We start from the raw sequence: 56,377 nt of genomic DNA, 5'->3' as shown, positions 1-56,377 counted from the left end.
GCGGTCCCGGCCACCGACCCGGACGGGCGGGCCCTCCACCTGTCGGTCGGCGCAGCGGTGTTCAACCTGCGGGCCGCCGCCTCCCACCTGGGACGCGGCGCCGAGGTGCGGCTGTGCCCCGACCCCGGCGACCCGGACCTGCTGGCCACGCTCGACTTCTCCGGTGACGGGCCGCGGCTCGCGCCGGAGTACTACGAGGCCGTCGGCCGCCGCCACTCCAGCCGTCTGCCGTTCACCAACCGGGACGTGCCCGAGGCGGTGGTCGGTCAACTGATGGACGCCGCGGCGGCGGAGGACGTGCACCTGGCGGTGCTGGAGGAGGCCGGCGCGCGGCGCGTGCTGGAACTGACCACCGAGGCCGAGCGGCGGACCTCCGCCGACCTGCAACGGCAGGCGGAGACCCGCGGCTGGCTGCGGGCCGAGCCGTCCGCCGACGGCATCCCGCTGGCCGCCATCGGCCCGCTCGACCACGACGCCCGGGTCCCGATGCGCGGCTTCGCCGGCCGCCCGCAGCAGTCCGCGAAGCCCACCGAGCGGTTCGAGGCGCTCCCGCAGCTGGCCGTGCTGAGCACCCACGGGGACCGCCCGGCCGACTGGCTGCGGGCCGGCCAGGCCCTGGAGCGGATGTGGCTGCTGGCGACCGCCCGGGGCCTGCGCGCCTCGGTCCTGCACCAGGCCGTGGAGTGGCCGGACACCCGGTGGCGGCTGCGCGACCCGGCCGAAGGCCCCGGCCACGTCCAGGCCGTGGTCCGCATCGGGTACGGCCCTCCCGGGGCCGCGACGCCGCGCCGCGCGGTGGACGAGGTGCTCGACCTCGGCGGCCTCCCGCTCGGCGCCCGGTGAACGGAGACCGGCCGATGTCGACCGTCCAGCGACCCCCGACCGCCAGTGCGGCGCTGCTCACCGACGGCACCACCGTGACCATCCGCCCGATCGACCCCGCCGACCGGGCGGCCGTCCTCGCCCTGCACGCCGACCGGATGTCGGAGGAGAGCCGGCGCCTGCGCTTCCTCGGATCGAGCGCGCGTGCCGCCGACCTGACCGCCGACCGGCTGTGCGGGCCGCTCAGGACGGACGGGTTCGCCCTCGGCGCCTGGGCCGCGGACGTCCTCGTCGGCGAGGCCGACTACGAGGTCCTCGACGAGGCCGCCGGCACCGCCGAGCTCGCCCTCGCGGTCGCGGACGCCTGGCAGCACCGGGGTGTCGGAACCCTGCTGCTGGAACACCTGGTGCACGCCGCCCGCGAGCACGGCCTCGCGGCCTTCGAGGCGGACACCCTGGCCGGCAACCGGGCCGTCCACCGCGTCTTCACCGACCTCGGCCTGCCGGTCCACCGCCGCTACGAGCAGGGCGAGGTGAAGGTCAGGGTGCCGCTCGCCGAGGCCGACGAGGGCTACCGCCGGGCCGTGGACGAGCGCGGCCGCGCCGCGGACGTCGCCAGCCTGGGCGCGCTGCTGCGCCCCGCCTCGGTCGCCGTCGTCGGTGCCTCGCGACGGCCCGCATCGGTCGGGGGGAGCGTGCTGCGCAAGATTCGCGACGGCGGGTTCACCGGCGAGGTGTGGGCGGTCAACCCGCACGCCGACCAGGTCGCGGGCAGGACGGCGTACCCCTCCGTCGCGGCCCTGCCGGACGTGCCGGACCTCGCGGTCCTCGCCGTGCCCGCCGCCGCCGTGCCGGCGGTGGCCGAGGAGTGCGGACAGGTGGGCGTACGGGCGCTGGTGGTGCTCACCTCCGGCCTCGACGCCGGGCAGGCCAGGCGGCTGAGCGGCAGCTGCCGCCGGCACTCGATGCGGCTGGTCGGGCCGAACAGCCTGGGCATCGCGGCCACCGACCCCCGGGTCCGGCTCGACGCCGAGTTCGGCGGCGCCTTCCCGCTGCCGGGCACCGCCGGCGTCGCCGTACAGTCCGGCGGGGTGGGCATCGCCCTGCTGCAGCGACTGGCGTGGCTCGGCATCGGCGTCTCCAGCTTCGTCTCGCTCGGCGACAAGTACGACGTCAGCGGCAACGACCTGCTGCAGTGGTGGGAGAGCGACGGGCACACCGACCTCGCCCTGCTGCACCTGGAGTCCTTCGGCAACCCGCGGGCGTTCGCCCGCACCGCCCGCCGGGTCACCCGTTCGATGCCCGTCCTCACCGTGGACGCCGGACGCTCCGCCGCCGGAAGGCGCGGCGCCGCCTCGCACACCGCCGCCGCCGCGACGCCGACGGTCACCCGCGAGGCGCTCTTCCGGCAGGCCGGCATCACCGCCGCGCGGTCCGTCGCCGAGCTGGTGGAGACCGCCGCGCTGCTGCACGCCCAGCCGCTGCCCGCCACGCGCGGCGCCGTCGCGGTGGTGTCCAACGCCGGCGGCGTCGGCATCCTCGCCGCGGACGCCTGCGCCGACGCCGGCCTCGTGCTGCCCGACCTGCCGGCCGACCTCGCCGCCCGACTGCTCGACCTGCTGCCCGCCGGAGCCTCGGCGGCCAATCCGGTCGACACCACCGCCGCCGTCGGACCCGACCGGTTCCGGGCCTGTCTGGACGCCCTCGAACACAGCGACGCCGTGGACGCCCTGATGGTCTGCCTGGTCCCGACCGCCCTGTCCGACGAGCCGGAGAGCGGTCTGCTCCGGGCCCTGCTCGACGGCGGAGCACGCAGACGGATACCGGTGACCGTCGTCCGGCTCGGCCAGCAGGTGCCCGTCACCCGGCTGCGCGCCGCGGACGGAGTGCTGCCGCAGTACGCGGACCCGCGGTCGGCCGCCGCCGCGCTCGCCCACGCCCGCGAACGGTCCCGGTGGCTCGGCCGGCCGATCGGCGCCGACGTCGACGTGCCCGGGTGCGACCCCGGCGCGGCCCGCCGGATCGTCGACGCCCACCTCGCCGAACACCCCGCCGGCGGATGGCTCGACCCGCTGGCCACCGCCACCCTGCTGGCCTGCTACGGACTGCCGCTCACCACCACCGTGTGGGCCCGCGACCCGCACTCCGCCGTCGTCGCGGCCCGCGCGCTGCGCCACGACGGCCACGACGGCCGGACCGTCCTGAAGGCCTACTGGCCCGACCAGGTGCACAAGAGCGCCGCGGGTGCCGTCCGTACCGGTCTGCGCACGGATCGGGACGTCCGCGACACCTACCGGGAGTTCACGGCCGCGTTCGGGGACCGGATGGCCGGGGTCGTCGTGCAGCCGATGGCCGCACCCGGCGTGGAACTGCTCGCCGGCCTGGTCCAGGACCAGGTGTTCGGGCCGCTGGTCGTCCTCGGCCTCGGCGGCACCGCCACCGACGTGCTGGACGACCGGGCGGCCCGCCTCGCCCCGCTCACCGACCTCGACCTGCCCGAGATGGTCGCCGGACTCCGGGCCGCCGCCCTGCTGTCCGGACGGCCGGGCAGCCCGCCCGTGGACCTGCCGGCAATCCACCGGATCCTCGCCGGCCTCTCCCGGATGGCCGACGACCTCCCCCAGATCGCCGAGGCGGACCTCAACCCCGTGATCGCCCGGCCCGACGGCGTGCTCTGCGTGGACGCCCGGATCCGGGTGGAACCCAGGCCCCCGTTCGACCCGTACCTGCGCCGGCTGCGCCGACCGCAGGGCCTCCCCGAGGAGGAGCCGTGAACCGGCACAGCATCCTCGACGGCACTTCCCGCGAAGGCCCCGAGCGGTCCGACCACCCGGCGGCCGCCCCGGTCCGGCAGTTCATGCGCCGTCCCGCCGTCGCCGTCACCCCCGACACCGACTTCGCCACCCTGGTCGCCGCCGTCACCGCGTCCCGGTACGGCGTGCTCCCGGTGGTCGGCGGCGACGGGATCGTGGTCGGCGTGGTCGCGGCCTCCGACCTGCTCGCCGCCTACGGGGCCGCCGCGGACCGCGACCGGCCCCCGGCCCTGGTCCGGGCCCGGGACCTGATGACGGCGCCCGCCGTCACCGTGACCGAGGACCGGCCGGCCCGCGAGGCGCTCCGCACCGCGCTGCGGGCGGCGGTCCACCACCTGCCCGTGGTCGACGCCGACGGCCGCCCGGTCGGCGTCCTGTCGCCCTACGACCTGCTGGACGCGCTGCGCCGCGCCGACCAGGCGATCCACGACGAGGCCCTGTCGCTGGCCCTCACCCCCGGCTCGGGCGTCGTGCCCGGGTCGTTGCACGTCAGGTGCGAGCGCGGGACGGTCCTGCTGACGGGGCGCACCCGCACCCGCTCCGACGCCGCGGCCCTGTGCCTGGAGGTCTCCCGGATCGACGGCCTGGCCGGTCTCACCGACCACCTGCGGTGGGACGTGGACGATGTGGCCCCGGCGGCGACCGGCAGCACTCCCGGCAGCACTCCTTGACCGCCGTCAGTCAACGAACAGGTGTCGGGCCTCCGCCGGCCCGAGGCCCTCGGCGGGTTCCTGCCGCCGGCCGTAGTGGTGCAGGTGCGAGTCCGGGCCCGGGAAGAACTCGGAGACCCGGCCGGTGTCCTCCCAGCACACGTCGTACGGCGGGCTGCCGTCCGCGTGGTGCAGCGCGACGATCCGGCCGTCGCGGCGCGGTACGCCGGGACGGGTGCCCTCGACGATGATCCGGTCCCCGACGGAGGCTCTCATCGGGTCCTCCTCTCCGGGTCCGCCGGCGCGGCCGCTGCGGCGGCGGTGATGGTCCGTCCGGTGACGACGGCGGGCTTGACCCGCAGCCACAGCTCGCGCTCCCCGCCCGGCCACGGCTCGGGGTTGTGGCGCCGCCTCAGCGCCGCTGTCGCCGCCGGCCCGTCGAAGCGGTTCGCGGTACCGCGGACCAGCACGCTCCAGCCGGTCCTGAGGGCCTCGTCGACCCGGTCGACCTCGACCGCGATCCGCTGCCCGAGGGCTGCGGCCAGCGGCCCGCGCTCGCCGGTCCGGAAGACCAGCGTGCCGTCCAGCACCCGGTAGTTGACCGGAAGGATGAGCGGACCCTCCGGGGTGGTCAGGGCCACTCGGCCGACGCCGCCCGGGGAGAGCTTGGCCCAGCACTCCCAGGGAGCGAGATCCGCGAGCCGCGGACGGGCCGCGGAGCCGCCGGCGCCGGGCGGAAGATCGAGGCCCCCGCCGAGCAGATCGGCCGCCGTGGTCCCCAGGGCCGCGGCCAGGGCGAGGACCGTGCCCGTCCCCGGGTCCGCCGGTGCGGTCTCCAGGTACTCCAGGTACCCCTCGGCGATCCCGGCCCGGGCTGCGGTGTCGGCGCGGCTCAGGCCGAGCTGCTCGCGGCGCCGGGCGACGCGTCGCCCGAGGTCGCCGGGGTCGGGGCGTGGTGACCGCTGGGGTCCGTGTGTGACGGCGCTCATGAACATGGCCCGCTCCCTCCGGAGCCGCGTGGGTGCTTCTGTCTCCAGCGTCGGCGAGCCGGCGGGCGGACGGGAGGGCCGGTCGGCCCCCGGCGCCGCCGGGCGGCCCGCCCTTCGGACACGCGGGGCCGGCGGACCAGGACGCGTTCGCCGGACCGCGGGACGACGGCCGTCCGGTCCGGTTCGCGGTCGATCCGGTCGCGCGGCGTTCCCCGTTCCGCCCTGAAGGCGGGCAGGCCCGGACGGCGTGCGGGCTCGGGGCGGCCGGTTCGTTCCTCCCGGAGGCCGGTCGGGTCGGGTCTCACGCCTTCTCGGCCTCGGCCACGTGCTGTTTCACGGTGGCGAAGCTGTCCGGGGTGACCGAGATGGAGTCGATCCCGGCTTCGACCAGGAAGCGGGTGAACTGCGGGTCGTTGCTGGGCCGCTGGCCGCAGAGGCCGACGGGCCGGCCCGCCGCGTGCGCGGTCGCGACGAGCCGCTCGATCGAGCGGGTGACGGCCGGGTCGCTCTCGTCGAAGACGTGCGCGAGCAGGTCCGAGTCGCGGTCGACGCCCAGGGTGAGCTGGGTGAGGTCGTTGCTCCCGATCGAGAAGCCGTCGAAACGCGCCGCGAACTCCTCCGCGAGCACGATGTTGGACGGGATCTCGGCCATCACGTACACCTGCAGAGCGTTGCGCCCGCGCGCCAGTCCGTGGGCCGCCATCTCGGCCAGCACCCGGTCGCCCTCGGCGGGTGTCCGGCAGAACGGGATCATCACGATCACGTTGGTCAGCCCCATCACGTCGCGGACCCGGCGCAGGGCCCGGCACTCCAGCGCGAAGCCCTCGCGGTAGCGGTCGTCGTAGTAGCGGCTCGCGCCCCGCCAGCCGATCATCGGGTTGGCCTCGACCGGCTCGAACGGCCGGCCGCCGACCAGCCCGGCGTACTCACTGCTCTTGAAGTCGCTGGTGCGCACTGTCACGGGGTCGGGCCAGCGGGCGGCGGCGATCTCGGCGATGCCGTGCGCGAGCCGGTCGACGAAGTACTCGGTGCGGTCCGGGTACCCGGCGCTCAGCTCGTCCACCCGGCGCCGCTCCTCGGCCGGCAGGCGCTCCGGGTGGATCAGCGCCATCGGGTGGACCCGCACCTGGTGGGCCACCACGAACTCCGTACGCGCCAGCCCGACCCCGTCCGCCGGCAGCTGCCACCAGCGGAACGCGGCGGCCGGGTCGGCGAGGTTGAGCATCACCCGGGTCCGGGTGCTCGGCAGTGCGCCGAGGTCGGTCTCGCTCTCCTCGAACGCGACCCTTCCGGCGTACACGCGGCCCTGTGCGCCCTCCGCGCAGGAGACGGTCACCTGCTGCCCGTCGGCCAGCAGCTCGGTGGCCCGCCCCGTACCCACCACGGCCGGCACACCCAGTTCGCGGCTGACGATCGCGGCGTGGGAGGTCCGACCGCCGTGGTCGGTGACGATGGCGGCGGCCCGCTTCATCAGCGGCTCCCAGTCCGGGTCGGTGATCGGAGCGACCAGCACCGCACCGGCGGGGAAGCGCTCCAGCTCGGAGGCGCCCGCGAGGGCGCAGACCGGGCCGACCCCGATCGCCTCGCCGACCGCGATGCCGTCCACCAGCCGTTCGCCGGTTCCGGTCAGGCGGTAGCGGCGCAGGACGGCGGCGGTCCGCCGGGACTGCACGGTCTCAGGCCGGGCCTGGACCAGGAACAGGTCTCCGGAGCGCCCGTCCTTGGCCCACTCGAGGTCCATCGGGCAGCCGTAGTGGCGCTCCACCTCGACCGCCCACCGGGCGAGCGTGCGAAGCTCCGCGTCGTCCAGGACCCGGGCCGCCCGCTCCTCGGTGCCGGTCTCGACGGTCCGGGTCAGGCCCCCCTCTGCGTACACCGTCTTGTGGCGCTTCGCCCCCACGGAGACGCGCAGCACCGGGTCCAGCGTTTCGTCCGCGAGGAACGGTTTGAACAGCAGGTACTCGTCAGGGTCCACCCGGCCGCCCACCACGCTCTCGCCGAGCCCCCACGCCGCACTCACCAGGACCACCCCGGGGAAGCCGCTCTCGGTGTCCAGGGTGAACATCACCCCGGCCCCGCCGAGGTCCGAGCGGACCATCAGCTGCACGCCGACCGACAGCGCCACCGCGAGGTGGTCGAACCCCATCCGCTCGCGGTAGTCGATCGCCCGGTCGGTGAACAGCGAGGCGAAGCAGCGGCGGCAGGCGTCCAGCAGCGCGGCCTCGCCCCGCACGTTGAGGAAGGTCTCCTGCTGACCCGCGAAACTCGCCTGCGGCAGGTCCTCGGCGGTGGCACTGGAGCGCACCGCCACGTCGGGATCGCCGCGCCCGGTGGCCCGGGCCAGCGCGCGGTACCCGTCCACCACCTCCTGTTCCAGGGCCGGAGGCAGCGGGGCGGCCGACAGCGCCGCCCGGACCGCCGCGCCCACCTCGGCGAGCGGGGCGCCCTGCCGCAGCCGTTCGAGCTGCTCGGCGACCCGGGCACGGAGGTCGCCGGCGAGGAACTCGCGGAAGGCGTCCGCGGTCGTGGCGAAGCCGTCGGGGACACGCACACCGGACGGTCCCAGCCGGGTGATCAGTTCGCCCAGGGATGCGTTCTTCCCGCCGACCAGGCCGACGTCCGCGCGGCCGAGTTCGGTGAAGCGGATGACACGTCGCATGCTGCCGCCTCCGCGGTCAGTAGGGGAGCGGTCGGCCGGCCGGGGACCGCAGGTCCAGTGGCGGGCGCGACGACGGTCGGGCAGGACGCTTGACGATCCGAACGCGGTCCATGGCAGCCACCTCCTGGAGACCGTGACTCCAGCCTGGCCCGGTGTGGCGCCCGCCCCGAGAGGCGGCGGTCCCCGTCCTCCGGCCCGACCGGGGCACCCCGCCCGGGCCCACCGGCCCCATGCGGGCCGAGACGCTCAACGGCGGCGGACAGCTCGGGCCGCCGCAGCCGACACCAGCGCCACCGCGCCGACGGGCAGGAGCTCGGCCCCGCTGAGCGGCACGGTGTGCAGGAGGCCGGCGAGCGCCGGCAGGTACAGGGCCGCCAGACCCAGGCCGGCCGAAGCCAGCACCGCCAGCGGCAGGAACGGGTGTCCGCGGGCCGGCCACCGCTCGCGCAGGCCGACGCACACGCCGAGCTGGGCCGCCAGGAGCGCCAGGAACAAGGTGCTCTGCGCCGGGCCGCCGTCCCGGTCGACCCACAGGGCCGCCGCCAGGCTGCCCGCCGTGACCACCGCACCGAGCAGCAGCACCCGCTGCCACAGCCCGTCACCGAGCACCTGCTGCTCGGGCGGGCGGGGAGGGCGGTGCATGGCGTCCGGCGAGGCCGGCTCGGCCCCCATGGCGACCCCGGTCAGTCCGTGGGTCAACAGGTTGATCCACAGGATCTGACCCGCCAGCAGCGGAAGGGCCATGCCGAAGGCGGGCCCGGTCAGCATCACCAGGATCTCGGCGGCACCGCCGGCCATCGCGTAGAGCAGGAAGCGGCGGATGTTGTCGTACACCCGGCGGCCCTCCTCGACGGCGGCGACCACGGTGGCCAGTTCGTCGTCGGCCAGCACCAGGTCGGCGGCCTGCCGGGCCACCTCGCTGCCCCGGTGGCCCATCGCCACGCCGATGTCGGCCCGCCGGAGCGCGGGCCCGTCGTTGACCCCGTCGCCGGTCATGGCCGTGACCGCGCCCGCCTCCTGCCAGGCCCGGACGATGTCGAGTTTCTGTGCCGCGCTCGTTCGGGCGAAGACCCGGACGGCGGTCGGGTCGGCGACCGGGCCGCGGGCGAGCTCGCCGCCGGTGACCGCCCGGCCCGCGGCGCCGAGCGGAATGCCCACCCGCTGCGCGACGGCCAGCGCCGTCCCCGGGTGGTCGCCGGTGATCAGCACCGGGGTGATGCCCGCCTCCCGGCACCCGGCCAGGGTCGCCCCTGCGGAGGCCTTCGGCGGGTCCTCCAACGCCACCAGCCCCAGCAGGCGGAGGCCCCGTTCGGCGGCTTCGGCAGGCTCCGGAAGATCCGGACGGACCCCGGCGGCGATCGCCAGGACCCGGTAACCGCGCGCCGCCAGGTGCGCGGCCTCCGCCATCGCCTCGGAGGTGATGGCGGGCGGTTCGGCGAGGACGTCCGTGGTGAGGACGGCCTCGGGGGCGCCCTTGAGCAGGACCTCGACACGCCCGTCCGGTCGGCGGTGCAGGGTGGTCATCCGGCGGCGAGCACTGTCGAACGGGACCTCGGCCACCCGGGGGCCGGCCGTGAGCTCCTCCGCCGGGTCCACGCCCGCTTTCGCGGCCGCTGCCAGCAACGCCGCCTCGGTCGGATCGCCGAGCGCCGACCAGTCACCGTCGTCGGGCGGCTGCGGTGCCACCAGCGACGCGTCGCCGCACAGCGCCGCTGCGCGCAGCACCTCGCGGATCGCCAGACGGCCGGCCACGTCGTCCGGGACGACCGTGACCGCGCCGGCCGGTCGGTAGCCACGACCGGACAGGACGGCACTCGCCGCCGGTGTCCAGACCCGCTCCGCGAACATCACCCCCTCCGTGAGGGTGCCCGTCTTGTCGGTGGCCAGGACCGTTACCGAGCCGAGCGTCTCGACCGCTGGCAGGTGCCGGACGATCGCGTGCCGCGCGGCCATCCGCTGGGCGCCCAGCGCCAGGCTGAGCGTCACCACGGCGGGGAGCGACTCGGGGACGGCCGCCACCGCCAGGCTGATCGCGGTCACCGCCATCAGCTCGAACCCCTGGCCTCGGGCCAGCCCCCAGCCGAAGACCACCACCGACAGCCCCACCGCCACCGCGGCGAGCACGCGGCCCAGACCCGCCAGACGTCGCTGCAGCGGCGTGGCGCGGGAACGGGGGCGCAGCTGTGCGGCGACCTGGCCGAGAGTGCTCTCCGCGCCGGTCGCCGTCACCTCGGCGACCCCTCGGCCACGCACCACCACGGTCCCGGCGAGAACGGTGGACGGACCGGTGGTCCCCGGATCCGCATCCCCGGGCACTGCCCCCGGCGCGGCCGTCTTGTCGACCGGTACGGACTCCCCGGTCGCGGTCGACTCGTCCACCAGCAGGGCTTCGGCCCGCACCAACCGGCCGTCCGCGGCGACGATGTCCCCCGCGCCCAGGACCACGGTGTCGCCGGGCACCACGGCAGCAGCCGGGACCTGCCGCTCCGTGCCGTCCCGGACCACCAAGGCGCCAGGGGCGCTGAGGGCCCCGAGTGCCTCGACGGCCCGGTCGGCCCTGACCTCCTGCGCCACGCCGACCGCGGTGTTGGCGACCACCACCAGGCCGATCACGACGGCGTCCGGGTAGTCGGCGGTCGCGAGGGTCAGCAGGACGGCGGCGAGCAGCACCAGCACGAGGGGATCGCGGAGCTGGGCAGCGACCCGGGACCAGAGCGGGATGCTCGGCACGGACGCGATCACGTTCGGTCCGTGGCGCTCCAGGCGCAGCGCCGCCTCCGAGGAGCTGAGCCCGGCCGAGCGGCCCGTCCCGGGCGGACGAGCGGGGGAGTGCTTCGCGGGCGTGGTCATCGTGCGCCGTCCCCGGGTGTGATCCTGCGCGTCCGGTCAGCTCGGCTGGCGCCGGGTCCAGTGGGGCTCGACCAGGGTCCACTCGGTGTCCCACTGGGCGAGGCGGCGGCGGTCGAGCAGGAGGAGGCTGCCTTTCCAGGCGCAGAGGCACAGCAGGGGGACCGTGGTCGCGAGGGTGGCGGCGGTGAGCCAGCCGTCCTGGGCGGCCTGGCCGCGGGTGACCGGGGCGGGGACGACGGCGCCCCGGGCGTCGGTCCAGACCGTCACCGTGCTGCCGGCCCGCTCGCCCGACCAGACCTGGACGGACGCTGTCCGGGTGGCCCCGTCCGCCGTGGTCCAGGCGGCGGTGGCCGGGACCTTGGCGGGCGTACCGGAGTCGGCGAGGGGCGCGTCGGCGGTGAGCCGGGCCTCCACCGGTTGCCGGGTGGCCGAGGCGGTCTGGCCGGCGTGCAGCTGCGCCCGGTAGGTGGCGAACCCGGCTGCCGCGGCGGCCGGCAGGGCGAGGACGGCCGTGGCGAGCAGGACGGAGCCCAGCCACCACTGGACGCGGTCGCTGCCCCGCCGCAGCGGGTTGCCGCGTCGGCGCGCACGGTTGAGCATGGCGGCCCACCTCCTCGCGGGCACCCGGACGGTGCTCCCGGCTGACTCCAGCTTGGACCGCCCGGCGCTGTTCGGCCCAGGACCGAGTGGCCCGGGCGGAGGGCCGACCGGCCCCGCCGGCGAAGGGCCGGGGGACCGGAGGGCCGTACCGCCGGTGCGGTGCGTCAGCTGGGGAGGCAGGGGCCGCTGGGCGATGGGGAGACCGAACTGCCTGGCGACGGGGAGACGGTGGTGTCGGGAGTGGGCGAGAACGAGCCGCCGCCGGGGGTGGGGGTGAAGAAGGCGGCGGGGCTCGTCGGGGCGACCGGGAGGAGGGTGATCCAGCAGGGCTGCGGCTTGCCCGGGCCGAACAGCGAGATGTGGTTGATCACGTACGGGCCCTGGAGGTACCAGCCGTGGAACCACACGGTGACCGAGGTGGTGGACGGCCCGGTGGTGAAGGTGGTCCGCAGGACGTTGGACTGCGGGAGGTTCGACCAGAGGGACGGGTCCGGGCCGCCCGTCCCGGTGGCGCCGACGAAGACGTACGGGCCCTGCACGTTCGCCGTCAGCGTGTAGGTGGACGACGGCTCGACCGGGACCTCCTGGCTGCACCCGGCGTAGTCGACGTCGCCGGGGTAGCCCTGCAGGCCCGAGGAGGCGCCGCTCGCGGGCAGGACCATGCGGCCGCAGGACCAGAAGGTCAGGTGGTTGCCGATGTTGAAGCCGCCGTTCCTGATCGCCTCGACGTCGGTGGCCGCGGAGGCGGGGCCGCCCCAGCTGAACAGGAGGGCGGCCGACGCGACGGCGGCGGCCAGCAGGCCGGCCGGCAGCGCTCGGCGGTCGCGGCGGCGGTTCGGGGTGCGCATGCTGTCTCCAGGTGGGGGCTGGTGGTTGGAGGTCAGTGCGGGGAGCGCGCGCACCACACAGTGGAGTAGACCAATTGCGCTGTCAAGGGGTGCCATCGGAGCGGACGCCGACCCGGGCTGAGGGGGCGTCAGGGTCGCGTGGGACCATGCCCGGCACGGAGGGGACGATTTCTGGCGTCTTCGCGCTGGTCGGGACGCTCACCGGCGCGGCGGCCGCCCACCTGTTCCAGCGGCGGGCGGCCGGGCAGGCGCTGCGGTCGGGGCGCGAGGAGTGGCTGCGGCGGCAACGGCTGGAGGCGTACAGCGCCTTCGCCGGGACGGTGCTGTCCTTCCGGCGGGCGCAGCACCGCCGGGCCCGCGAGCGCCTGCGCGGCACGCCGGAGGCGGAGTCGGCGGCCGTCGCCGACGAGTCGCGGCACCTGCGCGCCGCCGCCTGGGAGTCGTACTACCGGCTGCGGATGCTCGCCCGGAGCCCGGCGATCACCGAGCTCGCCGAGCGGGCCGTGCAGGAGGCCGCCGCCGTCCGCTCGGCCGCCGACGGGGGTGACCTCGACCGCCGGGCCGCCACCGCGCGCGACGCGGTCACCCGCTTCAGCGACCTGGCGGGCGAGCAGATCCGGCCGTAGGGCGACGGCCGTCACCGGGCGGCTCGCGGCCGACGGGGCCGGCGGTCGGTTGGGCTTGCCGCCTCGGGCGGTCGACCCGTCCGCTTCGGCCCGGCGCCTCAGCCCGTTGCGGGTCCGGGGACGCGGCAGCGGCCGGTGGCGAGTACGACGCCCCGCACCGCGGCCGCCGTCACGGCGAGCAGCAGGGAGGCGGAGTACAGCCCGGACTTCAGCCCGTTGACCGCGCTGACCGCGGCCGCCAGGCCGTCGAGGTGGGCCGGGTAGGCCGTCAGCAGCGCGGTCAGGCCGGCGTCCTCCAGCAGGTTGGCCGCGGCCGCCGCGAGCGGGACGGCGAGCAGCGCCCACCGCAGCCCGGCCCGGGCGCGGGGCGTGGCCCAGCGCAGGGTGGCCGCGGTGAACAGCGTGAAGGCGGCGATCAGCGGCAGGTCCAGCAGCAGGACCAGCAGGTGGTCCCGCCGGCCGTCGGCGCCGAACGCGGTCAGCCAGGCGTACGCGGTGTCGGCGGAGTAGCCGCCGGTCCGGGGCTCGGCGGCGTTGCGCGCACCCAGCAGGTTGAGGATGCCGCTGCCGTACGCGTCGTGGAAGCGCGTCGCCGCGACCGTCATGGCGGCCATCAGGGCGGCGAAGGCGCCGAGCGCCGCGAGCGCGACCCGGCCCGGACGGGCGCGGAGCGCGGTGCGCGGGGTGGCGGTCATCGGGTCTCGCTCCTCACGGCGGCCAGCGCCGCCTGTTCGATGGTCAGGTCGTGCACGTCGGTGCCGAGCAGGTCGAGGGCGCCGGGCGCGGCGAGGTCGGACACCAGCACCGGCTGCAGGACGCAGCCCGCGAAGACGGCCGCGAGCAGGTTCCGGGCGCCCTCGCGCACCTCGCCGGCGTGCTGGCCCTCGGCGATCAGCTCCTCGATGACGTGCAGCGGGTACTCGCTGCCGGGTGGCAGGCCCGGCATCAGCGAGCCTGTGCGGTGCAGCGCGAAGAGGAAGGCGTGCGGCTGCGCCCGGTACGCGGCGAGCATCGCGCGGACCGCCCCTGCCAGCCGCTCCAGCGGGCCGCCGGGGCCGTCGGCCACCTCGCGCAGCGTGCGGACGTACGCCTCGACGGTCTCGGCGTACAGGGCGCGGGCGATCGCCTCCTTGGACGGGTAGTGCCGGTAGAGCGCGGCCTCCGACATTCCGGCGCGCTCGGCGATGTGCTTGGTGCGGGTCGCGTCGTACCCGCGCTCGGCGAAGCAGGCGAGCGCGGCGGCGTGCAGGGCGGGCTTCTGGCTGGGCCTGGGCAACGTCCACCTCCAAAGTGAATGTTTACTTACTTTGGCGGACGGACCGCACCGAGTCAAGGCGAAACGCCCCACGCCCGGCCCCGGGCGACGGGCGGTGAACCGCGTTGTCGGGGGCGGGGGTGGTCGTCTAGGGTCGGCCGGGTGACTGCCGGGTCGGCCTTGGGCCACGCACGAGTGGGGTTCCCGGCCTCGGCGTGAACCCGGGGCGGGCCCGTGGCCCGCCGTCCCCTCCGCGTCCTCGCTCCCGGCGCCCGCATTCCGGCGCCCCCGTTCCAGCGGATCCCACGACCGGAGAGTCACCAGCGATGTCCTTCACCCAGCAGCACCAGCACCCCGCTCAGCCGCCGGCGGCCGGCGTGCAGTTGAACCACACCGCCGTGTACGCGAGCGACCGGTACCTGTCCGCCGAGTTCCTGGCCGTGGTCCTCGGCCTGGAGGTCGGCGCGCCGTTCGGGCCGTTCCTGCCCGTCGACCTCGGCAACGGCGTGACGCTCGACTACTACGAGAAGCGGGACGAGCCGATCCAGTCGCAGCACTACGCCTTCCTCGTTCCCGAGGAGCGGTTCGACGCCGTGATCGCCCGCCTGGAGGCGCTCGGGGTCACCTACTACGCCGACCCGGCCCATGCCGAACCCGGCCGGGTCAACACCCTGTTCGGTGGCCGCGGCGCGTACTTCGCCGACCCCGACGGCCACAACCTGGAGGTGATGACCCGGCCGTACGCGCGCCCGTAGTCCGCGCACCGGCCCGCCCCGCCGACCTGGTCTCCGGGCGGTCAGTGGCGGCCGGAGACCAGGTCGGCGAGGCGGGCGACGGGGGAGGTGCGGGGCCGGCCGGCGCGTTCCCGGGCGTCGGCGAAGTGGTAGGCGGCGTAGAGGCCGTGGACGCCGAGCCAGCGCAGCGGCTCGGGCTCCCACTTGCGGACGCGGTGGTCGACCCAGGGGAGGGCGGTCAGTTCGGTGTGCTCGCCGAGGACCAGGTCGCGCAGGGTGCGGGCGGCGAGGTTGGTGGTGGTCACGCCGCTGCCGACGTAGCCGCCCGCCCAGCCGAGACCCGAGGCGCGGTCCAGGGCCACCGTGCTGCACCAGTCCCGGGGCACCCCGAGCACGCCGGACCAGGCGTGCTCCACCGCGACGCCGCGCGCCGCGGGGAAGAACCGGGTGAGGATCCCGGCCAGCTGCTCGACCGTCCTCGGCGCGGTCGAGCCGTCGTTGTCGGTGCGCGAGCCGAAGCGGTACGGCACGCCGCGCCCGCCGATCGCGATCCGGTCGTCCGCGGTGCGCTGCGCGTACATGTAGGCGTGCGCGAAGTCGCCGAGCGTCTCGCGGCCGGCCCAGCCGGCCGACTCCCAGAACGAGGCGGGCAGCGGGGCGGTGACGATCATCGAGGAGTTCATCGGCAGCCAGGAGCGCTTCTCGCCGGGCAGGCCGGCGGTGAACCCCTCGGTGCAGCGCAGGACGTACCGCGCCGAGACGGTGCCGTGCTCGGTGACGGCCCGCGCCGGGGTCGTGCCCGCGGCCGGGTGGACGGCGGTGACCGCGGTCCGCTCGTACACCTCGACGCCGAGCCGTTCGGCGGCGGCGGCGAGGCCGCGGACCAGCTTGACCGGCTGCAGCCGGGCGCCGTGCGGCGTCCAGCTCGCGCCGAGCGCGCCGTCGACGGCGATCCGCCGGGCGGCCTCGGCGGCGGTGAGCCGCCGCACCCCGGTCTCGCCGTAGGCGTGCTCGGCCGCGACGAAGGCGTCCAGGCGCTCCAGCTGGGCGGGGGTGCGGGCGACCTCCAGGACGCCGCCCTTGACCTGGTCGGCGTCGATGCCCTCGGCGGCGCAGACCCGCAGCACCTCGTCCACCGAGGCGGTCATCGCCCGCTGCAGCGCGACCGCCCGTGCCTTGCCGTACCGCCGGGCGAAGGCGGAGCGGCCGGCGAAGCCGTTGTACAGCCAGCCGCCGTTGCGGCCGGAGGCGCCGTAGCCGCAGAAACGCTGCTCCAGCACGGCGATCCGCAGCGAGGGCTCGGCCCGCTTGAGGTAGTACGCCGTCCACAGACCGGTGTAGCCGCCGCCGACGACGGCGACGTCCACCTCGGTGGGGCCGTCCAGCGCGGGGCGCGGCGCGGTGGCGCCGAGGGCGGTGTGCCAGTGGGAGACACCGCCGTTGACGGTGGTGGGCGTGGTCACGTCGGAGCTGCTTCCGTCGGTGGGCGTTGCTCGGTGCGGGCACGCTATGACGCGGCTCCCACCTGCGGCAACGCCCAGGGTGTCAGGCCTGTGGCGCCGTTCCCGACACTCCGTCACCCGTCCCGGAGCCCTCAGGACGGCGCCAGGGCGGCATCAGGGGCGGCGTCAGGGTGGTGGCAGAACGGCGTCAGACGGCTTCCCCGGGGCGGACGGTGCGCATCCGGACCGCCGCGTAGACGCAGCCCGCCAGCGCCAGGTCGGAGAGGAGCATGAAGCCGATCGAATAGCTGCCCTGCGCGCTGTAGATCGCGCCCATCACCAGCGGGGGCACGAAGCCGCCGAGCCCGCCGATCGCGCCCACGATGCCGGTCACGCTGCCCACCTGGGTGACCGGGGTGACCTGGGCGACCAGGGCGAACACCGCTCCGCTGGTGGTGCCGAGGCCGACCGCCATCAGCAGGAAGGCGGTGGTGCCGACCGGGCTGAGGTCCGGGTCGAAGGCCTGGACGACGGCGAACAGCGCGGTCAGCGCCAGGGCCCAGGCGGTGACCACCGCCGGGTGGATCCGGTCGGACAGCCAGCCGCCGATCGGCCGGAAGAGAACGGTCACCAGCGCGAAGCCGGCCGCCTTGGTGCCGGCGTCGGTCGCCGACAGGTGGTACCAGGTCTTGAGGTACGTCGGGAGGTAGACGCCGAACGCCACGATCCCGCCGAAGCCGATCGCGTACAGCGCCGAGAGCTCCCACGTCACCCGCAGCCGCCCGGCCCGGGCGAGGCGCTCGGTGAGCGGGGAGGTCGGCACCACCCGGTCCGGGCGGTCGCGGATGAACAGCAGGGCGATCACCACGTACACCGCCAGCGCCCCGGCGAGGACCAGGAACGGCAGGTCGGGGTCCTGCTTCCACATCCGCGGGGTGAAGTACCCCGACAGGGCCACGCCGCCCATGCCCATGCCGAACACGCCGACGCCCAGGCCGCGCTTGTGCGGCGGGAACCACGAGTTCACCAGCGGCACGCCGATCGCGAAGGTCGTGCCGCCCAGGCCCAGCAGGAAGCCGACGGCGAGCAGCGCCCCGTACGAGTCGCGGGCCGGGATCAGCAGCAGCACCGGGACGATGGTCAGCCCCGAGACCAGCGGGAACATCAGCCGGGCCCCGTACCGGTCGGTCAGCGCGCCGACCGGCACCCGGCCGAGCGAACCGACCAGCACCGGCACCGCCACCAGCAGGGACTGCGCGAACGAGGACATGTGCAGCGTCTTGTCGAACTCGCCGGCGAGCGGCGCGATCAGGTTCCACGCCCAGAAGGTGAGGGTGAACCCGACCGTGGCGGTCACCAGGTCCACGTACGCGGTCGGCGACACCCGCTCCTGCACCGCGCTCGCCTTCGGCGACACCCGCTCGTCTGCGGCACTCACTGCGCGCCCCTCTCCGTCCACCGGTACGACCGCCCCATCACAGCAGCGGATCCCCGCCGGCCCCCGCGGCGCCGCACGGCCGTCCGGGTGGTCTCATGCGAACGGAGCAGTGGCGAGCGGGTCTTCGGCCGCCTCGCTGCCAGGATGTGTGCGCGGTCGGACGTCCGGGAGCGGACGGGCCGACCGCGTACGCCGACCGTCGGCCTGACCGGAGATGAGGACGTCAGCATGCCGCAGCAGGGAACTGTGAAGTGGTTCAACGCGGAGAAGGGATTCGGCTTCATCGCCCCCGACGCCGGAGGCCCGGACGTGTTCGTCCACTTCAGCGCCATCCAGACCTCGGGCTACCGCGGCCTGGAGGAGAACCAGCGCGTCGAGTTCGACGTGGTCGCCGGACCCAAGGGCCCGCAGGCGGAGCAGGTCGTCCCGCTCTGAGCCGCACCCCGTGAGCCGGTGCCCGGCCGCCCCCGACCCCCGGGACGGCCGGGCGTCCGGCTGTCAGCGGGCGCGGTGCGGGCCCAGGTGGTGGAGGACGCCGGCGAGCTGCTCGGGGGTGAGGGCCGGGGCGGGCAGCGGTGGGTGTGCGGGGGAGGGGCGCAGGCCGTCGAGGAACAGGGCGAGCGGGCGGCGCCAGGCGTCGGGCCCGACGGCGCCGGCGAGGGCCGGGACGGTGCGGCCGAGGGCGGCGAGGGCGAGCAGCAGGTCCTCGGTGGTGAGGTCGGCGCGGACGCTGCCCTGGTCGCGGCTGCGGCCGAGGAGCAGGCCGACGGTCTGCCGGTTGTGCTCGTGGACGGCCTGAAGGGCGGCGCTGTCCGGGAGGTGCGTGGTCATCAGGTCGTTGGTGCCGCGGTCGGCGGCCAGCGTCGCGAACACGTGGTGCAGGTAGTGGGTGAGCCCCTGCCAGGCGTCCTCGGCGGCCCGGGCCTGCTCGCCGGCGGCCTCGGTGGCGGCGAGCAGGTCGCCGAAGACGGCGTCGACGAGGGCGGCCCGGGTGGGGAAGTGCCGGTACAGGGTGGCGTTGCCGACGCCCGCGCGGCGGGCGATGACGTCGAGCGGCGCGTCCAGGCCCCGGTCGGCGAAGACCTGCCGGGCCGCGTCGAGCAGCAGCTCCCGGCTGCGCCGGGCGTCGCGCCGCAGCGGCGTGGCCGTCCCGTCGGTACCGGATCGGGTGACGCCGGCCATGCCGCTCCCTCGGTCGAGCGGGGAGTGTTCCCCGGTTCGGCTGCTATCCTCGCACGGAGATGAAACGGGGAGTGCTCCCCGTTTTGGAAGGGGGAGTGGGGACATGGACGGCACGGCACTGGTCCTGGGCGGCGGCGGACCGGTCGGCGGGGCGTGGCTCACCGGCGTCCTCGCCGGCCTCGCCGACGGCGGGGTCGACCCGGCCGCCGCCGACACCGTCATCGGCACCTCCGCCGGCGCGGTCTTCGGCTCCCGCCTGCTGGCCGGCGAGACACCGCGCGAGCTGTACGACCGTCAACTCGCCGGCCTCGACCGGGTCGACCTCGCCGTCACCGCGGCCCAGACCGTGCGCTACCTGTGGGCCGCGCTCGCCACCCGCGACCCCGAACGCTCCGCCACCCGCCTCGGCCGCGCCGCCCTCGACGCGCGCACCGACCCCGCCCACGACCTCCACGCCACCGTCCGCACCCTGCTGCGCGACGCCGGCGCCTGGCCGGACCGCCCCCTGCGGATCGCCGCCGTCGACGCGGAGAGCGGACAGGTCGAGGCCTTCGACGCGCACTCCGGCCTCCCGCTCGCCGACGCGGTCGCCGCCAGCTGCGCCGTCCCCCTGGTCTGGCCGCCCGCCACCGCCCTCGGCCGGCGCTGGATCGACGGCGGCACCCGCGCCACCGCCAACCTCCAACTCGCCGCCGGCCACCGCCAGGTGCTGGCCGTCGCCCCCGTCCCCACCGCCGTCGGACCGCACCCCGGCGCCCAGCAGCAGGCCGCCGAGCTGCGCGCCGGCGGCGCGTTCGTCACCCTGGTCGTCCCCGACGGCGGGGCCCGCCGCGCGATGGGCCGCGACCTCACCGCCGACGCCCGCCGCCCCGCCGCCGCCCGCGCCGGCCACCGCCAGGGCGCGGCCCTCGCCGCCGCCCTCGGCCGCACCTGGCCGACCGGCTGAGCGTGCACCGGGGGCCCGCGCCGCGGTGGGGTGCGGGTCGTCGGAGCCGGGCGGACCATGGGAAACGGTTCGTCAGCGGAAGGGGTGCAATGACGATGGCGCTGACATTTTCCCAAACTCTGTGGCCTGGCGAAGGACGCCGGCTTCGGCGGTGACGACATCCGCGTCGCCGGGGCGGTCGCGATGGCGGAGTCCGGCGGCCGACCGGACGCCGTCGGGGACAGCGCCCTGGTGAACAACACCTGGGGCCCGAGCATCGGCCTGTTCCAGATCCGCTCGCTCCCGACGTGCCGCAGAGCGGCGTCGACCCGCGGCCGTGGGTCTGCCTCGGGCAGTTGGAGCACGCCATCGCCGCCGACATCCCCGCGCCGACCGGCCACCGCTCGCCGTACTGGACGCAGGTCCTGCTGGTGGAGAAGGGGCTGGCGGGCGAGGGCCTGCTCGACAACGCGTACGTCGACGGCTCCTGGGGCACCCTGACGCTCAAGGCCTACGCGGACTGGCAGCACGCCCTCGGCTACCAGGGCGCGGACGCCGACGGCCACCCCGGCCGGACCTCGCTGCAGAAGCTCGCCGACAAGTACGGCTTCCGGGTGGGCAACTGACCGACCCCTGGCCGCCGCCCGGGTCGGGGCGGCGCGGGCGGCGGCCACCTCCGATTGGCGTACGGGTTGACCACCTGACATCCTCGTGCCACTGACACGACTTCGGGGGGACGGGATGGTCAGGCGACCTTTGGCTGCCGCGGTGGCGGTACTGCTGGTGATGACGCTGGCGGCGTGCGGGACCGGCGGGGGCAAGAAGAAGAAGCGGAACCGAGGCTCGAGCAGCACGAGCACCAGTACGCCCAGCAGCACCGCCAGCGGCAGAAGCGTCGACGTGACGGTCTCGCCGACGACCTTCACCACGGGCCGGGACCTGACGGTCAGCTTCTCCGGCTGCGGGTCCGCCGACACGGTGGAGTTCCGCTGGCGCGACGTGGGGACGGGCCGGAGCGGTGTCCTGGGCTCGCAGCGCTGCGCCGGCAGCACCGCGACGCTGGTGCTGCGCGGGTTCGCGGAGGCCTCGCCCGGGCACTGGGAGGTGACCGGCAAGGCCGCGCCGTCCGGCCTGTCCGACGTGGCCGCGCTGACCGTCCAGGCCCGCTGACCCCTGCTCACGCCGCGGCCGCACCGGGCGGTCCCGGTGCGGCCGCGGCGGGCGGTCCGGGTCAGGCGCCGGCGGCCACGGAGGTCAGCCAGGCGTTCCAGTCGGCCTCGTAGTCGAGCGAGGTGAGCAGGGTGCGCGCGGCGGCCCAGTTCCCGCTGCGGTAGTGGCCGAGCACGGCGGTGACGTCGGACGGGTGCTTCTCGATCATGTAACGGGTGGCCAGGTAGCCCCAGTTGTAGGTGCGGTTGGTGTCGGTGTTGGCGTACGTGGTGTCGAACAGGGTGCGCAGCGCGTACGTGTGCTTGCCGGCCTCGGCGACCGCGTTGGCGTAGGTGACGCCGCGGTAGGAGTAGGAGACGTACTCGGCGAAGCCCTCGCCCCACCAGACGGTCGGCGTGCTCTGGCTCGCGTTGAAGTCGCCGTACAGGTCGAAGCGGCCGTCGAGGTAGTGGGTGTACTCGTGGTTGAGGTTCCAGATCTGCCAGCCGGGGCTGACGTCGGTGCGCTCGTAGCAGATGAACCGCGGCTGGTTGCCGGCCTGCGAGGGGTCGCCCTCCAGGTACATGCCGCCGTTGTTGGTGTCGATGCCGTAGATCTTCCCGGCGTACGCCTTGTAGTCGGCGCTGGAGTTGAAGACGTCGACCTCGAGGGTGGTGTTGAGGTCGCCGGCGACCGGGCCGGGGTCGTGGACGATGCCGTGGAAGTAGGCGTCCTGGTTGGCCAGGCTGGTGCAGGTGGCGGTGAGCTGCGCGGAGGTCATTTCCTGCGCCCGGATCCGCAGCGACGGGCTGCAGGTGTAGGTGATCGGCAGGATGCGCGATTCGAGCCGGCTGCCGCCGGTGGGGGCGGCGCCGGGGGCGCCCTTGGCGGTGCCGTGGGCGGGGCGCTGGCCGGGGTCGGCGAGGGCGGACTGCTCGGTGGCGGGCGAGGGCTGGGCGGCGGCCTGGGCGACGGGGAGCAGGGGGGTCGCGACGGCGGCTATCAGCAGGGTCGTGGCGAGGGCACGCAAGAGTCACTCCTGGGGGAGGGAGCGGAGGGTCGTCCCGTCGGTGACGGGCTTGCGAAGTAAAATGGCACACGTCACATGGCTTTTCAATGCCGCGCGCAGAACCGGCTAGGGCACAGGCCGGCGGGGGACGGAGAGGCGGCGGACCAGGTCGGCCTCGGCGCGTTCGGCCGCCGGGTCGTGCCAGAAGTCGACCGGCACGCCGCGGATCCGGCGGCCGCGCGGGTCGAGGACCTGCCCGGCCAGCTTGAGCGGCCACAGGGTCACCGCCCGGTCGGTGACGGTGAGTTCGGGGAAGCGGGCGTACAGGCGGGCCTCGAAGGCGGGGATGTCCTGCACCGAGCGCAGCCAGACGGTCAGCAGCAGGTTGTGCGGCCCGGAGAGGGTGGCGCACAGCCGGGTCTCGCGCTGGGTCGGCAGCTGCGCGGTGATCCGGGCGGCCGCGTCCGGCGGCGCGACGCCCCACAGGGTCACCGAGACCGGCCAGCCGGACAGCGAGCGGGCCACCTCGCACCGGTACACCAGCGCCTCCTCGCGCTGGTAGCGCTCCAGCCGGCGGCGCACCGTGCTGGGGCTGGCACCGGCCCGCTCGGCGAGGTCCGCGGCGGGCATCCGGCAGTCCTCGGCGAGCAGCGAGAACAGCCGCAGGTCGAGCGGGTCGGCGGAGGACAGGCCCCGGCCGATCCCCGAACCGCCGCCCGGCGCGGTCTCGTCGAGGACGTCCCGGCCGCCGGGGGCGAGCCGGTCCAGGCGCCAGCGGCTGCCGACCGCGTGCACGGCGGAGGCGACCTGGGAGCGGGTCGCGGCCACGCCGGGCAGCGCCCCCAGCCGCAGACCGAGGTACCGGGCGAGCGCCGCCTGGTCGGGGAAGACCGCGGTGAGCACCAGGTCCCGGGAGCCGGTGACGTGGTCGACGGTGATCAGGTGCGGATCGTCCACGATCGCGGCGGCCACCTCGTGCAGTGCGCCCGCCACGCAGTCCACCTCGACGACCGCGACCAGCGGCGGCGTCGGCCCGATGCCGGCCGGGTGGCAGCTCAGCCAGGCGTGCCCGGCGTCGGTCAGGCGGCGCCAGCGCCGGGCGGCCGTGGTGGCGTCCACGCCGATCGCCGCGCCGATCCGCTCCCAGCGGGCGCGCGGCGCGGTCTGCAGCGCGGTGACCAGCTGGTGGTCCAGCTCGTCGAGAGCCTCGCCGGCGGTTTCCGGCACCCGGTAGGCCATGACTGACGCTTTCCTGCGGATCGGCGGGAACGGTGGTGCGGATCCCCACGATAGCGCGCATGTCCCTGCTGACCGACGCCCACGCCCTCGCCCCCGTCCTCACCGAGCTGCGGCACGCCCTGCACCGCGAACCCGAACTCGGCCTCGACCTCCCGCTCACCCAGGCCAAGGTGCTCGCCGCCCTCGACGGGCTCGGCCTGGAGATCACCACCGGCCGGGCGCTCAGCTCGGTCACCGCCGTGCTGCGCGGCGGACGGCCCGGCCCGGCCGTCCTGCTGCGCGGCGACATGGACGCGCTGCCCGTCCAGGAGGACACCGGTCTCCCGTACGCCTCGGCGCTGGACGGACGGATGCACGCCTGCGGCCACGACCTGCACACCGCCGGCCTGGTCGGCGCCGCGCACCTGCTGGCGGCCCGCCGGGCGGAGCTCGCCGGCGACGTGGTGCTGATGTTCCAGCCCGGCGAGGAGGGCCAGGGCGGCGCCCGGATCATGATCGAAGAGGGGGTGCTGGACGCGGCCGGCGAGCGGGTGGTCGCCGCGTACGCCCTGCACGTCGTCGCCCGGGACGCGCCGACCGGCTTCGCCGCGACCCGGCCCGGGCCGATGCTCGCCGCCTCCGACACCGTCCACGTCACCCTGCGCGGCGCCGGCGGCCACGGCTCCTCCCCGCACTCCGCCACCGACCCGGTACCCGCGCTGTGCGCCACCGTCACCGCGCTGCAGACCCTGGTCACCCGCGAGGTCGACATCTTCGACCCGGCCGTGGTCACCGTCGGCCGGATCGAGGCCGGCACCGCACCCAACGTCATCCCCGACACCGCGCGCCTGTCCGCCACCGTGCGGACCTTCTCCGACGCCTCGCGCGCCGCCGTCCGGACCTCCTTCGAGCGGACCGTGCACGGCACCGCCGCCGCGCACGGCGTCACCGCCGGGATCGAGTACGTCCACCAGTACCCGCCGACCGTCAACCACCCCGGCGAGGCCGCGTTCGCCCTCGACACCGGCCGCGAGGTGCTCGGCGCCGACCGGGTCCTCCCGCTGCCCACGCCGATGGCCGGCTCCGAGGACTTCTCCTTCGTCCTGCGCGAGGTGCCCGGCGCCTACCTCGGACTCGGCGCCTGCCCGCCCGGCACCGACCCCGCCACCGCGCCGATGAACCACTCCGCCCAGGCCCTCTACGACGACGCCGCGCTCCCGTACGCGGCCGCCCTGCTCGCCGGACTCGCCCTGCGCCGCCTGACCCCCGCCGCCACCGGACAGGAGTGACCGTGACCCGCACCCCCGAGGCCCCCGCGGGAGCCGCCGTCGGCGCCCTGGTCCTCTTCGAACTCACCAGCGGCGTCCTGCAGATCGGCATCACCCCGCTGCTGCCCGAACTCACCGCCCACCTCGGCATCGACGCGGCCGATGCCAGCTGGATCGTCTCCGTCCAGCTCCTCGCCGCCGCCGTCTGCGTCCCGCTGCTCGGCCGGCTCGGCGACCTCTACGGGCACCGGCGCATGCTGCGCGCCGCTCTCGCCCTGATCGCCGTCGGCAGCCTGGTGGTCGCCCTCGCCGACAGCCTGCCCGTGCTGCTCGCCGGACGGCTGCTGCAAGGACCGGTCGCCGCCCTGCTGCCGCTGGAGATGGCCCTGGTCCGCGACCGGCTGCCGGTCGCCGGCGCCCGCCGCGCGATCGCGCTGCTGGTCGGCTCGCTCGCGCTCGGCACGCTGCTCGGCGGCGTCTCCACCGGGCTGATCCACTCCGCCACCGGCTCGCTGCGGCTCACCCTGCTGGTCCCCGCGCTGCTCGCCGCCGCGTGCGTCGCCGTGGCGTTCCTGGCCGTCCCCGAGTCCTCGCGGCGGGCGGGCGGACGGGTCGACTGGCCGGGCGTCGCCCTGCTCGGCGCGGCCGTCACCGCGCTGCTCGCCGGCGTCGGCGGAGCGAAGGACGGCGCCTGGGGGAGCGCCGCGGTGATCGGCCCACTGCTGGCCGGCGGGCTGCTGCTGGCGGGCTGGACGGTGGTCGAACTGCGCACCGCCGAACCGCTGGTGGACCTGCGGGCGATGGCCGGCCGGGACGTCGCGCCGGTCTACCTGGCCGCCCTGCCGTTCGGCGTCTTCTACTTCGGCAGCCAGGCCCCCAACGCCACCTTCCTGGCCGCCGACCCGGCCGCCACCGGCTACGGCTTCGCGCTGTCCGCGCTCGCCATCGCCCTGGTCTCGCTGCCCGGCCACCTGGCCGCCGTCCTCGGCTCCTTCGCCACCGCCGCGGTCGCCGCCCGGATCGGCTACCGGACCACCCTGCTCGCCGCGTTCGCCGTGGTGGCCGCCGGCTTCCTCCAGTTCGCCCTGGTGCACGACGCCGTCTGGCAGTTCGCCGCCGGATCCGTCCTGCTCGGCCTCGGCGTGGGCCTCTCGCTGGGCGCCATGCCCACCGTGATCGTCGAGGCCTCCGACCCGACCCGCACCGGCGTCGCCGCCGCGCTCTACAACAACGTCAAGACCCTCGGCGGCGCCGTCGCCGGCGGTGCCTTCGCCGCGCTCCTCGGCTCCTTCGTCCGGCCCGCCACCGGACAGCCCGGCGAAGCCGGCTACCGGGCGGTCTGGCTGGTCGGCGCCCTGTGCGCGCTCGTCGCCGTCGCCCTGGTCGCCGCCACCCGGCGGCACACGGCCCTCCCCGGCGGACCGACCGCCGTCCCCGGCGGACCGATCGCCGAACGAGTGGACTCGCCAGGAAGCGAGGCGCGGCACGGGCTCTGACACGGCGTCCGGTGGCGATGCTGACCGTCCGAACCCGTGATCCGGAAGAGACGGAAACCCGACGTGCGCCGTACCCACCGCAGGCTGTTCGCCACGGCGATGCTGGTCGCCTCCGTCCTGGCCCCGGCCGCCGTCGGCCCCGCCGCGACGGTCCACGCCGCCGGTGCCCTGCGGCCCGTCCAGGCCGACTGCCGGCCCGGCGGGCCCGGCGGGCTCGGCCCCGAGTTCGACGCCGCGCTGGACGGCACCATCGAGCAGGTCCGCACCCGGGCGGGCGTCCCCGGCCTGGTCGTCGGCATCTGGATGCCCGGCAAGGGCTGCTACGTCCGCGCAACCGGCGTCGCCGACAAGACCACCGGCGCCCCGATGGCCACCGACGGCTACGTCCGCATCGGCAGCGAGACCAAGACCTTCACCGTCACCGCGCTCCTCGAACTCGTCGACGACCACCTCATCGGCCTCGACGACCCGATCGCCGAGTACATCGACGGCGTCCCGGGCGGCGATTGCATCACCCTGCGCCAGCTCGCCGAGATGCGCAGCGGTCTCTACCCGTACAGCTTCGACGCCGACTTCCAGCACGACCTGCTGAGCGACCCGCAGCGCACCTTCACCCCGCAGGAGGTGCTCGCGTACGGCTACAAGCACGACAACACCTTCGACCCGGGCGCGCAGTTCCAGTACTCCAACTCCAACCTGATCCTGCTCGGCCTGGTGGTCGAGAAGGTCAGCGGCCGGCCGCTCGCCGAGTTCATCCACGACCGGGTGCTGCGCCCGGCCCACCTGCGGCACACGCTCTTCCCGGTCGGCAACGAGTTCCCCGACCCGCACCCGCGCGGCTACACCGACCAGACGCTCAGCGGCGCCACCGAGGACGCCACCGACTGGAACCCCAGCTGGGCCTGGGCCGCCGGCTCGATGATCTCCGACCTGCAGGACCTGCGGCACTGGGCCGAGGTCGTCGCCACCGGCCGGCTGCTCAGCCCCGGGACCCAGGCCCAGCGGCTGAAGTTCCTGCCCACCGGCGTCCCCGGCACCAGCTACGGCCTCGGCATCCTGGAGACCGGCGGCTGGATCGGCCACAACGGCTCCATCCCCGGGTACGAGACGGTCACCGTCCACCTGCCCGCGCAGAAGGCCACCCTGGTCCTGATGATGAACACCGACTCCAGCAGCGGCGGCCAGGAGCCCTCCACCCTGATCGCCCGGGCGATCACGGAGATCATCACCCCGGACAACGTCTACGACGGCAGGGCCACCGCCCCGGAGGGGTGAGGTCAGCCGCTCACGGCCGGACGAACAGCAGATCGTCCGGCCGCAGGCGTGCGCGCGGACCCGCCGCGCGCAGCACCACGTCCAGCACCCGCGCCGGATCGGCGGCGTACGCGTGCGAGAACCACGCCATGTTGGCCTCCACCACCGCCCAGCGGTGGCCCGGGCGGTACGGGTCGAGCAGTTGGCCGACGTCCAGGACGACGGCGCTCGGCAGGGAGTCCCCGGCGGCGGCGAGCAGCCGGTCGACGAACGCGGTGATCTCCGCGGCGTCCGCCGAGCGCGGGTCGAGCGGTCGCGGGTCGAGCCGGCCGAACACCGCGTACCGGGCGGCCGTGGCGATCCGTCCGTCCAGCAGGAACAGCCGGTACTCGGCGGCGAAGGTCACCACCTCGGAGAGCAGGACCGGCGTCGCCGGATGCAGGTCCGAGGGGAACCGGGAGCCGTCGGCGTAGACCGCGGGCGGGAAGGACTTGTCGCGGGGCGGCTTGACGAAGGTCGGCCGGTCGAGCGCCCACACGTCCGCGGCCGTGGCCTCCACGATGTCACGACCCGTGAACTCCCGCGGCAGCTCGGCCAGCCAGCCGTCCGTCGGCTCCAGCAGCGCGAAGCCGAGCCGGTCCGCCAGCCGCGCACCCGCCACCGGCCCGCCGTACCAGTACGCCGGACCCCCGGCCGCCCCGACGTCCTCCGCCGCGCGGACCTCCATCCCGCGGGCCGCCGCCTCGACGGCCAGCAGCTCCATCGTCGACGTCCGCCGTCCGGGCATGACCAGCACCGCGATCCCCTCCTCGTTCTCCGTTCCGCAGAGCCGCCAGCCTGAACTGCCGCTCCCGGTGCCCGCAACCGGGTATCCGGCCGGGTCGGTCGTGGGTAGGCCCCGAACGGCGCCGCAGGGAACCGGGTTCCTTGCGGCGCCGTTCGGGAGTCGGGTCTGCCGGTCGTCAGCGGGGCTGGCCCCAGTCGAGGCGGGTGTTGCTGCCGTCGTCGTTGCGGAGCTGGAACTGGGCGGTGGAGGGGCGCCAGATGCCGATGTTGCCGTTGTTCGTGCCGTTGCCGCCGTCCCAGTTGGCGGAGACGGGGATGTCGCCGTTCTGGCCCCAGGAGATCTTGGTGAGGCTTCCGTCGTCGTTGCGGAGGTGGAACTCGCCGGTGGAGGGGCGCCAGATGCCGATGTTCTCGGCGGGGCCGCCGTCCCAGTTCCCGGAGACGGGGATGTCGCCGGCCTGGCCCCAGGAGATCTTGGTGAGGGAGCCGTCGTCCATGCGGAGGTGGAACTCGCCGGTGGAGGGGCGCCAGATGCCGACGTTGGCGGGGCCGCCGTCCCAGTTCCCGGAGACGGGGATGTCGCCGGCCTGGCCCCAGTCGACCTTGGTGATGCCGCCGTCGTCGTTGCGCAGGTGGAACTGGCCGGTGGAGGGGCGCCAGATGCCCACGTTGTCCGCCGGGCCGCCGTCCCAGTTGCCCGCCACCGGGTAGTCACCGGCCAGCCAGGCAGCGTCGATGATGTTGTTGTAGCGCAGCCCGAAGTACCCGGCGTTCCCGTAGCCGCCGATGGTGCCGGTCCCCTTGGTCATGTCGTCGTTCGAGTTGGCCTCGGAGATGAAGGCGAACTGTCCGCTGGACTTGTCGATCCAGTGGTCGAAGAGGACGATGTGCGACCCGTACGGGCTGTTGCCGTCGTGGGGGTCGTTGTCGAGGGCATCTCCGGGCTGGAGGTCGGTCAGCGCGATCCGGGTGGTCAGAGACCGTACATCCAAGGTGTCAGTGGTTTCGCTGTTGTTCAGGTGCCAGGCCATCGAGACGAAGCCGGAGCAGTCCTGGCGGTAGTTCTTCCCGCCGAGGTCGGTGGTCCAGGCCTGCTGGTCGTACGGGACCTGGCGGTTGTACCAGTCATTGGCCCGGGTGAGCACTTCGTCACGGCTGATCGTGCCGCCCACCGACGAGGCGGCGTGCGCGCTGCCGGTGGTGAAGGCCGTCCCGGCGATGATGCCGGAGGCGGCGATGGCGGTGGCGAGGGCGGTGCGGGTCAGCTTGGCGATCCTGGAAGAAGGCATGGCGGAGCTCCTTGGGTGTAGGCGTGCGGAGGCCTCGGCGGGGCGAGGCGGGTGACGTGCGGGAGGGTGCAACGCCCTGGAGGGCGGCGGGGGTTCAGCGCACGGTGCGGGTGGACGCCGCTGGTGGGGCGGGTGGCAGGTAGCGCTGGTGGAGGCGCGGCGAGGCCTGGTGGCAGCGGATCAGCAGGGCTGAGGCTCGCTGCAGGGCGCTGGGCGCGGTGGGGTCGGGCGGGGTGCGGCTGAGCAGGTAGAGCAGGAGGTCGACCCGGTCGGGCTCGATGGTGGCGCCGGCGTGTTCGAGGCCGTCGTCGGGGGTCGCGTGCGCCCAGAGGGCGTCGATGATCTCGGCCGCCTCGCCGGTCCCGCGCGGCGCGGACGTTCCGCGGCGCATCAGGCTGGCGTAGACGATGTCCATGCCGGGGTCAGCCCCAGGTGAGGTTGTCGGACGAGACGGTGGCGGCCGGAGCGGGGGACTCCGCGGTCGCGGCGACGGGCGCCGGGTCGGCGGCCGCGACGGCGGCGGGCAGGAGGGCGGAGCCCAGGGCGAGAGCGGCGACCGCGGTGGCCTGGGCGATGCGGGTGCGGATCATGGCGGCATTCCTTCGGTGGGGTGGGACGGGCGGCGTGGTCCTCGCCGTTGTCGCGTCCCGCGGTTGACGCGTCTTCCGGCTGCCGTTCGGGGCTGTTCCCTTCCGGCGATCACTAGCTTCGCCGCCTGCGGCCTGCGTCGGAAGGCCTTCCCGGTGGCGCCAAGTCGCCTGGCGCCATCACGACAGATCCTCAGGCGCGCGTCGTGGACGGAATATCCTGTTGCGTGACGGTCCGTCATGCGCTGGAACAGCGGCGATGCCCTCCGGTCGGGTCGACCGGAGGGCATCGTGGTGTCGGGGTCAGGAGAGGAGCGCAGGCCGGAGGATTTGTGTGCACCACTGCTCGAAGGTGGTGGGCGAGGCGGTGCGCGCGGTGCGCGCGGTGCGGGCGACGCCGGAGTCGAGGACCTCGTCCTTGGCCCGCTTCATCTCGACGACACCCCGGACGAGCTCCTCGTTCAGACCGAAGCCGACGAGGGCGGTGTGCAGCTCGTCCAGCGGCTGGCGCGCGTAGCGGACGGATCGGTCGAGCTGTTCGGTCATGATGCGGGCGAGGCCGTCGGGGGAGAGGTCCTGCGGGCCGGGGGCGGGGACGTCGGTGGTGCCGGTCCAGGAGCGGTCGAGCAGCAGGTCGGTGGCGACGGCGGCGATGCCGGCGACGGTGACGAGGGGTACCTTCCGGCGGGCGTCGAGGGTGTCGGCCCAGAGGCCCTTCTCACGGATGGAGTCGACCTCTTCCAGGAGGTTCTCGAAGAAGGACGGGTTGGCGAGAGCCCGGTACGCGACCCCGCTGCCGGCGATCAGGTCGTCCACGGCGAGCGAGGTGGTGACGAGGTCGGCCCGGGCGGCGAGCGGTGTGGTGCGGCCGAGCGCGGACCCGCCGACGGCGTGGCCGGCCCCGTGGGCGGCGAGCGCGGTGACGGCGGGTCGGATGTGAAGGCGAGGTACGCGTCGTGGGGGTGAGGAGGCATCCGGGAGCAGACACCCGGGACGCCGACACGCTCGGGCTGCGGCTCCTCGACATCCCGCTGACGCTGCCCCCGCTGACCATCGGCATGGCGTGGCACCCGCGGCACACCGCCGACGGCGCGCACCGCTGGCTCCGCGATGCCGTCCGGCGGACGCTCTGCATGTCCTCGGCCGCCGTCGACCCGGTGTGACGCGGCCCGGACGGACCCGTAGGGGCGCCGTTCCGGGTTCGATCAGAGCCAGCCCCGCTGGGCCGCCTTGATGCCGGCCTCGAAGCGGCTGGCCGCGTCGAGCCGTTCCATGATGGAGGACATCAGGCGGCTGACGGTCCGTGGGGAGACGCCGAGACGCTGGCTGGCGGCGTCGTCGGTGAGGCCGGTGCCGAGCAGGCGGAGCAGTTCGCGTTCGGTGCCGGTGAGGCCGGTGGCGGGATCGCCGGCGCCGACTGCGCCGAGCGGGACGGCGGTGGACCAGGCCTGGTCGAAGAGGTCGAGCAGGGCGCCGAGGATGCCGGGCTCGGTGACGTGCAGGGCGCCCTTGCGGGTGTCGGCCGGGTCGATGGGCACCAGCGCCTGGGTGCGGTCGACGACCACGAGGCGCTGCGGGATGACGGGCGCGGTCCGGACCTCGCTGCCGAGGCCGAGGAGCCAATGGGCGTACGCGGTGGTGTGGGTGTCGTTGCGGACTGCGTCTTGGTAGAGGGACTTGATGGTGACGCCCCGCGCGATCGCGGCGGCGTTGGCGGGACGCCCGGCCGCTAGGTCCTCCGGTTTCATGCCGGCGCCGGGGTGGACGCCGAGGACCTCGCACCGGGCGGCGTGGCCCATCTGTTCCAGCCGGTGCTGGATGGCGTCCATGCCGAGCAGGCGCTCGCCGTGCCCGGCGTGCCGGTCGGCCCGGTCGGCGACCATCCGGGTGACCGCTGCCCGGGAGGCCGCCAAAGCGGCCTGGCGGGCAGCGAGTTCGGCCTCCTGGCGGGCCAGCATGTCGGCGAGGCCGATCTCGGGGCTCACCGCGCGCATCTGTCCGGGGTGCTCGCTGGACGGGTGGACGAGCAGGAGTGCGGTGAGTTCGTCGAGGCACTCGTGGATCTGATGCGGCGACAGGGCGCAGGCGGACGCCAGCCCTTCGACGCCTTGGCCGGGGTGGTCGAGCATCGCCTGGTAGACGGCTTCCGCCGTCGCGGTCAGGCCCAACGTCTCCAGCACGGTGCCATCCCCCATCGAAACAGTCCGCCCCCCGGCGGCAATCCGCGACGTCTCGTCTCGCGGCATCATGGTTCCGGGGTGAATGGATCTTGTCAAGACGATACGAAGCGTCTCGCTGCGTAGCGTGGGTGAACTGGTGTGATGACGCCGCGTGACATCATTCGAGGCATGACCCCTGCTCCGAACCCGGAACTGCGCAACCAGCGCTCCCACCGCGCGATCCTCGACGCCGCCCTCGAACTCGCCCTGCGCGACGGCTACGCCAAGGTCACCGTCGAGGGCATCGCCCAGGCCGCCGGGGTCGGCAAACAGACCATCTACCGCTGGTGGCCGAGCCGGGCTGCGGTCGTCCTCGAAGCGCTCAACGACCGCTCCGGGCCTGCCTCCCAGGTGCCCGACACCGGCAACGTCGAGGCCGACATCACCGCCACCGCGGAGGCCGTCATCCGCCTGCTCGGCACGGACCTCGGGACCGTCTGGCGCGGCCTGGTCGCCGACGCCCAGGGCGACCCCCGCCTCGCCGAGGACCTGCGCCGCACCTTCTTCGAGCCCCGGATGGCGCTGTGGCGGGAACGCCTCCAAGCGGCCGTCGAGGCCGGTGAACTGCGCACCGACGTCCCCACCCGCACCATCGTCGAACTCCTCTTCGGCCCGGTCTACCACCGTCTCCTGATCATGGGACCCGACACGCTCGACCCGGAGAACACCGCCGCCCGCGTCGACTACCTCCTCAACGGGATCCGCAAGCGCTGAACCACGACAGGCGTCATGGAACAGGGGTGCGGTCGACGATGCGGTGCTGTTAGCATCCGCACCGCCCGGACTGATCATCAGCCCGGAATCGGACCCTGGAGTATCCGTGAACCGTCCTGGCCTGGCCTCGTCCGCCCTGCTCGGGGGCTTCGTCCTCCCGCTCGTCCTGACCGCGAATCCGGCGCACGCGGCAGGGAACGGCTCCATCACGGCGACGATCGGCGGGGTACCGTCCAGGGTGTCCGCCGGCGGCAGCTTCGAGGTCTCCGTCACCAGCCGCTCCAGCTCGGACGACTCCATCCTCGTCGACTACCTGAGCCTGGTGCTGTGGCAGCGCAACGGCGGCTCGACCGCCGGGCTGAGCGTCCAGTGGCAGGACCCGGGCACCGGGCAGTGGGTGGACGCCCAGCCGACAGGCGCCGGCGGCTGGGGCTTGGGCGGGCGGCGGGGGCTGGCCACGGTCGCCCCGCACGGCACACTCGTGACGCACGCCCGGGTGCTCATGGGTTCGGCCGCTCCCGGCTCGTACACCATCAGCTCGGCCGGTATCAACGGCTACGAGCTCCTCGGACCCTCCGGAGACCCGATCTCCGGGCACCTCGACAGCATCGGGACCGCGCAGGCCTCCTTCACCTACGGCTCCGGCTCCGGCGCTGCCCCGCAGTCCACCGCGACCGCCCGGCCCACCACGCCGACCAAGGCGGCTTCGCCGCGCTCCACCACGGTCCCCGACGCCCCGGCCGCCGAGGCCCCGGCCACCGACACCCCGAGCGCGGTCACTCCGTCGGGGACGCCGGTGCAGGCCACGACCCCGGCGCCCACGCAGTCCGCCGACGACTCGGCCGTCCCCGCCGCCCCGGTCACCCCCACGGGTGCTCCGCAGCCGACGGCGACGGCCGGCCGCAGCGGATCCGCCGTCGCCCCCGTGGCGCTCGGCGCCACCGCCCTCGCCGCGGGAGCAGTGGCGGCGGCAGCGGTGTTCCGCCGCCGTCGGGCCCTGGCCCAGGCGGAGCCCACCGACACCTGACGGACGTCGAGCGGGGCCGGGATGCTTGCTCGGCCGACCCGCAGGTGCGGGGACGGTCGCCACGGCACCTGCGGGTCACCCGTCAGGCGGCCGGCTCGGCCGCCGGGGTGTCCGGGGTGCGGCCCAGGCTGCGGACGGCGGGGAGGGCGATCATCAGGCCGAGGAGCAGCAGGCCGGCCGCGGCGGAGAAGAGCAGGACGTGCTCGGTGCCGAACGCGGCGGCGGCCGGGCCGGAGAGGGCGCGGCCGACCGGGATGACCATGATGGAGCCGGCCACGTCGTACGCGGAGACCCGGCTGAGCACGCCGAGCGGGATGTGGGTCTGGACGCTGGTCGACCACATGACGCCCCAGAAGGCGAAGCCGCAGCCGGCGATCAGGCCGGTGGCGGCGGTCAGGGCGAACGGCCAGTGCAGCGCGGGCGCCAGCGGGTTGAGGGAGAAGAAGAGCATCGCGAAGGCCCCGGCGACCACCGGCCGGGCGGGCCGGACCCGCATGCCGAGCAGGCCGCCGACGATGGTGCCGGCGCCGTCCGCGGAGGCGATCCAGCCGTAGCCGGAGCTGCCGTGCTGGTCGGTGAGGGCGACGGCGCCCAGCGGCAGCGCCGGGCCGAAGACCAGCAGCCCGTACACCGACCAGACCGCGATGACGCCCCACAGCCACCGGCGCGAGCTGAACTCCCGCCAGCCGTCCGCGAGCCGGCGCCAGATCGGGTCGCTGCCGGTGTCCTGGACGGAGCCGAGGCCGCGCAGCGGCAGCAGGCCGAGCGCGCTGACGGCGAACGCCGCGGCGATGACGGTGAACGAGCCGGCGACGTTCCAGTAGCCGACCAGCAGACCGGCCACGCCGGGGCCGAGCAGGGTGCACACGGCCTCGGCGATGCGCAGCAGCGCGTTGGCCCGCTGGATGTCCTCGGCGACCCGGGGGACGATGCCCGCGAGGCCCGGCTGGAACATCGCGGTGGCCGCGCCGGAGAGCGCCATCAGCGCCATGATCTGCCACAGCCGCACGTCGGTGGTGGCGAGCAGCAGGGCCAGGGTCAGCATCGCGATCATCCGGACGGCGTCCGCGCCGACCATCATCACCTGCGGGGTGAACCGGTCGGCCAGCACGCCGCCGAACAGCACCAGCAGGGCGATCGGGGCCATCCAGGCGGCCAGCGCGTAGCCGACGCCGCTCTCGCCGTAGCCGGTCTCCAGCACCGCGGCGGTCAGCGACACCATCAGCATGCCGTCGGCGAGCAGCGAGGAGCTGCGGGCCAGGAAGAGCAGGCGGAAGCGGTGGGAGCGCCAGGGGCTGGGCAGCGCCTCGGGCTGCGGACGCGCCGTCAGGCCGTCCGTCAGGTCGTCGTCAATGGTCATCTCGGGTCGGCCTGGGGGCGGCCGGTTCCTTCCGTGAGTGTCGGCTGCTGCAACCAGGCCTGGGGGAGGCCGGGTTCGGCCGGGGTCTCCGGCACGATCAGGTAGCGGCGCGGGGCGAGCACGCCCGGCCGCCCGGGGAGGATCCGCATCAGGGCGGCGTGCGCCCGCGCGGGGGTGGGGCCGCCGGCCAGGTACGCGGTGAGGTCGGCGGTGACGTGCACCGGGCGGCCGTCGAGGGCGTCGGAGAGGGCGGCGGCGGTGGCGGCGGGGGAGACCCAGCAGCCGTCGACGAGCTGCCAGTCGGCGCCCCGTTCGGCGGTGCGGACGCCGGTGACGGCGGTCAGCTCCGCGAGGGGGACGTCGCCGTCGGCGGCTGCCTCCAGGAGGCGGACCAGCCCGGTCAGGAAGCCCTCGGCCTCCCGGCGGTCGAAGAGCTGCGGGTCGGGCCGGAGTGCGAGGTGCAGCAGCGGGTCGGTGCGGTACACGAACGCCAGCAGGGCGGTGGGCAGGTCCTGTTCGTCGCCCCAGGCGAGTTCCAGGCCGGGCGCCGCCTGTGCCGTCGCGGCCGCCGGGCGCAGCGCGCCGGGGAGGCCGGAGACGTCGTTGAACACCACGTCGCGGGCGAACCGGGAGCCGCGCTCGACGGTGGTGCGGTCGATCGTCTCCCAGAGCAGGCGGGCGTCGAAGCGGCTGTGCCGGTAGGCGTTGAGCGCGGCCGACCAGGCCGAGCCGAGCAGTTCGTCGAAGCCGGACGCCGTGGTGTCGAGCAGGATCAGCGCGTCCTGGGAGAGCGGGGTGACGGCCCGGGCCAGCTGCGCCTTCCAGCGGTTGGCGGTGGGCGCGGCGCCGACGTACGCGCGCTGCCCGGCGCGGTGCGCGACCAGGGCGCACCAGGCGGTGAGCAGGACCGTGGACGCGGGGACGCCGAGCCGGGCGGACGCCCGGGCGAGGGCCGCGCCGCCGCGGGCCGAGCGCAGCGTCAGCTCCGCGGCCGGGCCGCCGGCGGTGCGGGCGCGCGGCTCGGCGAACATCGCCTGCGGGCCGGTGCGCAGGACCTTCTCCCAGTACCGCACCGAGGCCTCCGCCTTGCGCCGCCCGGCCGGGGCGGACTCCTCCTCGGCGAGGGCGATCGGCGTCAGGGTGTCGCCCAGCGGGGCGAGTTCGCGTCCGGTGAGCAGGTCCGTCCACTCCTCGCGGAGCACGGCGAGGGCGCTGCCGTCGGCGGCGGCGTGGCCGGCGACCAGGGCGAGGTGGGTGGGCGTGCCGCGTTCGGTGAGCAGCGCGGCGCGCAGCGGATGGTCGCGGCCGAGGTCGAACGGCGCGCGGCGGACGGCGCGGGCCAGCTCGTCCGCGTACCGGCCGGGGTCGGCGGGGAGGGTGTCGAAGTCGGTGACGGTGACCTCGAACTCGCCTTCGGTCAGCACGAGTTGCTCGGTCGGGGCGGTTCCGCCGGGCTGCGGGAAGACGGTCCGCAGCGCCTCGTGGCGCACGGTCAGCGTCCGCAGGGCCGCCAGCACCGCATCCGTGGAGGCGCCGGCCGGGACGGGCCAGACGTCGTGGATGTCGACGTCGGCGGCGCCGTCCCGGAGGATGCAGCGGATCATGTTCGCCTGGCCGAGCGTCAACGGCCCGCGGCGGGGTTCCCCGCCCTGCCAGCGGACGGGGACGGTGCGGGTGCGGGGGGCCTTGGTGGGCACGAGGGTTCGTCCTTCGGAGCGGACGGCGGCGGTCAGGGGCGCCCAGGCGTCGATGAGGTCGGCGAAGTCCCGGAGGTCGGCGCGCGCGCCGTCCAGGAGCTCCTTCCGCCGCTCGGCGAGTGCGTCGGCGACCCGGTCGAACGCGCCGCCCAGGCGGCGGTAGCAGCCCTCGATCGTGGCGAGCCGTTCCCCGTCGCCGGACGGGCCGTCGGCCGCTTCGCGGACCGCGGAGGCGACCGGGCCGGCGTCCAGCGGGTCGGTGAGGGCGGCGAGCGCGTCGTAGAGGTGCGCGAGCCGGCCGGAGAGCAGCAGGAACCGGGCGAGCCGCAGGTGGTAGGCGGTGTGCCCGGACGCGGTGCGGCGTTCGCCGGTGTGGAAGTTGACGATGTGCCGGTTGTGCAGCACCCCGGGCAGGCGCGCGTGGTGGACCACGTGGAGCAGGAAGTAGTCGGTGCCGATGGTGTCGACGGCGGGCGGGAGCGGGATCCGCCCGTACACCTCGCGGCCGAGGGCCACGTTGCACATGTCGACGCGGTTCGGCGCGACCTGCCCGAGCGCCGCCCGGTCCGCGGTGAACGGCTCGGTGCCGGCGCCGCGGAACGCCTCCCGGATCGCCTGCCCGCGCCAGAGCGCCGGGGTGGACGGCGGCAGCGACAGCCCGACCAGCTCGGCGTGGACCGCCGGGTCGAGCTCCTGGATCTCCGCGACGTCCACCGAGAGTTCGCCGATGAAGGACGCGCCGACCAGGGCCACGGGCAGCTGCCCGGCTCCCGGGCGGATCCGCTCCAGCCGCCGGCCGCCGCCGATCCGCCCGGCGACCTCCGCGGCCGGCAGGCCGAGCGCGGACAGCTCCTGGTGCAGCGGGAACACCGGTGTGCCGTAGAGGAGTTGGTAGCGGCTGTCGGAGTCGCGGCGGTGCACCGAGGAGCAGCCCAGTGCCTCGGCGAAGAGGAACGCCCGGTCGGTGCAGGCCCCGTAGGAGACGGCGTCCGGCAGCAGCAGGCCGAGGAGCCGCTCCGGCTCGGCGAGCCCCGCCCGGGCGGCGGCCCGGGCGAGGAAGGAGCGCTGGGCGTCCTCGTCGAGGTGGTGGACGCGCACGCCCGGCACCGGCGGCAGCGCCGCCAGGGCCGCGGCGTGCCCGGCGGCCACCGGCGCGGGGGAGGAGTCCAGCACCAGCAGCTCGACCTCGACGCCGAACTCCCGGGCTCCGTGGGCGGCTTCCTCGGCCAGCGCGAGGAGGGCCGGGACGCAGGCCCGGTCGGTGGGCAGGGTCAGGCAGATGCGGCGCACGCGGCGACTCCGGACGTGCTCGCACCGGCCGCCGCCGCACTCGCTGCCGCACCCGCCGCCGCGCTCGCTGCCGCGCTCGCTGCCTCGGCGAGCGGCTCGTGCCAGGAGCTCAGGCCGAGCAGCCTGGCGCCGAGCCCGGTGAGCTGCGCGGTCGGGTAGCGCTTGGACTCGTGCAGGACCGGGTCGCCCACCAGGGTGCGGTTCCACCGCGGCGTGCGCAGGTGCCGCCAGGACTCCACGCGGGACCGGCACAGCCGCTCGTGCTCCTCCAGGGCGGGCATCATGGACAGGTACTGGACGGCGCGCACGCCCTGCTCGGAGAGGTTGCGGGCGACGCCGTGGGCGAGCAGGCCGTTCCAGATCAGCAGGTCGCCCGGGTGCAGGTCGGGGCGGACCACCGGGAGTTCGGCGCGGTCGATGTCGGGGCGGATCGGGTCGCGGCCGGCCGGCTGCCCGAGCTTCCAGGAGTCGAACTGCCGGAAGAGCTCCGGGTTGCACTGGAAGCCGCCGGTCTCGGGCGTGGTGTCGTTGAGCGCGATGATGCCCTGCACCCGCTGCGGCGGCACACCGAGCGTGGTGTCGATGTCCCAGTGCAGTTCGATGTCGAAGCCGCGGTCGGTGGGGTCGATCAGGGCCCGGTCGCGGTTGCCGCGGTTGGGCGGGTTGAGGTTGAGCCGGTCGAGGGTGACCCACAGCTCCTCGCAGTCCCAGACGTCCACGAAGGCGTCGTAGACGCGGGTGTTCTGCCGGCTGTCCCAGAGCAGCTGGTGGTGGTAGGCCTCGACGAAGCCGTAGATGTGCAACTGCTGGTCCAGCTCGGAGCGGAACGGCCGGTCGGCGAACCAGCTGTCCGGGTCCTGCGGGTCCAGCCCCTGGAACTCCCAGGCGAAGTCGAGGATCCGGCGGGCGTGCTTGGCCGGCACGGCCTCGCGGACGACGACGTAGCCGTAGGTCTGCCAGTGCGCGAAGTCCTCCTCGGAGAGCACCCGCAGCGGGCGGGACTTGGTGAGTTCGCGCAGGGTGTGCTGGGCGAGGTACGACTCGCCGTCGTTGCTGAAGTACGGGCGTTCGCTCGCGGCCCGGAACAGGTGGGCGCGGCGGGATGGCGCGGACATGGGAGCCCCTCCAGGGAGCATGCGGAAGTCGGTGGAACGGACGGTCTGACGGCCCGGGGCGGCGGCACGGGCGCGGTGGCCCCCGCAGCGGGGCCGAAGAAGAGGAGCGGCGGGGAAGGGCGGCGCAGGACGTGCGCCGCGGCCGCTTCGGTCGTCAGCATTGGTCCAGACCATGGTGCTTGTCAAGTTCCTGACCGGTAACCGCAGGTGGATCGGGGTGGAGCTCGCCGTGACGCCAGGTTGGTCTAGACATGTGGCGCGGGGCTGGCCTAATGTCCCCCTCGACTCCGGTCCCTGACGGAGCGTCGGCCCGCTCTCCGCACCTTCGCTGCGGTACGCCGTGCGCCGACGACGGCCCGCATCCGCGCCGTCCACACCCCACCACGGCCCACCGCACGGCGGGACCAGCCGTCCGCCCGTGCGCGCCCGCCGTCCCCGACCGCTCCCGCCGAGAGGGAACCCCTGCCATGAGCACCACCCGCACCACCGCCGTGCCCGGCGTCGAACTCGCCGACCCCGGACCAGGACTGGTCACCCTCGATCCCGTCCGCACCGCCCTGCTGCGCGGGCTCGACGACCTCCTCACCGGCCTGGCCGGCACGCTCGCCGCGCCCGAGGTGATCGGCCCGCCGCTGCTCGCCGTCGAAGGACTCGCCAAGCTCGACTACTTCCGCAACTTCCCGCACCTCGGCGTCAGCGCCGGACGCTTCGCCGCCGACACCCACGCCGGCCTCGCCGCCGGCGCGGCCCCCGACGGCCGTCCGCTGGAGCCCACCGGCCACCTGCTGCCCTCCGCCACCTGCTACGGCCTGCTGCTCTCCCTGGAGGGCCAGGACGTCGGCGACGGCGTACGGCTGTCGGCGAGCGGCCGGTGCTTCCGCAACGAGACCCACTACGACGGGCTGCGCCGGCTGTGGGGCTTCCACATGCGCGAGGTCCTGTACCTGGGGAGCCGGGAGGGCGCCGCCGAACACCTGGAGCTGGGCGCCGCGTTCATCACCGCCACCGCCGAACGCCTCGGTCTGGACCTCACCCGCGCCGCCGCCGACGACCCGTTCTACGACCAGGGCGGCTCCCGCGCGCGCCTGATGAAGCTCGACCCCGTCAAGCACGAGTTCAGCGCCCCCGACGGCACCGCCATCGCCTCGGTCAACCGGCACCGCAACTTCTTCGGCGACCGCCTCGCCATCCGGGCCGGCGAGCACGGCCCCGCCCACAGCGCCTGCGTCGCGTTCGGTCTGGAGCGCTGGGTGCACGCCATGATCCTCGCCCACGGCAGCGCCGAGGCCGCCCTGGAGCGCCTGGACGCCGCCCGCGCCTGATCCCGCCCGCGCCTGGACGCCCGCGTCCGACCTCGCGCCCGACCCGACCGACCCCGCACCCGACCCGACCGGGGTCACCACCGCCACCACCGCACACCCGACAGGAGCACCACCCGCATGGACCCCATCACCGCCTGGCTGCACGAGAAGAACCCCGACCTGGACGGCCCGATCGGTGCCGACGAGGACCTGATCGACGGCCGACTGATCAACTCCATGGACTTCCTGGAGTTCGTCGACCTGCTGGAGGACCTCACCGGCGACAGCATCGACCTGCAGGACGTCACCATCGACGACTTCCGCACCGTCAACCGCGTGCGCGAGCGCTTCCTCACCCCCGGCGCGTGACCGACCGCCCCTGCGCCCGCCCGGCCGGCAGCCGGGCGGGCAGCGCCGTACCCGGGCCGCGCAGCCGCTCGGCCAGGACCTCGGCCCGCGGATCCCCGGTCTCCGTCATCACCTCCAGTGCCTCCCGCCACAGCGGGACCGCCTCCACCTGGCCGTCGGCGGCCGCGCACGCGTGACCCAGCTGCTCCAGCGTCCGGCCCTGCGCCCAGCGGTCGCCCGCCACCCGGTGCAGCTCCAGCGCCCGCCGCAGGCACCCCAGCGCCTGCGGCAGCCGGCCCCGCACCCGGTGCACCGTCCCCAGGTGCAGCAGCGCCAGCCCCTCCGCGTGGTGGTCGCCGCTGCCCGACCGCAGCAGCAGCGCCTCCAGCAGCAGCCGCTCCGCGTCCGCGAACCGTCCCAGGCGCAGCGAGGCGTCCCCGAGGTTGGTCAGCGTCACCCGCTCCACCCACCGGTAGCCCGTCGCCCGGGACAGCGCCAGCGCCGGAGCGAGCAGCTCCAGCGCCTCCGTCGCCCGGCCCTGGCGCAGCATCAGCTCCGCCAGGTTGTTGCGCGCCGCGCACTCGATCTCCGCGTCCGCCCCGCCCGCCGCACCCGCCGCGCACCGCGCCAGGGCGCTGCGCAGGTGGACCTCCGCCTCGCCCGGCCGCCCCGCGTGCACCTGCGCCGTCCCCAGCAGCACCAGCGACACCGTCAGCGCCTGCGGATCGGCGCTGTCGGCCGCCGCCGCGACGGCGATCCGCGCCGCGTTCAGCCACTCCGCCCGGTGGTGGCGCCGGTGGAAGAACGACCACAGCGCGAACGGCAGCTGCCACGCCGCCGGGGGCCGCCCCGCCGACGCCGCGTACCGGATCACCGACAGCAGGTCCGGCAGGTGCGTCTCGCACCAGGCCACCGCGTCCTCGTACGAGTCGAACACCGGCGGCCGAACCCCCGGCAGCGGGTGCGCCACCACCGCCCGGCCGCCCGGCTCCAGCAGCCGGCCGGCCGCGTCCGCCGCCTGCCGGTACCAGTCGTAGAGCCGGTCCAGCGCCGCCGTCCGGTCCCGCGCCGAGTCCTCGGCCTCGGCCAACTCCCGGCCGTACACCTGCAGCAGCGAATGCAGCCGGAACCGCTCGGCGGCGTCGACCTCCATCAGGTGGACGTCCGCCAGCAGGTTCAGCAGCTCCCAGGCGTTGGCCGCGGTGGTGCCGAGCAGCGCGGCCGCCGTGTCGGCCGTCAGCGCCGCACCCGGATGCAGCGCGAACAGCCGGAACGCCCGGGCCGGCTCCGGCGCCAGCGCCCGGTACGACCAGGAGAACACCACCCGCAGCGCCGAGTCCCCGTCGTCCGCCGCCGCCAGCACCCGCAGCCGGTCGCGGCCCGAGCGCAACTCCTCGTTCACCCGCGCCAGCGTCACACCCGGACGCGACACCGCCCGCTCCGCCGCGACCAGCAGCGCCAGCGGCAACCGGCCGCAGAGCCGGACCAGTTCGCGGGCGGCCGGCGGATCGGCGTCCACCCGCCCGGTGCCCAGCGTGCGGCGCAGCACCTCCACCGCTGCCTCCTCCGGCAGCGGACCGAGCGTCACCCGGCGCGCCCCGTCCCGCGCCACCAGCCCCGCCATCCTGGTCCGGCTGGTCACCAGCACCAGGCAGCCCGGCGACCCCGGCAGCAGCGGACGCACCTGGGCCGGCGCCGCCGCGTTGTCCAGCACCAGCAGCACCCGGCGCTCCGCCAGCAGCGTGCGCAGCAGCGCGCTGCGGTCCGCCGGCCGCGGCGGGATCAGCTCGGCGGCCACGCCCAGCGCCCGCAGGAACCCGTCCAGCACCTCGCCCGGCTCCCGCGGCGCCCCCGAACTGCCGTGCCCCGCGAGGTCGCCGAACAGCACGCCGTCCGGGAAGCGGGAGCGCACCCGGTGCGCCCAGTGCACGGCCAGCGCGGTCTTCCCGACCCCGCCCATCCCGTCCACCACCCAGATCCGCGGCCCGCCCTCGCCCCACCGCGGCCGCACCGCCGCCAGGGCCGAGCCCAGCTCCGCGAGCGCCGCCTCGCGGCCCGCGAACACGCCCGGCGCGGGCGGGAGCTGCACCGGGACGGGGCCGTCCCCGGCCCGGCCGGCTCCGCCCCGGTCGCCGACGGGGCTGCCCGCCGGGTCGCCCGCCGGGTCGCCCGCCGGGCCGCCGACCGGACCTCCGACCGGGCCCAGCAGCGCGACGTCCGCCCCCAGGGCCTCGGCGCAGCACGCCGCCAGGGCCTCGGTGCCGTGCCGCGCGCCCGTCTCCACCCGGCTCAAGTAGCTCTTGCTGTAGTTGGTGGCGCGGGCCAGCTCCGCCAGCGAGACCCCGCGCTCCTCCCGCAGCCGTCGCAGCCGCTCCCCGAACGTCACCTGCCCCAGGCCCCCCGCTCCACTCCCGCACGCAGCCCCGCGCTGCCCCGCCGCTGCCGCACGGCGCGCGGTTGCCAGGTGTTGACACTCCGCCCTGTCAACGGGCAACACCTTGCCGGTGCTCCCGACCACCCGAAGGATGGGGAGCGGTGACCGGCGCCGCAGCAGCCGGGCGCCAGCCTATCCGCCGTCAGGGAAGCGGCGGACCGGCCGCCCACGCAACGATCCAGGCCAGAGGAGCAGCGATGCCGACACCCTGACCCGAACCCCCGGCCCGACGCACCGCCCGGGACTTCAGCGGTGGTGACCGTCCCCGGGCGCCAGGGTGCGCGGCACTCCGCTCTCGGTCCCCGGTTCGACGACGACGAACTGGCCCATCATCCCCGCGTCCTCGTGCCGCAGGATGTGGCAGTGGTACATGTAGGGCCGGGCCGGATCCGTGTCGGTGCCGAACCGCACCGCGAGCCTCGCGCTCGACCGGGACCGGACGAACACGGTGTCCTTGTAGCCGCCCGCCCAGGCGGCCGGCGGGGCGCCGTCGACCTCCAGCACCTGGAACGCCGCGCCGTGGATGTGGAAGTTGTGCGAGGAACCCCCGGTCGCGACCTCCCAGACCTCGGTGGCACCCGCGGGCACGACCACGTCGATCCGGTCCATGTCCATCTGCTTGCTGTTGATCGTGTCGCGCCCGTTGAGGGTGAAGGTGCGGACCCTCGCACCGGACGGAGGAGTGATCGGAGGCAGGTCGGCCGGGTGCGCCGGCAGCGCGGGCGAGGGGGCGAGCTCGGACGCCGCGGCGAACGACATGATGTCGAAGTTGCCCTTGGCGAGGTCCACGCCGTTGTCGAGCGTGCGCAGCACGACGCGCTCGCCGGGAGCGAACGCGACCACCACCTCGGCCCGCTCGCCCGGGGTCAGCGGCAGCCGGTCCACCTCCACGGGCGCGGACAGCAGGCCGCTGTCGTTGCCGACCACGTGGAACCGGCGGCCGTCCGCGAACGCCAGGTTGAACATCCGGGCGTTGGCGCCGTTGAGGATCCGCAGCCGGACCCGCTCGGTGGTCACGTCGAAGCGCGCGTTCAGGGCGCCGTTGGCCAGCATGCGGTCACCGAGGATGCCGTAGAACCCGCCCAGCGGGTCGCCCGCGAGCGAGCCGTCGGCCGCGAACCGCTTGTCCTGCAGGACCAGCGGGACGTCGTCGACGCCGTACGCGGTGGGCAGTCCGTGCTCCTCGCCGTCGTCGAGGATGAACATCCCCGCCAGGCCGCGGTAGACGTGCAGGGCGGTGCTGCCGTGCGGGTGCGGGTGGTACCAGAGGGTCGCGGCCGGCTGACGGACCGTCCAGCTCGGCGTCCAGGCTGCGTCCGGCTCGACCATCTGGTGCGGTCCGCCGTCCATCGCGGCCGGCAGGTGCATCCCGTGCCAGTGCACGGACGTCGCCTCCGGCAGCGTGTTGCGCACCGTCACCCGGACGACGTCCCCCCGGCCCGCGCGGAGCGTCGGGCCGAGGAACGCGCCGTTGAACCCCCAGGTGGGCGTGGACAGCCCCGGCAGGATCTCGGTCCGCCCGGCCTGCAGGGTCAGCTCGAACTGCCGCACCCCGTCGCCGTCCGGCTCCGGATGCAGCAGCGGCGGCACCGGCAGCGGCACGGACGCGTCGACCGCCGGCGGGGGCGACGGCCGGCTGCCCGCCGTCCGGCAGGCCGCCGCGAGGCCCGAGACCGCGGTGAGGGCGAGGAAGCTCCGTCGGTTCACCATCTGTGCATCAAACGACGCATCCGTACCGGTCGCCCGCGACGCAGGGCCGTTCAGGTGCGCCCGTTCGCCGTACCCTGATGCATAAAGACTTCATATAAATCGGCTATGCTTCAGTCATGGTCCGTCAAGAAGCCGCGCACGGCGCCACCACCGACATCGGGTCAGCCCTCTACGGACTGGCCACCAGGGCCGCGAGACGCCTTCCCCGCGACATGAGCCTCACGTCCGCCGCCACCCTGGCGACCCTGGACAGGACCGGCCCGCGACGCATCACCGACCTGGCCGCGATCGAGGGCGTCACCCAGCCCGCGATGACCGTCCTGGTCCGGGTGATGGAGGAGTCCGGGCTGGTCGAGCGCAGGCGCGACGCGTCCGACAGGCGGGTCACGCTGGTGTCTGCGACCGAGGCCGGCGCGGCCTACGTCCGGGCGCGGCGCCAGGCGGGCGTCGACGCGTTCGCCGGACTGATCGACCGGCTCACCGACGACGAGGTCGAGGCCTTGACCGCCGCCCTTCCGGCGCTGCTGCGGCTGGCGGTGCTCGACGACCAGGACCGGGAAGGGTCGAAGCCGTGACGGCCGTCGGGCCCGACGGGACCGCCGCGAGCCCGGAGCATTCCCGAGCGCGGCGGCTGGTCCCCTCCCTGGTGTTCATCGCCCTGGTCGTGGCCGCGGTCGGCAGCCTCGGGACGCCGCTGATCACCAGCGTGGCGACCACGTTCCACGTCTCGCTCGACAGCGCGCAGTGGACGCTGACCAGCACGCTGCTGAGCGGCGCCGTCGCCACGCCCGTCCTCGGCCGGCTCGGAGCCGGCCCGCACCGGCGTGCCACGATCCTCGTCACCCTGGCGGTCGTCGTCCTCGGCAGTGCCCTCACCGTGCTGCCCCTGCCGTTCGCGTGGCTGCTCGTCGGGCGGACGGCCCAGGGCGTCGGACTCGGTCTGACGGCGCTGATGATGGGCGTCGCGCGGGACCACCTCCCCGGGGAGCGCGGCGCGGCCACGATCGCCCTGCTCTCGGTGGTCTCGATCGTCGGGGCCGGGGTCGGCTACCCGCTCGCCGCGCTGCTCACCGAGGTCGGCGGGGTGCGCGCCGCCTACGGCCTCGGTCTGGTCGTCACCGCGATCGCGTTCCTCGCCGCCCTGCGCTCGGTGCCGGAGGCCCCCGAAGGCCGCTCCGCCCGGGTGGGCGCCGCGGGGGCGCTGCTCCTGGCGGCCGGCCTGTTCCTCGTCCTCTTCCTCGCGGGCCGGACGCGCCTGTGGAGCCAACACCTCGACGTGGCGGTGGTCCTCGCCGTCGTCGCCGTGCTCCTGCTCTCCCTCTGGACCGTCTCGGAGCTGCGCAGCGAGACGCCCCTGGTCGACGTCCGGGCGGTCCGGCACCCGACAGTCGCCGGGGCGAACTTCGCCACGTTCGTCGGCGGGGTCGGCATGTACCTCCTCCTCACGCTCATCACCCGGTACGCGCAGACGCCGGACAGCGCCGGCTACGGCTCCGGGCTGACCACCTTCGTCGCCGGGCTGGTCCTGGTCCCGTTCTCCGCGCTGGGGTTCGTCGCCGGCAGGCTCACGCCCCGGGTCCGGAAGCGGATCGACGCGCCCCTGTTCCTGGCCGGGAGCGCCGTCGTCGTCGGCGGCGGGTTCGTCCTCTTCGCGACGGCCCGGTCGACCCCGGCCGAGCTGTTCGTGGCCATGGGCGTCCTGGGTCTCGGCGTCGGCAGCTTCTCGGCTGCCCTGCCCGGCGTCATCCTGGCCGTCACCCCCACGAGTGAGACGTCGAGCGTCATGAGCTTCAACTACGTCGTCCGCAGCGTCGGGTACTCCCTCGGCAGCGCCTCGGGCGGCCTGGTCCTGGCCGCCGGCACCGACGCCGGCCGGGCCTTCCCGAACGACGGCGCCTACACGACGGCAGCGATGGTCGGCATCGCCGCGACGGCGGTCACGACCGTGGCCTGCCTCGCCCTCGCCCGCCTGCGCGCGCCCGGGGCCGCCCCGACCCCGGCCTCGACCGGTGCGGTGCGGACGCCCTCCGGATGACCGACGTGGCCGCCGCTCGTGCCGTCCGTCACCCGGCCCGGTCCTGCGAGCACGGACCGGGCCGGCGAGGACCCGACGTCGTCCGCGTCCGCGCGGGCCGCTGCTCACCGACGGCAACGGCCGCGGCCGGGCCACGCCTCGTCCGTCGGACCACACCGACCGGAAAGCCCTAGGGCGCGTATCTGGTTGTGATCAATTTGCGGGTTTCGCCCTCGCGGTGGGCCCTGGTCCGGTAGATCGTGTTGTGTGACGCGAGTGCAACTGACTGATGCCGAGTGGGAGTTCATCGAGCCGTACCTGCCGATCGGCGAGTACGGCCCGTACCCCGAGCGGCTGCGTCGGCAGTTCGAGGGCGTGATCTGGCGGTTTCGGACGGGCGGCCAGTGGCGGGAGGTGCCGAGCGAGTTCGGCGCCTGGTCGACGGTCCACAACCGCTTCCGGCAGTGGAGGGACGCCGGGGTGTTCGAGGCCCTGCTGGAAGGTGCGATCGCGGAGGCCGTGAAGCGGGGTGAGGTGGACCTGTCGCTGGTCAGCGTGGACTCCACCACCGTCCGGGCCCACCACGACGCCGCGGGGATGCACCTCGACCCCGACACGCTCGCCGACCTGGAGAAGGCCGCCGAGGAGGCGGAGAAGGCCCGGCAAAAGGGGGCGGCCCGGAAGGACAAGACGGGCAGGGCGCCACGGACGACCCGGAGCGGGACGAGCGGCGGCGTGTCCGACGCAGACGCAAGCTCCGCCTGAAGGCTGCCCTGCTCGGGCGCTCCAGGGGCGGTCAGACCAGCAAGGTCCACATCGCCGGCGAGCGCAGGTGCCGCCCGCTGGTGTTCGTTCTGACCGAGGGGCAGGCCGCCGACAGCCCGCAGTTCATCCCCGTGCTGAAGAAGGTCCGGGTCCGCGGGCCGGTCGGCCGCCCCCGCACCCGGCCCGACGCGGTCGCCGGGGACAAGGCCTACTCGTCCCGCAGAAACCGCGCCTACCTGCGCAAACGCCACATCAAAGCGGTCATCCCGGAGAAGAAGGACCAGGCCGCCAACCGGAGGAAGAAGGGCAGCAAAGGCGGTCGTCCCGTCAGCCACGACGCCGAGCTCTACAGAGAGCGGAACACCGTCGAGCGCCTGATCAACAGGCTGAAGGCCTGGCGGGGGATCGCCACCCGGTTCGACAAGACACCCGAGAGCTACCTCGCCGGCCTCCAGCTTCGCGGCGCGATGATCTGGATCAAGGACCTCACCAAGACCACCCATTGATCACGACCAAATACGCTCCCTAGCGCGGCTGCGGGGTCGGCGAAGCCGTCGGGGACGCGGTGGCCGTGGCCGTGGCCGTGGCCGCGGTGCTCGGGGTCGGGGAGGGGGAGGGGCAGCCCGGTGCGGGTGGCGCGGACGGGTTCGCGGCCAGGTGCCCGGGCGTCGCCGTCGGCGTGGTCGTCGCGGACGCGGACGGCGACGCCGTGGCGCTCGGTGCAGCCGACGGGGACGGGGACGCCGAGGGCGACGCCGACGGCGACGGGCAGGCGGTGGGCGAGCCGCTCGGCGAGGGCGACGGAGTCGGTGACGGTGACGGCGAGGCGCCGGTGGACGCGGAGGGGCTCGGGGTCGCCGACGGCAGGGGCGTCGAGCCGGTGCCGGTGCCGGTGGTCGGGCCGGGTGAGGGCGTCGGCGTGGGCGCCGCAGCGGTGGGCGAGGGCGTCGGCGTGGGCGAGGCGGTAGCCGGGCGGGGCAGCGCGTCCGCGACGACGGACGCGCCCGCCTGGAAGTGCACCATCCAGGCCCGGACCGTCCGCAGGTACTCCGTCGAGTGGTTGTAGCCGAGGACCGCGCGGTCGAGCTGCGCCGGGTCGGCCAGGTCCCGCCCGCCCGCGCAGAGGTAGCGGCCGGCGGCGAGCGAGGCGTCCCACACGTTGTTCGGGTCGCTCGCGCCGTCGCCGTTGCCGTCCGCACCCCAGACCGCCCACGTGGAGGGGATGAACTGCATCGGGCCGACGGCCCGGTCCCACGCCGCGCTGCCGTCGTACCGGCCGCCGTCGGTGTCGCGGATCGCGGCGAAGCCGTTCCCGTCCAGCACCGGCCCGAGGATCGGCGTCCAGGTGGTGCCGTTGCCGTCCACCCGCCCGCCGTCCGCGTGCCCGGACTCCACCTGGCCGATCCCGGCGAGCAGCTGCCACGGCAGGTGGCAGCCGGGGGAGGAGGCGGCGAGCGAGGCCTCCGCCCGGCGGTACGCGTCGAAGACCGTGGACGGCAGCCGCGCCCCGTCGGCCCCCGGAACGGCGGGTGCCGACGCCCCGGGCCCGGCCGCCGGGGCCGGGGCCGCGGGCGGCTGCGGGAGCTGCCGCGTGCCACCGCCGTCGAGCGGCGTCCCGTCGACCGGCAGCGCGGTCGGCGCGGCACTGCTCGCCGCGTACGCGGCCGGGGCCGCGACGTCCGCCGCGAGCGCCGCGCGAGGCGCCGCCGGCGCCGTCACGGCGGCCAGGGCCACCATCGCCCCGGCCGCCTGCACCAGCCGTGTCGCTATTCGCCGCACCGTTCGGGCTCCTCTCCGTGGATCTTGTGACCAGTCCTTGGACGAACGGACGGCCCCTCAGGTTCCCGGTGCGCCGACCGATCGTCACAGGGGCGCGCTAGCCTGCGACGAGGCCGAAACCTGGGCCCCACCCCGCCGGCAGGAAGGCCGCGTCGTGATCCGTCCGGAGGTCGCCGACTTCATCGCCCTGGGCACGCTCCCCTCCGAGGACGACGAGCCCGACGAGGCCCTGGAGGTCCGCGTCGACCGCGCGGCCGACCTCCTGGAACTCGTCGAACGCCCTGTCACCGACGAGGAGGCCCACGCCCTGGCGGCCTGCTTCGGCCACGACGAGTGCTTCGGCGTGGCCTGGCGCCTCCTGCACCTCGTCGAAACGGCCCCGCACGCGCCCGAGGCCGCCCGACGCTGGCGCGAAGGCCTGACGCGCTGACACCCGGCCCCGACGACCGGCCGGCCCCCAGGGCCGAACATCCGGACCGGTGTCGAACGCCCGTCGTCGTCCGACGGCACGGTGATCACTCCAACGGTCCACCTCGTCCACCCGCCGGCCACCGGTACGGCATCTCCCGGTACCGGTCCTCGTTAGGGCACCCGGGGGTCGGCCCCCTGCAGGGCGGAAGGGATGACGAGCATGCGGCAGTTCCCGTTGGACGTGTACCGGCTGGCCCCCGGGCGGGTCGTGGAGTGGAGGCTGCGCTCCACCGCGGTCCCCGGGCCGGACGCGACGGCGCAGGAGCCGCCGTCGCGGAAGGCGTCCTTCAACCAGGACAAGCACTACACCGCGGCCGAGTGCACCCGCCCCGGCGCCGACCGCCCCGCCTCCTGGATCGCGGTCACGTTCGAGGTGGAGGGCGCCCTGGACGAGCCGGTGATGGCCCGCGTGCTGCTGGACTTCATCGGCCGCCACGAGGTGCTGCGCAGCGCCTTCCAGCGCCTGGACGGCGAGCTCTCCGGCCGCCCGGGCCCGGTCGAGGACCTCGCCCTGGAGCTGCACGAGCTCGCCGGCGGCGGCGACGGCACCCCGCCGGGTACGATGCTCGCCGACTGGTTCCGCGCGCGCATCGACACCCTCTCCTGGCCGCTGTTCCTCTGCGGCGCGGTGCTGCGCGCGGACTGCGCGACGGTCTTCCTCGCCTTCGACCACATCGTCTGCGACGGCATGTCGATGCCGATCGTGGTCAACGAGCTGCAGACCTCGTACGAGGCGGCGCTGCGCGGCGAGGAGCCCGACCTGCCGCCCGCGCCCAGCTACTTCGACTTCGCCGCCGAGCAGCGCCGCCGCTACCTGTCGATCGACGCGGACGACGACCGGCTCGGGTACTGGAAGTCGTTCACGGCCCGCAACGGCGGGTTCTTCCCGCGCTTCCCGCTCGACCTGGGGGTGCTCCCGGGCCGGATGTACCCGACCGTCGGCGAGGCGTGCACCCTGCTGGACGCGGAGGAGGCCGAGCTGTTCGAGAAGCAGTGCGTGGCGGCGGGCGGCCGGCCGTTCATGGGGGTGCTCGCGGCCACCGCGATCGGCCTGCGCGAGGCGGGCGGGCCGGGCACCTACCGGGGGCTGATGCCGGTCAGCGAGCGCGGCCACGGGCCCTGGGCGAACTCGATGGGCTGGTTCGTCAACACCCTGCCGATCGAGTTCGACGCCTCCGCCGGCCGGGACTTCGCCCAGGTGCTGACCGGGGTGCGGGCCGCCTTCACCGAGATGATCAGGCATCAGGAGGTGCCGTTCGTCCGCGCCTGGGAGCTCCTCGCACCGGAGGAGTTCGCCGCGAACTCCTGGCCCTACGCGGTCAACTTCTTCTCCTACATCGACATGCGCAAGTGTCCGGGCGCCGAGCGGCACGACCGCTGGCGGCCCACCACGCACGTCTGGTCGGCCCGCACCAACGGCACCTGCGCCTGGTTCCACCGCGACCTGGACGGCCTGCACATGGACTCGATCTACGTGGACACCCCGCAGGCCCGCGCGACCATGGCGGACCTCGGCGAGCGGCTGCGCGCCACCGTCCTCGCCGTCGCGGGCACCGGCACCGACCGCGCCCTCGGCCTGCCGGGGCCCCGCGCGGACGCCGACGCGGAGGTCAGCGGCCCGCCGGTCGGCGGGCGGCTTCGCTGATCAGGCCGGGCAGCTCGGCCATGGACTCGAAGACCACGGTGTCCGGCCCCGCCAGCCAGTCCGCCGGGGTCAGGCCACCGGCGTAGCCGAAGGCCCGCATCCCGGCGGCGCGGGCGGCGGCGACGCCGTACTTGCTGTCCTCGACGACGACGCACCGGGCCGGATCGACGCCGAGCGCGGCCGCCGCGTGCAGGAAGAGGTCCGGGGCGGGCTTGCCGTTCGCGACCTCGCTCGCGCTGAAGATCCGTCCGGCGAAGCGGTGGTGCAGGCCGGTCCGGGTGAGGGTGGCGCGCAGCCGCTCGTGGCTGCTGCTGGAGGCGACGCAGGTGGGCAGGTCGATCGCGTCGAGGGCGGCCTCCACCCCGTCCACGGGCACCAGCCCGGTGGCGAACGCCTCGTCGTACAGCGGCTGGAACTCGGCCTCCCAGCCCGCCGGCAGGCTCCGGCCGAGGTGGGACTCGATCTGGGCGACCATCGAGGCGTGCGAGCGGCCGACGAACCGCTCGACGATCTCCTCGGTGCTCAACTCCCAGCCCAGCGCGGCCAGGACGACCGCGTCCACCCGGACGGCGAGCCGCTCGCTGTCCAGCAGGACGCCGTCGCAGTCGAGGACGACCAGGTCGATGGAGCCGGTGGGTTCCGTGGGTTCCGTCATTCGGATCATGGTAGGAGGCCGCCGCGGCGCCCCTCCGGCCCGGGGTGCGGCCGGACGGGCGGAAGCCTAGTGTCCCTGGTATGGGCGGTGTCGCCACGCGGGCGCACGGACCGGCGCCGGACGCGGGCAGGGACGCGGACGCGGTGGCGTACCTGGACGCCCCGTTCCAGGAGTGCATGCGCCAGGTCGGGGCGATCGCCGGGGCCGTCTACCTGCGCGACGCCGACCCGGGCATGCTGCGGCTGGCGCTGCTGAGCGGCCTCCCGCTCGACCTGATGAGCCCGTGGCTCAGCGGCGCCGTCCCCGCCCCGCTGCCCGGTACGGACGCCTACCGCGAGCAGCGCTTCGTGTGGGTCGGCAGCCAGGAGGAGATGGCGCACGCCTACCCGCGGGTCGCGGCCGCCCTGCCGTACCCGTTCGCCCTCGGAGCGCTCCCGATCACCGGGGCCCACCGCTGGGGCGTCCTGCTGCTGATGTGGCCCCCCACGCACCCACCGGTCACCAACGCCCGCGAACGCCGGAACATCTCGGCCGGCGCGCACCGGCTGGCCCGCCTGATCGACAGCGAGGCGCGCAAGCGCCTGCCGCTGCCGCCCCGCGAGCCCCGCGTCCTGGCGGCCGGCAGCGCCGTCCAGGACCCGTCGCAGCGCGCCCTCGCCGCCGCCGACGTCCTGGAGCGGCTGCCGGTCGGCGCCTGCGGACTCGACCTGCAGGGCCGCTTCGGCTACCTCAGCCCGCGGGCCGCCGAACTGCTCGGCAGCACCGAGGCCGACCTGCTCGGGACGCTCCCGTGGCACTCCGTCCCCTGGCTGGACAACCCGGTCTGCGAGGACGGCTACCGGGCCGCCCTGGTCAGCCGCCAGCCGGTGTCGTTCACCGTCGTCCGGCCGCCGGACCAGCCCCTGCTGTTCCGCCTCTACCCCGGCAGCAGCGGGATCACCGTGCTGCTGAGCGACGCCGACACCGGGCCCGCCGCGGTGCGGATGCGGGCCGACCGCGGGTCCGCCGGGACGCCCCGGAGCGCGGCCCACCTCTACCAGGTGGTGCACGTCGCCGCGGCGCTGACCGAGGCCGCGACCGTCCTCGACGTCGCCGAAGTGGTCACCGAGCAGGTCGCACCCGTCCTCGACGCCCGGGCCGCGGCCCTGTACAAGATCCGCGACGGCCGGCTGCTCCTGATCGGACACGCCGGGTTCCCGGCCACGGCCGCCGAGCCGCCGGACGGCGCCGTGCTCGACACCGTTCTCGACACCGTGTTCGGCGCCGCCGCCAAGGCCGCCACCACCGGCCGGGCCGTGTTCCTCGGCTCGGCCGCCGAGGCCGACCGCTACCACCCGCGGCTCGCCGAACTCACCGGCAAACCCACCTGGGCCGTCCTCCCGCTGGTCACCCACCACGATCCGACCGGGTGCTGCGTCTTCGCCTACGACCGCGCGCGGACCTTCGAAGCCGGCGAACGCGCCGTCTTCACCTCGCTCTCCGGACTCATCGCCCAGGCACTCGACCGGGCCCGCCTCTACGACGAACAGCAGCGGCTCGCCCACGGACTGCAGGACGCGCTCCTGCCCAGGGCCCTCGACCGGCACCCCCGGCTCGAAGCGGCCGCCCGCTACCTGCCCGCCACCCGCGGCATGGACATCGGCGGCGACTTCTACGACCTGATCCGGATCGACGACGACACTGTCATCGCCGTCATCGGCGACGTGGAGGGCCACAACGTCGCCGCGGCCGCCATGATGGGCCAGGTCCGCACCGCGATCCGCGCCCACACCAGCGCCGGAGCCCCGCCCGACCAGGTCCTCGCCCGCACCAGCCGCCTCCTCGACGACCTCCGCACCGACCTGCTCGCCAGCTGCCTGTACCTGCGGCTCGACCTGGTCCGCCACCGCGCGCTGCTCGCCAGCGCCGGCCACCTGCCCCCGCTGCTCCGGCCGCCCGGCGGCCCCTGCACCGTCGCCGAGGTCGCCCCCGGCCCGCTGCTGGGCACCGTGCCCGACCCCGAGTACCCGCTGACCGAGCTCGACCTGCCGCCCGACACCCTGATCGGGCTCTACACGGACGGACTCGTCGAGGCGCCCGGCATCGACCTCGACCAGCAGCTCGCCAAGTGCGCCGCGCTGCTCAGCGACCCCGGCGAGTCGCAGGACGGGCGGCTCGACCCGCTCGTGGACATCCTCCTCCGGGCCTGGCCCGACGACTTCCCGCGCAGCGACGACATCGCCGTCCTGCTGCTGCGCACCCGCCCCTGAGACGCGGCGGTCTCCCGCCCCGGGGACGGGAGACCGGTGGAGCGGTGGACCGGTGTCAGGAGACGTTGACGTTGACGTCGTCGAGGACGAACGAGGTCTGCTTGGTGTAGTCCTCGGCGCCGGTGAACTTCAGGGTGACGCTCCGGCCGGCGTAGCCGGAGAGGTCGAAGGTCCGCTGCTGGTAGCCGGCGGCGGCGTTGACGTTGGAGTAGGTGGCGAGGGTGGTGCCGTTGGCGGTGACCGTCAGCTTGTCGAAGACGGTCGTCGTGGACGACGCGCTGTCGATGTGGAGCCAGAAGCTGAAGGTGTAGGTGCTGCAGCCGGTCGGCAGGGTCACCGTCTGGGCGAGGGTGTCGGTGTTGGTGGTGCCGTAGCCGTCGAGCCAGGCGTCGTAGGTGCCGGAGTGCGGCGGCTCGCTGGAGCTGCTGTTGACGGTGGAGGCGCCGCCGCTGTTGGTCTCGGTCCAGGACGAGGTGGAGCCGGTCTCGAAGCCCGGGTTGGCGATCAGCTGGGCCGGGGCGCAGCCGCCGCCGGTGGGGTTGACCGTCCAGCTGAAGGCGGCGGTGGCGGACGGGCCGGTGGAGTCGGTGGCCCTGGCGGTGACCGTGGAGGTGCCGGCGGTGGTGGGCGTGCCGCTGATCAGGCCGGTGGAGGCGTTGACGCTCAGCCCGGCGGGCAGGCCGGTGGCGCTGTAGGAGAGGGTGCCGCCGGCGGTGTCGGTGGCGGAGAGCTGGAGGCTGGTGGCGGTGCCGACGGTGGCGGTGCGCGAGCCCGGGTCGGCGAGGGTGACGGTGCCGGTGGGGGAGCCGGTGCCCTGGGCGAGCCAGGCGGTGGCGTTGAGGGCGAGCGCGGCGTCGGTGCCCGCCGGGTCGTTCCAGCCGTCGTAGAGGGTGTTGCCGGACTGGCCGGTGCCGTCGTCGATCGGGGAGCTGTCGCCCCAGACGGCGACGCGCCCGCTGCCGAAGGCGGAGGTGGCGAAGAACGCGCCGGTGTTGCCGCTGTACCCGCTGCGGTAGACCAGGCCCTTGACCGCCGGGTTGTCGGCGGGCTTGAGGGTGAAGGTGGTGCCGTTGCGGATGATCGAGCCGGTGACCTTGCCGAAGGAGCCGTTGAGCACCGGGTCGGTGGTGTCGGCGATGGCGCGCGGGTTCTCGTTGGCGATGTTCAGCAGGTCGACGGAGAAGCCGAACGGGTCGGTGTTGTCGACGCCGTTGGTGGTCATCAGGTCGTTGATGACGGCGGGGGAGTCCCAGCCGTCGTTGTTGCGGTCGCTGACGGTGTGGTCGGAGACCAGGAACAGGCCGCCGCCGTTCTGCACGAACTTCATGACCGCGGTCTTCTCGGCGTCGCTGAGCCGGATGTTCGGCTCGGGCAGCACGAACTCGTCGAAGTTGGCGAGGTCGAGCGCGCCGCCGGTGCCGTACGTGATCGTCGACCCCGAGGGGAGGGTCTTCAGGCTGTACTGGCCGGTCTTCTGGAGGGCGACGCCCCAGGCGGAGATCGCGCCGGTCCAGGAGGTCTCGGTGCCGGGGCTGGCGTTCTGGCCGAGCGGGTCGGGCTGGCTGGTGGAGATGATCCAGTCGGCGTTGCCCGCGGTCTCGCCCTTGCTGTTGTCGAACAGGATCCGCTTGGGGGTCGCGGCGGCCACGGCGGTCGGGCTCTCCGCCGCGGCGGCGCGGTGCGGGACGGCGCTCG

The 56,377-nt window shown here is 75.1% G+C and carries 47 protein-coding genes and 4 pseudogenes (2 of these 51 only partly in view); 24 read left to right on the top strand and 27 right to left on the bottom strand.

What is annotated here, in order from left to right; genetic code table 11:
- The 3 genes in view from ABEB06_RS02480 to ABEB06_RS02470 are tightly spaced (at most 14 nt apart) and all read left to right on the top strand, a layout consistent with a single transcriptional unit that may run on beyond the window.
- Nucleotides 1-843, top strand: the 3' portion of a protein-coding gene (locus tag ABEB06_RS02480) for an Acg family FMN-binding oxidoreductase (RefSeq protein WP_345695096.1). The gene continues 147 nt to the left of window position 1, outside the view; only the last 843 of its 990 coding nucleotides appear in the window; its start codon lies off the left edge, out of view; it ends in the stop codon at nt 841-843.
- Nucleotides 844-857: 14 nt separating this feature from the next.
- Nucleotides 858-3,596 carry a bifunctional acetate--CoA ligase family protein/GNAT family N-acetyltransferase gene (locus ABEB06_RS02475; protein WP_345695095.1) on the top strand — a complete coding sequence of 913 codons (2,739 nt, stop codon included), beginning with the start codon at nt 858-860 and terminating at the stop codon, nt 3,594-3,596.
- Nucleotides 3,593-4,306, top strand: a complete 714-nt coding sequence (locus tag ABEB06_RS02470; RefSeq protein ID WP_345695094.1) for a CBS domain-containing protein — start codon at nt 3,593-3,595, stop codon at nt 4,304-4,306. Before ABEB06_RS02475 ends, ABEB06_RS02470 begins: the two co-directional genes overlap by 4 nt.
- A 6-nt stretch (nt 4,307-4,312) precedes the next feature.
- On the opposite strand, the gene ABEB06_RS02465 is transcribed toward ABEB06_RS02470, so the two are convergent.
- The 6 genes from ABEB06_RS02465 to ABEB06_RS02440 all read right to left on the bottom strand — a co-directional run bounded on the left by ABEB06_RS02465 (nt 4,313) and on the right by ABEB06_RS02440 (nt 12,231).
- Nucleotides 4,313-4,561, bottom strand: a complete 249-nt coding sequence (locus ABEB06_RS02465) for a DUF1918 domain-containing protein (RefSeq protein WP_345695093.1) — start codon at nt 4,559-4,561, stop codon at nt 4,313-4,315.
- Entirely contained in the window at nt 4,558-5,274 is a 717-nt protein-coding gene (locus ABEB06_RS02460; RefSeq protein WP_345695092.1) for a pyridoxamine 5'-phosphate oxidase family protein, read from the bottom strand. Before ABEB06_RS02460 ends, ABEB06_RS02465 begins: the two co-directional genes overlap by 4 nt.
- 301 nt (nt 5,275-5,575) lie before the next feature.
- Nucleotides 5,576-7,933, bottom strand: a complete 2,358-nt coding sequence (ppsA, locus tag ABEB06_RS02455; protein WP_345695091.1) for a phosphoenolpyruvate synthase — start codon at nt 7,931-7,933, stop codon at nt 5,576-5,578.
- Nucleotides 7,934-8,179: 246 nt separating this feature from the next.
- Nucleotides 8,180-10,783: a cation-translocating P-type ATPase gene (locus tag ABEB06_RS02450; protein ID WP_345695090.1), complete on the bottom strand. Its 2,604-nt coding sequence runs from the start codon at nt 10,781-10,783 to the stop codon at nt 8,180-8,182.
- 36 nt (nt 10,784-10,819) lie between these two features.
- A complete protein-coding gene (locus tag ABEB06_RS02445) occupies nt 10,820-11,383 on the bottom strand; it encodes an Rv1733c family protein (RefSeq protein ID WP_345695089.1) in 564 nt (187 codons plus the stop codon).
- A gap of 164 nt (nt 11,384-11,547) precedes the next feature.
- Nucleotides 11,548-12,231 carry a hypothetical protein gene (locus tag ABEB06_RS02440; RefSeq protein ID WP_345695088.1) on the bottom strand — a complete coding sequence of 228 codons (684 nt, stop codon included), beginning with the start codon at nt 12,229-12,231 and terminating at the stop codon, nt 11,548-11,550.
- Nucleotides 12,232-12,377: 146 nt separating this feature from the next.
- Between ABEB06_RS02440 and ABEB06_RS02435 the strand changes: the two genes are divergently transcribed.
- Nucleotides 12,378-12,857, top strand: coding sequence for a hypothetical protein (locus tag ABEB06_RS02435; RefSeq protein ID WP_345695087.1), 480 nt, complete (start codon nt 12,378-12,380; stop codon nt 12,855-12,857).
- A 98-nt stretch (nt 12,858-12,955) separates the two neighbouring features.
- On the opposite strand, the gene ABEB06_RS02430 is transcribed toward ABEB06_RS02435, so the two are convergent.
- Both ABEB06_RS02430 and ABEB06_RS02425 read right to left on the bottom strand, forming a co-directional pair.
- Nucleotides 12,956-13,552: a hypothetical protein gene (locus ABEB06_RS02430; protein WP_345695086.1), complete on the bottom strand. Its 597-nt coding sequence runs from the start codon at nt 13,550-13,552 to the stop codon at nt 12,956-12,958.
- Nucleotides 13,549-14,133 (bottom strand): TetR/AcrR family transcriptional regulator, encoded by a 585-nt coding sequence (locus ABEB06_RS02425; protein WP_345695085.1) that lies wholly within the window; start codon nt 14,131-14,133, stop codon nt 13,549-13,551. The genes ABEB06_RS02430 and ABEB06_RS02425 overlap by 4 nt, the downstream gene beginning before the upstream one ends.
- A 305-nt stretch (nt 14,134-14,438) precedes the next feature.
- On the opposite strand from ABEB06_RS02425, the gene ABEB06_RS02420 reads away from it, so the two are divergent.
- Nucleotides 14,439-14,867 (top strand): VOC family protein, encoded by a 429-nt coding sequence (locus tag ABEB06_RS02420; protein WP_345695084.1) that lies wholly within the window; start codon nt 14,439-14,441, stop codon nt 14,865-14,867.
- A 41-nt stretch (nt 14,868-14,908) separates the two neighbouring features.
- Here ABEB06_RS02420 and ABEB06_RS02415 read toward each other — a convergent pair whose 3' ends face one another.
- A complete protein-coding gene (locus ABEB06_RS02415; protein ID WP_345695083.1) occupies nt 14,909-16,309 on the bottom strand; it encodes an NAD(P)/FAD-dependent oxidoreductase in 1,401 nt (466 codons plus the stop codon).
- A gap of 187 nt (nt 16,310-16,496) precedes the next feature.
- On the bottom strand, nt 16,497-17,705 hold the full coding sequence (locus tag ABEB06_RS02410; RefSeq protein WP_345701719.1) for a nitrate/nitrite transporter: 1,209 nt from the start codon (nt 17,703-17,705) through the stop codon (nt 16,497-16,499).
- 249 nt (nt 17,706-17,954) lie between these two features.
- Here ABEB06_RS02410 and ABEB06_RS02405 point away from each other — a divergent pair, with 249 nt between their 5' ends.
- Nucleotides 17,955-18,161, top strand: a complete 207-nt coding sequence (locus tag ABEB06_RS02405; protein ID WP_345695082.1) for a cold-shock protein — start codon at nt 17,955-17,957, stop codon at nt 18,159-18,161.
- Nucleotides 18,162-18,224: 63 nt separating this feature from the next.
- On the opposite strand, the gene ABEB06_RS02400 is transcribed toward ABEB06_RS02405, so the two are convergent.
- Nucleotides 18,225-18,908, bottom strand: a complete 684-nt coding sequence (locus tag ABEB06_RS02400; RefSeq protein WP_345695081.1) for a TetR/AcrR family transcriptional regulator — start codon at nt 18,906-18,908, stop codon at nt 18,225-18,227.
- A gap of 103 nt (nt 18,909-19,011) precedes the next feature.
- Here ABEB06_RS02400 and ABEB06_RS02395 point away from each other — a divergent pair, with 103 nt between their 5' ends.
- The 4 genes and pseudogenes from ABEB06_RS02395 (at nt 19,012) to ABEB06_RS02380 (ending at nt 21,003) form a co-directional block, all read left to right on the top strand.
- Complete coding sequence (locus tag ABEB06_RS02395) at nt 19,012-19,854, top strand: patatin-like phospholipase family protein (RefSeq protein ID WP_345695080.1); 843 nt, start codon at nt 19,012-19,014, stop codon at nt 19,852-19,854.
- A 183-nt stretch (nt 19,855-20,037) separates the two neighbouring features.
- Nucleotides 20,038-20,094 (top strand): annotated as a pseudogene (locus ABEB06_RS02390) (hypothetical protein); the annotation flags it as partial.
- A gap of 47 nt (nt 20,095-20,141) precedes the next feature.
- On the top strand, nt 20,142-20,459 hold the full coding sequence (locus tag ABEB06_RS02385) for a hypothetical protein (protein WP_345702119.1): 318 nt from the start codon (nt 20,142-20,144) through the stop codon (nt 20,457-20,459).
- Between the two features lie 142 nt (nt 20,460-20,601).
- Nucleotides 20,602-21,003 (top strand): hypothetical protein, encoded by a 402-nt coding sequence (locus ABEB06_RS02380; RefSeq protein WP_345695079.1) that lies wholly within the window; start codon nt 20,602-20,604, stop codon nt 21,001-21,003.
- Nucleotides 21,004-21,070: 67 nt separating this feature from the next.
- Here ABEB06_RS02380 and ABEB06_RS02375 read toward each other — a convergent pair.
- Both ABEB06_RS02375 and ABEB06_RS02370 read right to left on the bottom strand, forming a co-directional pair.
- Nucleotides 21,071-21,835, bottom strand: a pseudogene (locus tag ABEB06_RS02375) (collagenase); the annotation flags it as partial.
- Nucleotides 21,836-22,117: 282 nt separating this feature from the next.
- Nucleotides 22,118-23,230, bottom strand: a complete 1,113-nt coding sequence (locus tag ABEB06_RS02370; RefSeq protein WP_345695078.1) for an Lrp/AsnC family transcriptional regulator — start codon at nt 23,228-23,230, stop codon at nt 22,118-22,120.
- A gap of 59 nt (nt 23,231-23,289) precedes the next feature.
- Between ABEB06_RS02370 and ABEB06_RS02365 the strand changes: the two genes are divergently transcribed.
- The 3 genes from ABEB06_RS02365 to ABEB06_RS02355 all read left to right on the top strand — a co-directional run bounded on the left by ABEB06_RS02365 (nt 23,290) and on the right by ABEB06_RS02355 (nt 27,248).
- Nucleotides 23,290-24,498: a M20 metallopeptidase family protein gene (locus ABEB06_RS02365; RefSeq protein WP_345695077.1), complete on the top strand. Its 1,209-nt coding sequence runs from the start codon at nt 23,290-23,292 to the stop codon at nt 24,496-24,498.
- Between the two features lie 2 nt (nt 24,499-24,500).
- On the top strand, nt 24,501-25,973 hold the full coding sequence (locus tag ABEB06_RS02360) for an MFS transporter (protein ID WP_345695076.1): 1,473 nt from the start codon (nt 24,501-24,503) through the stop codon (nt 25,971-25,973).
- A 63-nt stretch (nt 25,974-26,036) separates the two neighbouring features.
- Nucleotides 26,037-27,248: a serine hydrolase domain-containing protein gene (locus ABEB06_RS02355; RefSeq protein WP_345695075.1), complete on the top strand. Its 1,212-nt coding sequence runs from the start codon at nt 26,037-26,039 to the stop codon at nt 27,246-27,248.
- A gap of 10 nt (nt 27,249-27,258) precedes the next feature.
- Here ABEB06_RS02355 and ABEB06_RS02350 read toward each other — a convergent pair whose 3' ends face one another.
- The 5 genes from ABEB06_RS02350 to ABEB06_RS02330 form a co-directional block, all read right to left on the bottom strand.
- Nucleotides 27,259-27,990 carry an ATP-grasp domain-containing protein gene (locus ABEB06_RS02350; RefSeq protein WP_345701718.1) on the bottom strand — a complete coding sequence of 244 codons (732 nt, stop codon included), beginning with the start codon at nt 27,988-27,990 and terminating at the stop codon, nt 27,259-27,261.
- Between the two features lie 199 nt (nt 27,991-28,189).
- A complete protein-coding gene (locus ABEB06_RS02345; RefSeq protein WP_345695074.1) occupies nt 28,190-29,302 on the bottom strand; it encodes a hypothetical protein in 1,113 nt (370 codons plus the stop codon).
- Nucleotides 29,303-29,396: 94 nt separating this feature from the next.
- Complete coding sequence (locus ABEB06_RS02340) at nt 29,397-29,717, bottom strand: hypothetical protein (RefSeq protein ID WP_345695073.1); 321 nt, start codon at nt 29,715-29,717, stop codon at nt 29,397-29,399.
- A gap of 7 nt (nt 29,718-29,724) precedes the next feature.
- A complete protein-coding gene (locus ABEB06_RS02335; protein ID WP_345695072.1) occupies nt 29,725-29,892 on the bottom strand; it encodes a hypothetical protein in 168 nt (55 codons plus the stop codon).
- 300 nt (nt 29,893-30,192) lie between these two features.
- Nucleotides 30,193-30,705 carry a Rossmann-fold NAD(P)-binding domain-containing protein gene (locus ABEB06_RS02330; RefSeq protein WP_345695071.1) on the bottom strand — a complete coding sequence of 171 codons (513 nt, stop codon included), beginning with the start codon at nt 30,703-30,705 and terminating at the stop codon, nt 30,193-30,195.
- Between the two features lie 179 nt (nt 30,706-30,884).
- Between ABEB06_RS02330 and ABEB06_RS02325 the strand changes: the two are divergent.
- Nucleotides 30,885-31,052 (top strand): annotated as a pseudogene (locus ABEB06_RS02325) (LysR family transcriptional regulator); the annotation flags it as partial.
- A 42-nt stretch (nt 31,053-31,094) separates the two neighbouring features.
- On the opposite strand, the gene ABEB06_RS02320 reads toward ABEB06_RS02325, so the two are convergent.
- Nucleotides 31,095-32,084 (bottom strand): LuxR C-terminal-related transcriptional regulator, encoded by a 990-nt coding sequence (locus ABEB06_RS02320; RefSeq protein ID WP_345695070.1) that lies wholly within the window; start codon nt 32,082-32,084, stop codon nt 31,095-31,097.
- 153 nt (nt 32,085-32,237) lie between these two features.
- On the opposite strand from ABEB06_RS02320, the gene ABEB06_RS02315 reads away from it, so the two are divergent.
- The gene (locus ABEB06_RS02315) at nt 32,238-32,822 is read left to right on the top strand and encodes a TetR/AcrR family transcriptional regulator (RefSeq protein ID WP_345695069.1); all 585 of its coding nucleotides are present in this window, start codon (nt 32,238-32,240) and stop codon (nt 32,820-32,822) included.
- A gap of 106 nt (nt 32,823-32,928) precedes the next feature.
- Complete coding sequence (locus ABEB06_RS02310; RefSeq protein ID WP_345695068.1) at nt 32,929-33,849, top strand: RodZ family helix-turn-helix domain-containing protein; 921 nt, start codon at nt 32,929-32,931, stop codon at nt 33,847-33,849.
- 82 nt (nt 33,850-33,931) lie between these two features.
- Here the strand turns inward: ABEB06_RS02310 and ABEB06_RS02305 are convergent, their stop codons facing one another.
- From ABEB06_RS02305 to ABEB06_RS02290, 3 genes are read right to left on the bottom strand one after another with little or no spacing between them, the layout of a single operon-like run.
- On the bottom strand, nt 33,932-35,209 hold the full coding sequence (locus tag ABEB06_RS02305; RefSeq protein ID WP_345695067.1) for an MFS transporter: 1,278 nt from the start codon (nt 35,207-35,209) through the stop codon (nt 33,932-33,934).
- Complete coding sequence (locus ABEB06_RS39230; protein WP_425559565.1) at nt 35,206-38,196, bottom strand: DUF6271 family protein; 2,991 nt, start codon at nt 38,194-38,196, stop codon at nt 35,206-35,208. Before ABEB06_RS39230 ends, ABEB06_RS02305 begins: the two co-directional genes overlap by 4 nt.
- Entirely contained in the window at nt 38,178-39,311 is a 1,134-nt protein-coding gene (locus tag ABEB06_RS02290; RefSeq protein WP_345695066.1) for a phytanoyl-CoA dioxygenase family protein, read from the bottom strand. The genes ABEB06_RS39230 and ABEB06_RS02290 overlap by 19 nt, the downstream gene beginning before the upstream one ends.
- Before the next feature lie 467 nt (nt 39,312-39,778).
- Here ABEB06_RS02290 and ABEB06_RS02285 point away from each other — a divergent pair, with 467 nt between their 5' ends.
- Both ABEB06_RS02285 and ABEB06_RS02280 read left to right on the top strand, forming a co-directional pair.
- Entirely contained in the window at nt 39,779-40,633 is an 855-nt protein-coding gene (locus tag ABEB06_RS02285; RefSeq protein WP_345695065.1) for a class-II aminoacyl-tRNA synthetase family protein, read from the top strand.
- 117 nt (nt 40,634-40,750) lie between these two features.
- A complete protein-coding gene (locus ABEB06_RS02280) occupies nt 40,751-40,981 on the top strand; it encodes an acyl carrier protein (protein WP_345695064.1) in 231 nt (76 codons plus the stop codon).
- On the opposite strand, the gene ABEB06_RS02275 is transcribed toward ABEB06_RS02280, so the two are convergent.
- Nucleotides 40,965-43,346, bottom strand: a complete 2,382-nt coding sequence (locus ABEB06_RS02275) for an ATP-binding protein (RefSeq protein ID WP_345695063.1) — start codon at nt 43,344-43,346, stop codon at nt 40,965-40,967. The two genes, ABEB06_RS02280 and ABEB06_RS02275, sit on opposite strands and share 17 nt — an antisense overlap.
- Nucleotides 43,347-43,640: 294 nt before the next feature.
- Nucleotides 43,641-45,104, bottom strand: coding sequence for a multicopper oxidase family protein (locus ABEB06_RS02270; protein WP_345695062.1), 1,464 nt, complete (start codon nt 45,102-45,104; stop codon nt 43,641-43,643).
- Nucleotides 45,105-45,220: 116 nt separating this feature from the next.
- On the opposite strand from ABEB06_RS02270, the gene ABEB06_RS02265 reads away from it, so the two are divergent.
- The 3 genes and pseudogenes from ABEB06_RS02265 (at nt 45,221) to ABEB06_RS02255 (ending at nt 48,389) form a co-directional block, all read left to right on the top strand.
- Nucleotides 45,221-45,679, top strand: a complete 459-nt coding sequence (locus tag ABEB06_RS02265) for a MarR family winged helix-turn-helix transcriptional regulator (protein ID WP_345695061.1) — start codon at nt 45,221-45,223, stop codon at nt 45,677-45,679.
- Complete coding sequence (locus ABEB06_RS02260; RefSeq protein ID WP_345695060.1) at nt 45,676-47,139, top strand: MFS transporter; 1,464 nt, start codon at nt 45,676-45,678, stop codon at nt 47,137-47,139. The genes ABEB06_RS02265 and ABEB06_RS02260 overlap by 4 nt, the downstream gene beginning before the upstream one ends.
- A gap of 246 nt (nt 47,140-47,385) precedes the next feature.
- Nucleotides 47,386-48,389 (top strand): annotated as a pseudogene (locus ABEB06_RS02255) (IS5 family transposase).
- Nucleotides 48,390-48,408: 19 nt separating this feature from the next.
- On the opposite strand, the gene ABEB06_RS02250 reads toward ABEB06_RS02255, so the two are convergent.
- Nucleotides 48,409-49,662 (bottom strand): lytic transglycosylase domain-containing protein, encoded by a 1,254-nt coding sequence (locus ABEB06_RS02250; protein ID WP_345695059.1) that lies wholly within the window; start codon nt 49,660-49,662, stop codon nt 48,409-48,411.
- A 154-nt stretch (nt 49,663-49,816) separates the two neighbouring features.
- Between ABEB06_RS02250 and ABEB06_RS02245 the strand changes: the two genes are divergently transcribed.
- Both ABEB06_RS02245 and ABEB06_RS02240 read left to right on the top strand, forming a co-directional pair.
- Nucleotides 49,817-50,092 carry a hypothetical protein gene (locus ABEB06_RS02245; RefSeq protein ID WP_345695058.1) on the top strand — a complete coding sequence of 92 codons (276 nt, stop codon included), beginning with the start codon at nt 49,817-49,819 and terminating at the stop codon, nt 50,090-50,092.
- A gap of 201 nt (nt 50,093-50,293) precedes the next feature.
- Nucleotides 50,294-51,778 carry a condensation domain-containing protein gene (locus ABEB06_RS02240; RefSeq protein WP_345695057.1) on the top strand — a complete coding sequence of 495 codons (1,485 nt, stop codon included), beginning with the start codon at nt 50,294-50,296 and terminating at the stop codon, nt 51,776-51,778.
- Here ABEB06_RS02240 and ABEB06_RS02235 read toward each other — a convergent pair.
- Nucleotides 51,744-52,433 (bottom strand): HAD family hydrolase, encoded by a 690-nt coding sequence (locus ABEB06_RS02235; protein ID WP_345695056.1) that lies wholly within the window; start codon nt 52,431-52,433, stop codon nt 51,744-51,746. The genes ABEB06_RS02240 and ABEB06_RS02235 overlap by 35 nt on opposite strands.
- A gap of 80 nt (nt 52,434-52,513) precedes the next feature.
- Between ABEB06_RS02235 and ABEB06_RS02230 the strand changes: the two genes are divergently transcribed.
- A complete protein-coding gene (locus ABEB06_RS02230) occupies nt 52,514-54,682 on the top strand; it encodes a SpoIIE family protein phosphatase (RefSeq protein WP_345695055.1) in 2,169 nt (722 codons plus the stop codon).
- A 55-nt stretch (nt 54,683-54,737) separates the two neighbouring features.
- Here the strand turns inward: ABEB06_RS02230 and ABEB06_RS02225 are convergent, their stop codons facing one another.
- Nucleotides 54,738-56,377: the 3' portion of a putative Ig domain-containing protein gene (locus tag ABEB06_RS02225; RefSeq protein ID WP_345695054.1), read on the bottom strand. It continues 70 nt past the right edge of the window; 1,640 of the gene's 1,710 nt are visible here — the last part of the coding sequence; its start codon lies beyond the right edge, outside the window; its stop codon occupies nt 54,738-54,740.

It is taken from the genome of Kitasatospora terrestris (genome assembly GCF_039542905.1).
GTDB classification, from domain to species: domain Bacteria; phylum Actinomycetota; class Actinomycetes; order Streptomycetales; family Streptomycetaceae; genus Kitasatospora; species Kitasatospora terrestris.
The sequence above is the reverse complement of the archived record's forward strand: the minus strand, read 5'-3'. Positions and strand labels throughout refer to the sequence as shown.

Bases quoted from the DNA above. Each gene is read 5' to 3' on its own strand.
- ABEB06_RS02475 (WP_345695095.1), top strand. From the start codon at position 858: ATGTCGACCGTCCAGCGACCCCCGACCGCCAGTGCGGCGCTGCTCACC.
- ABEB06_RS02465 (WP_345695093.1), bottom strand. From the start codon at position 4,561: ATGAGAGCCTCCGTCGGGGACCGGATCATCGTCGAGGGCACCCGTCCC.
- ABEB06_RS02460 (WP_345695092.1), bottom strand. From the start codon at position 5,274: ATGAGCGCCGTCACACACGGACCCCAGCGGTCACCACGCCCCGACCCC.
- ppsA (WP_345695091.1), bottom strand. From the start codon at position 7,933: ATGCGACGTGTCATCCGCTTCACCGAACTCGGCCGCGCGGACGTCGGC.
- ABEB06_RS02450 (WP_345695090.1), bottom strand. From the start codon at position 10,783: ATGACCACGCCCGCGAAGCACTCCCCCGCTCGTCCGCCCGGGACGGGC.
- ABEB06_RS02445 (WP_345695089.1), bottom strand. From the start codon at position 11,383: ATGCTCAACCGTGCGCGCCGACGCGGCAACCCGCTGCGGCGGGGCAGC.
- ABEB06_RS02440 (WP_345695088.1), bottom strand. From the start codon at position 12,231: ATGCGCACCCCGAACCGCCGCCGCGACCGCCGAGCGCTGCCGGCCGGC.
- ABEB06_RS02435 (WP_345695087.1), top strand. From the start codon at position 12,378: ATGCCCGGCACGGAGGGGACGATTTCTGGCGTCTTCGCGCTGGTCGGG.
- ABEB06_RS02430 (WP_345695086.1), bottom strand. From the start codon at position 13,552: ATGACCGCCACCCCGCGCACCGCGCTCCGCGCCCGTCCGGGCCGGGTC.
- ABEB06_RS02420 (WP_345695084.1), top strand. From the start codon at position 14,439: ATGTCCTTCACCCAGCAGCACCAGCACCCCGCTCAGCCGCCGGCGGCC.
- ABEB06_RS02405 (WP_345695082.1), top strand. From the start codon at position 17,955: ATGCCGCAGCAGGGAACTGTGAAGTGGTTCAACGCGGAGAAGGGATTC.
- ABEB06_RS02400 (WP_345695081.1), bottom strand. From the start codon at position 18,908: ATGGCCGGCGTCACCCGATCCGGTACCGACGGGACGGCCACGCCGCTG.
- ABEB06_RS02395 (WP_345695080.1), top strand. From the start codon at position 19,012: ATGGACGGCACGGCACTGGTCCTGGGCGGCGGCGGACCGGTCGGCGGG.
- ABEB06_RS02370 (WP_345695078.1), bottom strand. From the start codon at position 23,230: ATGGCCTACCGGGTGCCGGAAACCGCCGGCGAGGCTCTCGACGAGCTG.
- ABEB06_RS02365 (WP_345695077.1), top strand. From the start codon at position 23,290: ATGTCCCTGCTGACCGACGCCCACGCCCTCGCCCCCGTCCTCACCGAG.
- ABEB06_RS02350 (WP_345701718.1), bottom strand. From the start codon at position 27,990: ATGGAGCTGCTGGCCGTCGAGGCGGCGGCCCGCGGGATGGAGGTCCGC.
- ABEB06_RS02345 (WP_345695074.1), bottom strand. From the start codon at position 29,302: ATGCCTTCTTCCAGGATCGCCAAGCTGACCCGCACCGCCCTCGCCACC.
- ABEB06_RS02340 (WP_345695073.1), bottom strand. From the start codon at position 29,717: ATGGACATCGTCTACGCCAGCCTGATGCGCCGCGGAACGTCCGCGCCG.
- ABEB06_RS02335 (WP_345695072.1), bottom strand. From the start codon at position 29,892: ATGATCCGCACCCGCATCGCCCAGGCCACCGCGGTCGCCGCTCTCGCC.
- ABEB06_RS02320 (WP_345695070.1), bottom strand. From the start codon at position 32,084: ATGGGGGATGGCACCGTGCTGGAGACGTTGGGCCTGACCGCGACGGCG.
- ABEB06_RS02315 (WP_345695069.1), top strand. From the start codon at position 32,238: ATGACCCCTGCTCCGAACCCGGAACTGCGCAACCAGCGCTCCCACCGC.
- ABEB06_RS02305 (WP_345695067.1), bottom strand. From the start codon at position 35,209: ATGACCATTGACGACGACCTGACGGACGGCCTGACGGCGCGTCCGCAG.
- ABEB06_RS02290 (WP_345695066.1), bottom strand. From the start codon at position 39,311: ATGTCCGCGCCATCCCGCCGCGCCCACCTGTTCCGGGCCGCGAGCGAA.
- ABEB06_RS02285 (WP_345695065.1), top strand. From the start codon at position 39,779: ATGAGCACCACCCGCACCACCGCCGTGCCCGGCGTCGAACTCGCCGAC.
- ABEB06_RS02280 (WP_345695064.1), top strand. From the start codon at position 40,751: ATGGACCCCATCACCGCCTGGCTGCACGAGAAGAACCCCGACCTGGAC.
- ABEB06_RS02270 (WP_345695062.1), bottom strand. From the start codon at position 45,104: ATGGTGAACCGACGGAGCTTCCTCGCCCTCACCGCGGTCTCGGGCCTC.
- ABEB06_RS02265 (WP_345695061.1), top strand. From the start codon at position 45,221: ATGGTCCGTCAAGAAGCCGCGCACGGCGCCACCACCGACATCGGGTCA.
- ABEB06_RS02240 (WP_345695057.1), top strand. From the start codon at position 50,294: ATGCGGCAGTTCCCGTTGGACGTGTACCGGCTGGCCCCCGGGCGGGTC.
- ABEB06_RS02235 (WP_345695056.1), bottom strand. From the start codon at position 52,433: ATGACGGAACCCACGGAACCCACCGGCTCCATCGACCTGGTCGTCCTC.
- ABEB06_RS02230 (WP_345695055.1), top strand. From the start codon at position 52,514: ATGGGCGGTGTCGCCACGCGGGCGCACGGACCGGCGCCGGACGCGGGC.